Source organism: Accumulibacter sp., assembly GCF_029255125.1.
GTDB lineage: Bacteria > Pseudomonadota > Gammaproteobacteria > Burkholderiales > Rhodocyclaceae > Accumulibacter.
Genome location: NZ_JAPUVR010000076.1, coordinates 1 through 57671, shown reverse-complemented (window position 1 = coordinate 57671; position 57671 = coordinate 1). Strand labels below are relative to the sequence as shown.

Below are 57671 nucleotides of genomic sequence, written 5' to 3'. Positions count from 1 at the left end.
GCGCGTACGCGCTGGTCCATTTCCCAACCGTGAAGCTGCCGACAAGGCGCTCGAGAAGCTCAAGCAGCTTGGCGTTAGTGGAGCCGTTGTCGGCAAGCAATGACGGTCTTCGATTACGTTGTGGTTTTCGTCGTTGCCGCATCACTGATGCTCGGCTTGTGGCGAGGCGTGGTGGGTGAAGTCATCGCCTTGACCGCCTGGATAGGCGCTTTCCTGGCCGCCAAGTGGTGGGGGCCAGCGGTCGGCGAAGGATTTGCCACGATCGCCGAGCCGTCGCTGCGCGTGCTCGCCGGCTGGCTGACGGTTTTTGTTGGCGTGCTGGTCGTCATGGCCTTGCTCCGTCTGGCGGTTCAAGGCATGCTCAAGGCGCTCCGTCTGACCCTGACCGATCGCCTTCTGGGCGTCATTTTCGGCGTTGCGCGAGGTCTGGCGATTGTCCTGGTGCTCGTCGCACTCGGCGGCATGACTTCCTTGCCGCGTGAGAAGTGGTGGAGCGAAGCCTATCTCTCGCCACCCTTGCAAACGGCTGTGCTCGCCAGCAAGCCATGGTTGCCGGCAGAGGTGGCCAAACGAATCAGGTTCGGGTAGGGAAAGACGATGTGCGGGATTCTTGGAGTTGTTGCGACCACACCAGTCAACCAGTTGCTCTACGATGGTCTGATGGTCCTGCAGCACCGCGGACAGGACGCGGCGGGAATCGCCACGACCGAAGACGATACGTTCCACATGCATAAAGGCTCAGGCCTGGTGCGCGACGTCTTTCGCACGCGCAACATGCGCGCGCTACCGGGCAACATGGGAATCGCCCACTGCCGCTATCCGACCGCTGGCTCAGCCTTCGATTCCGCCCTCTCGCAGCCGTTCTACGTCAACTCGCCGTTCGGCATCGTCCTCGGACACAACGGCAACCTGACCAATACGCAGCAACTGAAGGAGGAGATGTTCCGCCAGGATCTGCGGCACATCAATACGACCTCGGACTCGGAAGTGCTGCTCAACGCGCTGGCGCATGAACTGCAAGCGACGGCCAAGGGGTGTCGGCTCGACCTGGATACCATCTTTGCCGCTGTCAGCGGCGTCCATCGGCGCTGTCGGGGGGCTTACGCCGTCGTTGCGATGATCGCCGGCTACGGCATGCTGGCCTTTCGTGACCCGCACGGAATTCGTCCGCTCGTCTTCGGCTTCAACGAGACGCGTGAGGGAACCGAGTACCTCTTTGCTTCGGAAAGCGTCGCGCTCGACACGCTCAACTTTCAGGTTCTGCGCGATGTCGAGCCCGGCGAAGCGATCTTCGTCGATCTCGAGCATCGGCTGCACCAGCGTCAATGTGCGCCGAACGCGTCGCTGTCACCGTGCATCTTCGAGTTCGTTTACCTCGCGCGTCCAGATTCGGTGATCGATGGTGTATCGGTTTACGAAGCACGCCTGCGGATGGGCGAACATCTGGCCGACAAGCTGGTCCAGTACATTCCGGTCGACCAGATCGACGTGGTGATTCCGATACCGGATTCGAGCCGCCCGTCGGCCATGCAGTTGGCGCAGCGAATCGGCGTTCCCTACCGCGAAGGCTTCGTCAAGAATCGCTATATCGGCCGGACGTTCATCATGCCGGGTCAGGCGACGCGGCGCCGGTCGGTTCGCCAGAAGCTGAACACCGTCGCCCAGGAATTCAAGGGCAAGCGCGTCCTGCTCGTCGACGATTCGATCGTGCGCGGCACGACGAGTCGTGAGATCGTCGAAATGGCACGCGCGGCCGGTGCGCTCAAGGTCTACTTTGCCTCGGCTTCACCGCCTGTGCGTTATCCCAATGTCTATGGCATCGACATGCCGACGCGCGCCGAACTGATTGCCACCGGTCGCACGGGCGAAGAGATTGCTCGCGAAATTGGCGCCGACGCACTCGTCTATCAGGATCTGCAAGCGCTCGAAGCCTCGATCCGCGACCTGAAGCCGACGCTATCGCGCTTCGACACCTCGTGCTTCAACGGATCCTATGTTACCGGTGACGTCAGCCCCGAGTATCTGACGGCCATCGAACAGGCACGTGAAGGCCACCACCATTTGAGCAAGGACGAGCGCTGGACCTCGAAGCAGCTTCAGCTCAATCTCCTGTCGGTCGGCTGACCCCGATGCGCAAGACTGAGGCCCCGCTTTCGCTCGAAACGCTGGCCGTGCGCGCCGGTCAGGAACGCAGCCAGTTCAACGAGCACAGCGAAGCCTTGTATCTGACTTCGAGCTTCGTCTTTGACAACGCTGCGCAAGCCGCCGCCCGCTTTTCCGGCGAAGAGGAAGGGAATGTCTACTCGCGCTTCACCAATCCGACCGTAAAGACCTTCCAGGATCGCTTGGCGACGCTCGAAGGCGCCGAAGATTGCGTTGCCACCGCATCCGGGATGTCGTCCATTCTCGCCCTGCTGATGGCCTTGTGCAGCGCTGGCGATCATCTGGTTGCGTCGACCGGACTATTCGGTGCGACACAACAGTTGCTCGGAACGATCATGCCACGCTTCGGCCTGCAGACAAGCTTTGTCGGCCAGACCGATCTTGATGCCTGGCAAGCGGCAATCCGACCGCAAACCAAACTGTTCTTCCTCGAGACACCGTCAAATCCGCTCACCGAGGTGGCCGACATTTCCGCCCTGGCGGCGATTGCCCAGCGACACAACATCCTGCTCGCGGTCGACAACTGCTTCTGCACGCCGATCCTGCAGCGGCCGCTCGACCTGGGCGCTGATCTGGTCGTGCACTCGGCAACCAAGTACCTCGACGGACAAGGGCGAGTTCTCGGTGGCGCGGTCGTCGGGCCACGCAGGCTGACCGAGGAGGTCTTCCGCTTCCTGCGCACGGCAGGTCCGACGCTCTCCGCGTTTAATGCGTGGATCTTGCTGAAGGGACTCGAGACGCTTCAGATACGGATGTTGGCGCAGTCAGCCAAGGCGCTTGAGTTGGCCCAATGGCTCGAGACGCATCCGCGCGTCGCGCGCGTCTACTACCCCGGTCTGCCCTCGCATGGACAATTCGATCTCGTCCGGCGGCAGCAGAAAGGAGGCGGCGCGATTGTCTCCTTTACCGTCAAGGGTGCGCGCGCCGAAGCCTGGAAAGTGATCGACAGCTGTCGACTGCTGTCGATTACCGCCAACCTGGGTGACACCAAGACCACGCTAACGCACCCGGCATCGACCACGCACGGGCGTCTGACGCCTGAGCAGCGCGCCGCCGCCGGAATCGGTGACGACTTGCTGCGCATTGCCGTCGGTCTCGAAGCCGTCGCCGACTTGCAGAACGACCTCGAGCGCGGCCTCACCGCAGCCTAGCGGTCTACGCCTTTCGGTTCGCGCCGACGCGGGCGCGCCAGATCCTCGCGCTCGGCAGCGGCTTTCCTGAGGGCTTCCTTGGCCGCGCTCGGCATCATGAAGTAGGTCATCAGGCTGGCGCACAGGCAAACCAGCCAGAACAGGAAGAAACCGGTCGAGTAGGTCGCGATCGGCGGCCACTCGACAAGTTGGCCGAACAGGTACAGTTGTCGAGGATCGATCAGCGTGAAGAACAGGCCTTCGGCCACGCCGGCAGCGATGAACGCCGGCCAGAGTATCCAGATGACGTGCTGCATAGGCTCCAACCGAGTGTTTTGGGTGGTGCCTCCGGTCGGAATCGAACCAACACCAGATGATTACAAATCAACTGCACGACCTTCATGCTACGGAGGCGAACTGAAGCAAGCGGCCGATTATAGCGGAAGTCGACGCCTGCCGCGCCTGGCTGGATTATCCGCTGCGCGACCACACTGTAAAAAGGCCATTCGCAGAGCCGGATCGCCTTGTTCCACTGGTAGAATTCGTCCATCAAGCGATCACGGAAGACCCATGGCGAACCTGTCGAATCCCTCTGAAATTGCCCGCGAAGCCTTGCGCCTGCTCGCGGTGCGCCGCTTGGCGCCGTCCCCGGAAAACTACCGGGCCCTGTATCACGAGATTGCCGGTACGGCCAGCGACGCAGGCGAACCATTTCCAGAGCGGGAACTCAGAGCGCTGCTCGCCGCTTTGCCTCGGCAAACAGTCGTCCAGCAAAGGCTGGCCAGGAGCTTCGAGAGCGCTTTCAAGGCCAGGAACTGGCCGGAATTGCGTGCCGGCTTGGCCGACCTGGTGCTGCAGCTCGGCAAGGAAAGCGATCTGCCATGGAGTGAGGTGCTCGCCGACTTCGTCCGCCAATGGGACGCCAAGCAGACGGGTCTCACCGTCGCGCGCAAACGTGAGGCGCTCGAGCGCGTCCTGGCGAGCGGTGCGGGCGGCAATAACGAAGTCTTCTTCACTCGCTTGCAAGGACTGGTCAGGTCGTGGGCATCGAGCGAGCCGGGGAGCGAGGAAATTCCGCTGGTCGCTGGCGCAACTCCGCTCGGCCTGGCGGTTGAAGCCGCAGCTGGTGCTGCCGTGCCGTCTTCCGAGGCGACCGGAGTAGCCGCTGCCACCGACGAACTGCGCGACCTGTTCGTCCATACGTTGGCAGTGATCATTCCGACGGTGTTGGCGGATGAGCCCGAACTGCTCGCCGATACCCGGATGTTGGCTGACAGCGCGCGCACGGCCAACTCGCCGGCGGCGGTGCAAGGACTGCAGACCCGACTACAGAACTTCGCTTTTCGCCTGGAACTCCTGACCGAGGACCGCGGCGAGGTGCATGCCGGTCTGCTCAACCTGTTGCGTCTGCTGATCGAGAATGTTGGCGAACTGGTTGTCGAGGACCACTGGTTGAAAGGTCAAATCGACATCGTGCGCGACATCGTTGCCCGGCCGCTGAGCATACGCTCGCTGAGCGACGCCGAGAGCCGTTTGAAGGAGGTCATATTCAAGCAGAGTCAGCTCAAGCACAGCCTTAACGAGGCCAAGGAATCGCTCAAGCAGATGTTGGCCGGTTTCGTCGACCACTTGGCCGAGTTCGCCGATTCGACCTCGGAGTATCACGACAAGATCGAAGTCTGTGCTGAACGGATCAGTCAAGCGGAAGACATCGGGCAACTCGAAGACGTTCTTGCCGAAGTGATTCGCGAAACGCAGATCATTCAGCTCAATGCGCAGCGCTCGCGCGACGAGTTGCGCGCCGCGCGCCGACGCGTCGAGGAAGCCGACCAACGTATCAGCCAGTTGCAGGCCGAACTCGACAAAGCGAGTACGCTGGTTCGCCACGACCAGTTGACCGGCGTGCTCAATCGACGTGGACTCGAAGAAGCCTTCAACAAGGAAGTCGCGCGTTCCCGGCGCCGTCACGCGACGATGTGCGTCGCGCTGCTCGACATCGACAACTTCAAGAAGCTCAACGACTCGCTCGGTCACCAGGCGGGCGATCAAGCTTTGATCCACTTGAGTACGGTGATTCGCGAAACGCTGAGACCACACGATACGGTAGCGCGCTATGGCGGCGAGGAGTTCATCATCCTGCTGCCGGAGACACCGATAGACGACGCGCAGACCGCGCTCGTTCGTCTGCAGCGCGAACTGACCCGGCGCATTTTCCTGCACGACAACACGCGGCAACTGATCACCTTCAGCGCCGGAGTCAGCGAGCTGCGTCCTGATGACACGCTGGCAATGGTCACCAAGCGGGCCGATGACGCCATGTACGCCGCCAAACAGGCTGGCAAGAACCGCGTATTGATCGCCTGAAGAAGAAACCCTTGTAACGGCGGTGCTCGGTGCTCGGCGCTCGGCGCTCGCGACAGCCGGCGCCGAAGTCGCGGCATGCAGCCGCCCGTCTCAGCCGCTTGCTGTGCCTCGACTCGCCAGATGTCTGAGCACCTCACCTGCAGCGATGAAGCCAAAGGTCGCGGTCACGCAGACCGTCGAGCCGAAGCCGGCGCAGCTCAGTCCACCGGCGACCGGGCGCCCGCCGCAAGCACCTTCGACGAACGGCGGGCGGACGGCTTCGCTCGAAAAGACGGCGGGGATACCAAACTTCCGCCCCGGCTCGCGTGGAAAGCCGTGTTCTCGGCGCAAGCGCGCGCGCACCTTGGCGAGTAGCGGGTCCTGTATCGTCCGTGCCAAGTCAGTGATCGCGATGCGTGCTGGATCGAGCTGTCCGCCGGCGCTGCCGGCGCTGATCAGGGGAACCGCCCGCAGCTTCGCCCAGGCGATCATTGCCGCCTTCGTCCGCACCTGGTCAGTCGCGTCGATCACGTAGTCGCTGCTTGCGCAGAGCAACTGCGTGACATTCTCGGGCGTGATGAAGTCCTCGATCTCGTGCACTTCACAGGCCGGATTGATCAGGCCGATACGCTGCGCCATGGCACTGACCTTGGCTCGGCCGAACTCACCGTCAAGCGCGTGCACCTGCCGGTTGACGTTCGATTCGGCGATCATGTCGAGGTCGATCAGCGTGAGTTGGCCCACCGCCGAGCGCGCCAGCGCCTCGACCGCCCAGGAACCGACTCCGCCGATGCCGACGATGGTGACGTGCGACTGGCGAAACGCGGCCAGCGCCGATGCGCCGTACAGACGCGCCACGCCAGCAAAGCGACGCGCCCAGTCCGTCTCAGCCGCGAAGTCCGCGTTGTCGTCGCCAATTGCTGTGTGCTCCATGCCGCATCTCCGCTTGAACATCGACGGGAGTCTAACCGAAAGCGGGCTGGCCCGGCTGTCGGCGGGTCTCCGTCTTCTCCCTCTGCCTGACATTTCTGCAGGTGGCGCCGACGGATCGCCGGAAAAGCACCAAAAGAGCCAACGAAAGGCCAACAAGCCATTGAAGCGCCGGACATCTTGGCGCTATCATCACGTATGCCGTCAAGCACGGCGATGGCTTCAGTTTTTGGTCACACGTACATCCACATCGGGAGAAAAATTGATGGACAAGAAAGCTCCGCCGGCCAATGCAAATGCTGAGGGCAGCACGGCGGCAGTCAACACACCCGCCGAAAACAGCGATTCACCCGCGCCGGCGCCCGCCCGGCGAACCGCCAGAACCCGCGCAGCGTCACCGGCGCAGCGCGCCGCCCAACCGCGCAAGGCGTCCGCCGGAGACGTGGCTCCGGCGCGGACGCCAGCCGCGATGGAAGCCTACGATGTTGCCGAAGCCACCAGCTCGGCGATCGAGCACAAGAAGGTCGCCCTGCGCGACATCATTGCGCACGCCACAGTCGGCGATTCGGCTTCCCTGGCGAAAACGCTGGAAGCGATCATGACCGGATCGTCGCCCGACGATGCCGTGGCGCTGCGCAAGGCTTTGCTCGGCAAGGACGAACCTCCGCCAGCCAAGCAGGCGACCAGTCCCGATGACGAACTCGCAACGAGCTGGCGCGACACCAATTCGTATCCATACCGCAACCTGATGTCGCGCAAGGCCTACGAAAAGCAGAAGTACCGCCTGCAGGTCGAACTGCTCAAGCTGCAGAACTGGATCAAGGAAACCGGCCAGCGCGTCGTGATCATCTTCGAGGGGCGCGATGCTGCGGGCAAGGGCGGTGCGATCAAGCGCTTCACCGAGCATCTCAACCCACGTGGCGGGCGCGTCGTCGCGCTCGAAAAGCCCAGCGAACTCGAGCGTGGGCAATGGTATTTCCAGCGTTACGTGAAGCATCTGCCGACGGCTGGCGAAATCGTCTTCTGTGACCGCTCATGGTACAACCGGGCCGGCGTCGAACGGGTCATGGGCTTCTGCACCGACGAAGAGTACAACGAATTCATGCGACAGACGCCGGAAGTCGAGCGTACCCTGGTGCGTAGTGGCATCCATCTGATCAAGTTCTGGTTCTCGGTCAGTCGCAAGGAGCAGCGGCGGCGCTTCAAGGAACGCGAGGTTCATCCGTTGAAGCAGTGGAAGCTGTCACCGATCGACCTCGCGTCGCTCGACAAGTGGGACGACTATACGAAGGCGAAGGAGTCGATGTTCTTCCATACCGACACGGCCGAGACGCCATGGACGGTGATCAAGTCCGACTGCAAGAAGCGTGCGCGTTTGAACGCCATGCGTTACGTGCTGCACAAGCTGAACTACACGGGCAAGGACATCGAAGCCATTGGTCCGATCGATCCACTGCTCGTCGGTCGTCCGCACGTGGTTTATGAACCGAGTGGATCCACCCATCCGGAGGTGGCCCACAAGCCTATCCTGTAGGCTGACCGGGGGAGGAAAAAGGGGCGCTGCGCGCTCCTTTTTTTTGCCTGCGATGCGTCGACAAAAGCAAGCCCGGCCGGCTGCTCGTCGTTTCTGACCGCAGGTTTACGCGTGACCGGTGCTGCCAAAACCACCGCTGCCGCGGTCGCTGGCCGGGAACTCATCGACGATCTGGAAGCCGACCTGCACCACTGGTACGACGACCAGTTGCGCCAGGCGGTCGAGCGGTTGCAGCAAGAAGCTGGCGGAACTCCGGTTCCAGGCAGAGATCATGATTTCGCCCTGGTAGTCCGAATCGATCAGACCGACCAGGTTGCCGAGAACGATGCCGTGCTTGTGGGCGAGACCAGAGCGCGGCAGGACGAGTGCAGCGAGGCCGGGGTCGTCGAGGTGAATGGCGATTCCGGCTGGAATCAGAACCGTTTCTCCCGGCTGAATCTCGAGTGGGGCCGCAATACACGCGCGTAGATCGAGACCGGCTGCGCCGGCTGTTGCATAGTGCGGCAGTTGATCGCGCAGCCGCTCGTCAAGCAGGCGGAGGTCTATGCGCCGAGTGACTTCTCTTTCCACGCTGCGCTTTCGAGTAGAGCTGCAATGCGCGCGACGAGCTGCCGAGCGAGGACGATCTTCGCTGCCTTGGGCAAGGGGTGCTGGCCTTCGTCGTCGAACAGGACCAGCGTATTCTCGTCGCCGCCGAACCCGTCGCCAATCAGGTTGCCGACGATGAGCGGAATTCGCTTGCTGCGTCGCTTGCGTTCAGCGTACTCGTGCAGCTTCTCGCTCTCAGCAGCAAAGCCTACGCACAGCGGAGGCTGGGCGAGGGCGGCGACTTCGCCGAGAATGTCCGGATTCTCGACCAAGGCGATCGTCGGTGTCGAGGTCTGCATCCCCTTCTTGATCTTTTCCGCCAGGGGTTTGGCCGGACGATAATCGGCGACTGCCGCGACGGCGATGAAGACGTCGTTGTCAGCAACCTCCCGATGGACTACCGCGTGCATTTCGAGCGCGCTGGTTACAGCGATGCGTCGCACACCGTATGGGCAGGGCAGTGCGACCGGGCCTGAAACGAGCGTCACCCGCGCCCCGGCATCGCTGGCCGCGCGAGCAATCGCGTAACCCATGCGCCCCGACGACAGGTTGCTGATCCCGCGTACCGGGTCGATTGCCTCAAAAGTTGGCCCGGCGGTGAGCAGGACACGCTTGCCGCGCAGCAGCTTCGGCTGAAAATGAGCCAGCAGCGCGGCCAGAATTTCGTCCACTTCAAGCATTCGGCCTGGCCCGTTCTCACCGCAAGCCTGCTCGCCCACGGCCGGCCCAATGATTTCGACACCGTCGGAACGCAGCAGGGCGGCGTTGCGCTGGGTCGCCGGGTTTTCCCACATTTGCCGGTTCATCGCCGGAGCGACAAGCAGCGGACACTCGCGCGCCAAGGCGAGCGTGCTCAACAGATCGTCTGCCAGTCCATGCGCCAGTTTGGCCAGACAATCGGCCGAGGCCGGTGCAATGAGCAGCACGTCGGCGCCGCGCGACAGGTCGATGTGCGCCATGTTGTTGGCGACGCGCGTGTCCCATTGATCAGTGAACACGGGCCTGCCGGACAGCGCCTGGAAGGTGACCGGGGTGACGAAGTGCGTCGCCGCCTCGCTCATCACCACCTGAACCGAAGCGCCCGCACCGACCAACAGGCGAACGAGCTCGGCACTCTTGTAAGCGGCGATGCCGCCGCTGATCCCCAGAACGATCCTTCTTGCTGCAAGTTCCATGTGCTCCACTCGCCAGTCGGATGATGTTGCCGGCGCGATTCTACTCGACATCGGCTGCCGATGGCCCTGCCTTGTTCAGCGTCATGACTCGTCGTATTTCATCAACCAGCGCCGCCTGGTTGATTGGCTTGGCGACATAGCCGTCCATGCCGGCGGCGAAACAGCGCTCGCGATCGCCCTGCAGCGCATTCGCGGTCATCGCGATGATCGGTACCCTGCCGCCGGCAAGCGCTTCGCGCTGGCGAATCCGAAGGGTCGCAGTCAGCCCGTCCATCTCCGGCATTTCCATGTCCATCAGGATCAGCGCGTAGCTCTTCTCAGCACTGCGCTGCAGCGCCTCGAGACCGGTGGCGGCGGTGTCGTACGACAAGCCCAACTGTTCGATCATCGCGGCTCCGACCACCTGGTTGACCTCGTTGTCGTCGACCAGCAGGATCGGTCCGGCAACCAGCTCGCTGACGGTCAACGACCTGGACGGCGCCGCTTGTTCGGCCATCGTCGTCTGCACCAGCGTCGCAGGAAGCTCTTCGGCCAGGCGGATCGGGAGCGAAAAACGGAAACAACTGCCCTGCCCCGGCGTACTCTCGACCTCGATGTCGCCGCCCATCGCCTGCACCAGTTCGCGCGAGATCATCAGGCCCAGGCCGCTACCACCATAGCGGCGCGTAATCGACTCGTCAGCTTGCCCGAAAGGCTGGAAGAGACGGCTTAACGCAGCCGCGTCCATGCCGATCCCGCTGTCACGGATGCTGAACAGCAGGCGACCCTGATCGATTTCGGTATGCAGATCGACCGTACCGCTCTCGGTGAACTTGATTGCATTTCCCGCCAGGTTGATGAGAACCTGGCGCAAGCGCGTTGGATCTCCGACCAGGCGCGCCGGCAAGTCGGGTGCGCTGACGGCCGAGAAGCGCAAACCCTTGGCGCTTGCCCGCTCGGCGACAATCGTGCCGACTTCGCCGATGAGCTGACGCAGATCGAAGCCGATCTCCTCGAGCGTCAGGCGCCCGGCCTCGATCTTGGCGAGGTCCAGCACCTGGTTGATCAGTTCGAGCAGGTGCTGGCCCGAGCGGTTGATCAGATGGACGTAGTTCTTGTGCGTCGGGCGCAAGGCTTCGCCATCGAGCACCTGAGCAAAGCCGAGAATGGCATTCAGTGGCGTGCGCAACTCGTGGCTCATGCGCGAAACGAACTCGGATTTGGCGCGGCTGGCGCGTTCAGCCTCTTCCTTGGCGGTCAGCATGGCTGCCCAGGCCAGGCGCAGTTTGCGATTCGCCTCGTTGGTCTGGCGCACGAAGAGCCAGCCGGCCAGGACGACGAGAGCGACGACCAGTGCAACCAGTGCCCATTCCGTGCGCCGGAAGTTCTCTCGCTGTTCGGCCTGACGCACCTCGATTCGCCGCAGATGCTCGCTGCTGTCCGCGAACATCCGATTGGCGTTCTCGTTGACGCGGAAGAAGAGCGGCGGAATGCCCTTCATGAACAGGCCAATCTCCTGTTGTACGGCGAAGAAACGCTCGCGATCGGCGCGATCGCGGTTTCCCCACTGGCGGACCAGGAGTTGTTCGAGTTCATCCGACCGTTTGCGGATGACATCGACCAAGGGCGCGATCTCGATCATTTCCATGACGAACGATGAATCGCTGCCGCTGGGCGAATACGACACTTCGCGTACCGACTCGTCGCGCCCCTCGATGTTGAGGAACATTTCGCGGCGGACGACCCCCCCGCGCTCGAGCACGTGCAGGGCATGCGCAAGCTTGTCGAGTTGCGTCCTGATCTCGTGCTGGCTGCGCTTCAAGGCCGCCGGGTTGTCGGCCGCGGCCAGGCGATAGACGGCAGTTTCGACGCTGCCGATGATGCGCACGATCTCATCGCCAATGAACAGCCGCGCGCGCTCGTTGGTGCCGCTCTGTTCGAGCTTGCCGTACAGATCGGCGAAGAACACTTTGAGACCGACGACGACCAGCAGACCAGCGAAGAATCCACCCAAGAGCCAAAGCAGGCGGCCGGCCGAAAACACCTGCAGGTCGCTGCCTGGCAATTGATTGGCCAGCAATGTTGAGCGCCAGCGCAGCATGCCCCCCAGGCGCATGAGCAATCCTCGTCAGCTCGCCGTTCAGCGCTTGTTCCGTTTGTCGAGAAAACCGTGCTTGCGGAAGATCGCCTGCCCTTCTTCACCCGCCGAGAAAGCAATGAAGCGCCGTGCGATCTCCTTGTTGCGCGAGAAGGTGAGCAGATTGAGCAGTAGTGCCTGCGGCCTGGCCAGCTTGGCGTCGAGGTCGACGACATCGAGCGCGCCAATGTTGTCGGCGAAAAAGCCGGTTGCCCGCCAGTTGAGGACGGCATCGACCTCACCCTTCTTGAGCGCGTTGTTCAGACCGCGCGAGTCGGGTGCAAGGAAAGCGGCGGCGGCAACCACCTTCTGGTAGATGCGGATTTCGTCAAGGACATCCTTGCTCTCCTTGCCCACGCTACCCGAGTTGGCGTTGCCGATGCTCACCACCAGGTCCTTGCGCAGCAGTTCGCGCGGGTCACCCTTGACGTTTTTCGGGTTGCCTTTCGCCACGAGGATTGCCAACTGGTTGTAGCCGACGAGTTCGAACTCGCCGAGCAGTCCCTCGTGCAGATACTTGTCGCGATAGCTTGGCTCTCCCGGCAGGTAGAGGTCGCCGATGCCGGCCTTCTTGGCCGCCTGGTACAGATCCTCGGAACCCCCTTGCGTCAGCGTGATGCGGACGTTCTCCCGCTTCTCGAAAGCCTGCGCGATCTCCGACATCGGACGCACCATGGTGATCCCGCAGTAGAGCAGCAGCTCGGGCCGGCCGCCCTGCGCCGATGCCGTCGCGGAAGCGACGATCACCAGCAGAGCCAGTGCAGCGCGCACAGCGCGCAACTGGCGGCGGCAGCCGGCAGCGAGTCGACGGAAGAAGTGGTAGTCCATCTGTTTCTCCAGACCTTGATCGCGGATGAAAGGGAACGAACTGTGCGTCGCTGCGAGAAAGCGCGATAATCTGTCGATTGTACCGGGAAAAGCGGGCGCTCTGAGCGGACGATGGCAGACGCCGACTTGCCCCGCCCAGCCACCTCGCGACATGCCTGTCGATGCGCGCTTATCTCAAGAAACTCCTTCCCGGCCGCGAAGCCGTCCGCAACAACCGCTGGCTGAGGCCGTTCGTATCGGCCCTGCTGCATCCACGGCTCTGGCACCTCAATCGCCATTCGGCCGCTTCCGCGGTTGCCGTGGGGCTGTTTTGCGGTTTGATTCCAGGACCCTTCCAAATGATCGGCGCCGCTCTGGGAGTCCTCGCTTGCCGCGCCAATCTTCCCTTGGCATTGCTCGTCACCTTGTATACCAATCCGCTGACGATCGTTCCCCTCTATCTCCTGGCGTACCAGATCGGCCGCCTGCTGATTGGCGACGGAGCCGCTTTCATTGCGCCGCCCGAGTTCAGCCTGACTGCTTTCGGCGCCTGGAGCGCCGCCTTCCAGGCGTGGATGGCGCAGGCGGTGAAGCCGCTGGCGGCCGGGCTGCTGGCGCTGGCCAGCAGCCTTGCGCTCTTCGGCTACCTGACGACGAAGGCCGCCTGGCGCATCTACCTGATCAGCGCCTGGCGCAAACGGCGCAGAGCTCGCGCCTAGTTTCAGTTGCCGATATGCATCTGGTACTTCGCCCCGCTGGCAAAGGAGCACGTTCCGGTTCCCTGGTAGGGCGTGCCCATCTGGTACTCGCACGACATGTACATGCCGCCCGGGCTGAATGCGCTGGCAACGCCGCGCTTGTCCTCACTCGCCAAGCGCGTCGCCTCGCCACTGAGGACTTCGCCTTCGTAGTTGACGACAAAACGACCCTTGCCGCTCATCATGTTGGCTACCGACCCGCTGACGACGCCGGTCTTCGTCGCGCGCTCGTTGGCCGGGTACAAGCGCACGGTCAAGGTCGCCGGTGAAGCGCTAGCCGGTATTCCTGGCGAGGCTGTTCCTGCCGGAGGAACTGGTAAGGGTGTGCCTGGCGGCGGCAGCGGGTAATAGCCGTAATTTACTGTTCCGTCGGGCGCGGTTGCCGGCACGACATAGCAGGCCGCCAGCGCGAAAGCGCTGCCGACAACGACCAATGCGGCTCGCCAGCCACGAAGCGCTTCGTTCTTGCCCATGCTTGATCTCCTTTCGTATGAGGCTGCGGACTCGGCCGATTCGACCGATCACGGCAAGTATAGTCGGTCGTGCAGCAGCATGAAATCAGGGCTTCGCCGCGCCGACCGGCACGCGCGTGGGAACCCTGCCGGCAGCGAGCGACTCTGAACGACTGGCCGGGTGGGGAAACCGGAGGCTGGCGACAATCCGCGTCGGCGTGGCACAATGCCACTGCTGCACTCGAGCAGGAGCTTCAGATGCGGATGCGACTCATCCCCCAGCTTGATGACAAGGAAATACCGGATGGGCAACTGGATTTCGGCTCTGGCCAGAGCCCTAAGGCGTCTTCGGCGTGGCAGTTCGGCTCGGCGTCGGATGGGCGAAGATGATCCGGACAAGCCGACGATGGAGTACATGATCGACGCGCACGTGGCAACCGACATCGGCTGTGTGCGCGAGACGAACCAGGATGCGGTCGCCCTCGTTCAGCCGGCAAGCGGCGCGGAGACGAAACGTCGTGGCCTGCTGGCCATCGTCGCCGATGGCATGGGCGGGCACAAGGGCGGTGCGGTGGCCAGTGCGCTGGCGGTCGAGACGGTCTGCCAGCGCTACTTTGCCGAGACCGACGACGAACCGGCGCGTGCGCTCGAACTCGCCATGCGAGAAGCCAATCGGGTGATTCATGCGGCCGCGCAGGGCAATCCAGCGCTCGATGGCATGGGGACGACGGCCACTGCGCTTGTCCTGGTGAATGGCGAAGCGATTTATGCGCATGTTGGCGACAGCCGCCTGTATCGCTGCGTGCAAGGTCGCTGCGCGCAGCTCACGGAGGATGACTCGCTGGTTGAACAGATGGTCAGGAACGGCATCATCACCGCCTGCGAGACGCACCGTCACCCTTTCCGGAGCGTCCTCCTGCGTTCGCTCGGCACATCGGAAGATCTGGATATCCGTGCCCAACGTGGCGTTCGCTTACACGGCGGCGAGACCTTTGTTCTCTGTTCCGACGGTTTGCACGACGGCGTCGGAATGAAGGACATTGCCGCGGCTGTCGATTTGCCAAGTGCCGAAGCAGCCTGTCGCCGGCTGATCGACCTGGCGTGCGAGCGCGATGGGAGCGACAACATCTCGGTCGGCGTTGTCGCGGTGCGCGCCGAAGCGCCGTCAGCCGCGCACTCCACCTGAGGCGACCATCGGCAGCGCGCGCTCAAATGGCGCCGGTCGCGCGCAAGCGGGCGATCTCGTCGAGCTCGCAGCCAAGCTCGTGCAGAATTTCCGTACTATGCTCGCCTGCCGCTGGCGCCGTCCGCCGTGCGGCAAAGGAAAACTCGCTGATCTTGTACGGCGGAGCAAACTGTTTTACCCCATCGACTTCGACGATCATCCCGCGCGCCAGCAGTTGCTCGTTGGCCAGGCTTTCTTCGAAGCGCAATACCGGACTCACGCAGCAGTCGACGCGAGCGAAGACTTCGCTCCATTCGGCAAAGCTGCGTGCGGCAAAGATCTGTGCGAGTTCATCGCGCACGCGCTGGCCTTCGCTCCCCGTGGCGAAAGCGAAAGCTTGCAGGTCGGGGCGGTCGAGCACCTGGCACAGGGTCTGCCAGAACTTGGGTTCCATTGCGCTGACCGCCAGATGACGGCCATCACGGGTCGCATAGACCGCGTAACTCGGCATGCCCCCGGCGAGCAGATCTTCGCCGCGCGGCAGAGCCTGACCGAAAGCAAGCACGGCGAGCAAGGGAAAGAAGCTGTGCGCGAAGACGCTGTCGGTCATGGCTACGTCGATGTAGCGACCGCGCCCACTCGCCCGCGCGTCGACGATGCCGGCAAGGATGCCGACGAGGGCGGTCAGCGAGCCGCCGAAAAGGTCACCGATCTGGAAGTTGGGCAGCGCCGGCGGACCGCCGGGCAAGCCGATCTGATCGAGCAGTCCGCAATAGGCGAGATAGTTCAGGTCGTGGCCGGCGCGATCGCGATAGGGTCCGTCCTGCCCGTAGCCGGTAATCGCGCAGTAGGCGATGCGCGGGTTGATCGCCGAAACGCTCGAGTAGCCAATGCCCAGCTTGTCGACGATGCCCGGCCGAAAGCCTTCGACGATGACATCCGCGGTCGCCGCGAGACGCAGGAAGACGGCGACTGCGCTCGCCTGTTTGAGGTCCAGGCAGAGGCTGCGCTTGTTGCGGTTAACCAGCTGGAAATAGCTGATCCCCCCGTGCACGGCGCCGGCAGTGCGCGCGTAATCGCCGGCACCGGTGTCTTCAATCTTGATCACGTCGGCGCCGAGGTCGGCGAGATGCATGGTGGCCAGGGGCCCGGGCAGAAGGCGCGTCAGATCGAGCACGCGCAAGCCGGCGAGAGGAAGGGAACGCATGGTGTGGCTTTCGCAAGAAGGGGTTTGGCGGAAGGTGAGCAAAGAGACACGGAGACACGGACGAAGGACGCTGGGCAGCCGATGGTGCTTCGCCGCCGCGGATTTCCGGTCGCTCGTGAGTTCCTCGGTGCACGTCGCATTGTAATCCCGGACGAGCGCATGGATCCGCCCGGGAATTGATCGAAAATGCCTGCGCCGGCGGCCAGCGGTTCAATCAAGACCATCGGAGTGTGAAAGAGTGCACCGCGCGACCAACGAGCTTGCGTGCATAATCCTCCTCGCTACCCTGTCACTTGCTCATGCTTGATGCATCCTTCTGTTGCCAGTTCGACTTGTTGATCGTCGCCGCGGGCAACTTTCTTCCGCCGATTTCGAGCCACGCCTGATGATTCGCCCGATCCTCCTGCTTCTCATGCTCCTCAGCAGCCTGGTAGAAGCAACGACGGAGCCGCCGGTTACCGCCGATCCCTACCTCGAAGCGCCGCGCGTCACTGCTGCGCTGGCGCAAGGCCGTGCCGCGGAGCTGGGAATAGGCATCCGCAAGAACCTCGGACTTGCCATTGCACTTTACTGCGATGCCGGGGCAATGGGCAGTCCGGAAGGTTTCTTCCGCGTCGGCCGACTGCTCGCCAGCGGATCGGCAAGTACTGGCCAGCGGCGCCTGGCCAATGCGTATCTGGCGCTCGCCGCGCGCCTGGGGAACGTCGAAGCACTCAAATACCATATCCCGAGTATCGGCAATGACGAGATCGGTGAAGACTGTGCCGGTGTTGCGAGCGGTACCATTGCCAAGAGTCAGGCGGTGGGTGGCCCATGGGAAGGTTCATCCTTTGATCTCGACGCCTACCTCGCACGCCAGCCGGCGGCCAAGCAGAGAATTGCGCAGTTGATCCGCGACGTCGCACCGCAGTACAAGGTCGACGCGCGTCTGGCGCTGGCCATCGCCCTGGCTGAGTCGAACCTCGAGGCGGCTGCCGTTTCGCCGAAAAATGCTCAGGGGGTCATGCAACTGATTCCGGCGACACAGGAGCGCTTCGGCGTTCGCCGGCCCTTCGATCCAGAACACAACGTGCGGGGAGCACTGGCTTACTTGAACTGGCTGCAGAAGCGCTTTGCCGGCGACTGGCGCCTGATGGTTGCTGCCTACAACTCCGGAGAAGGCACGGTTGATCGCTATGGTGGTGTCCCGCCGTATCCGGAAACGATGCAGTATGTCCGCCGCGTGCTGCATTTCACCGGCGCGACCACCAAGGTAAAGGGCTGAGAGGGAAACGCATTCCACCGCGGGGATTGAACTTTGGGCGATATTAGCACTCTCATCGCGCGAGTGCTAAAATGAAGCCGAAAAGTCATTTCCGAGGAGGAATCAAGCCAAATGACCCAAGCAATCAGTCTGCCCACGCTCTCTGCGGTCGGTACCATCGACGCTTACATCCAAGCGGCGCGGCGTTTTCCGGTGCTCAGCGAAGACGAGGAGTTCGGTCTGGCGACGCGCTTTCGCGAGGAGAACGACCTGGACGCGGCGCGTCAACTCGTCCTCTCGCACCTGCGTCTGGTCATCGCCATCTCGCGCGGCTATCTCGGTTACGGTCTGCCGCACGCGGATTTGATCCAGGAGGGCAACGTGGGCCTGATGAAAGCCGTCAAGCGATTCGATCCGCGGCGCGGCGTTCGCCTGGTCTCGTTTGCCATCCACTGGATCAAGGCGGAAATCCACGAGTATGTGCTGAAGAATTGGCGCATGGTCAAGCTGGCGACGACCAAGGCGCAACGCAAGCTTTTCTTCAACCTGCGGAGCATGCGCGAAGGCAGCGAGGCGCTCAATCCGTTGCAGGTGGCCGACATCGCGCAGCGCCTGAGCGTCAAGACGGACGATGTCGTCGAAATGGATACTCGCCTGGCCGGACACGACGTGGCCCTGGAAGGCGACAGCGACGACGAAGACGCTTTTGCCCCGATTGCCTATCTGGCCGATCATTCGAGCGAGCCGATGCGCGTTCTCGAAGCGCGCGCGCGCGACGCGCTGCACGGCGAGGGGCTGCAGAGCGCGCTGGCCAGCCTGGACGCACGCAGTCGGCGAATCATCGAAGCACGCTGGCTGAGCGATGACAGCCCGGCGACTCTGCACGAACTCGCCGCTGAATTCGGCGTTTCAGCGGAGCGGATTCGCCAGATCGAAGCCAAGGCGCTGCAGAAGATGCGTCTCAGCCTGGCTCCGCTGGTGGCTGCGTAGAACGCAGCCGCCCGCCTGCGCCGTGGCAGGCATGAGGTCGTCGCCAGCAAGCGGGAACCGGCGGGGCAAGCCAACGCGGCGGCGCAAGCGCGCTCGGCGTGCCGGGACGTCGCCCGGCCGGCAAGCGCACTTTGCTCGCGTGCGCGCCGGCTGACCGCCGCCTGAGCGCCACACACGCCGCGCCCGCCTGAGCGATCGGCGTCGTTCGGCGCGCGGCACGCGGTAAAATGGCCGCATGTCTGCCCCCCCGTTCATTCATCTTCGGCTGCATAGCGAGTATTCGGTCACCGAGGGCATCGTTCGCTTGCAGGACGCTGTAGCGCGGGCGGTGAGTTACCGCATGCCGGCGCTGGCCTTGACCGACCTGAGCAATCTGTTCGGGCTGGTCAAGTTCTATTCGTATGCCCGGAACAACGGGATCAAGCCGCTGCTCGGCAGCGACGTGACCATCGCCAACGAGGCCGACCCCGATCGCCCGTATCGCCTTGTCCTGCTCTGTCGTTCGCTGCAGGGTTACCGACAACTCTGCGATCTCCTCTCGCGCGCCTATCTCGCGCCACGCGTGCGCGGCCGCGCCGAGATTACCCGGCGAATGCTGCGCGAGGTCGGCGTCGACGGCTTGATCGCACTGTCCGGCGCTGGCGCCGGCGATATCGGCGAGGCCTTGCTGCAGGGAAATCGGGTCCAGGCGGCGAGCCGGGCGCGCTTCTGGGAAGCCCTCTTTGCGGGCGCCTTCTACCTCGAGGTGCAGCGCTATGGTCAGGCGCAGCAGGAGCTGCTGGTTAGCGAAACGGCCGCGCTGGCAGCGGAAATGGACTTGCCGCTGGTCGCCACGCATCCGGTGCAGTTCCTTGAACGCGGTGACTTCAAAGCGCACGAAGCACGCGTGTGCATCGCCGAGGGCTATATGCTGGGCGACCCGCGACGCCCTCGACCCTACACCGAGGAACAGTATTTCAAGTCGGGCGAGGAAATGGCCGAGCTTTTTGCCGACCTGCCGGCTGCGCTCGAGAACTCGGTCGAGATTGCCCGTCGCTGCAATCTGCAGATCACCCTCGGCAAGAGTTACCTGCCGGATTTCCCGACGCCGGCAGGCGTCACGCTGGCCGACTTCCTGCGCCAGGAAGCGCGCGTCGGCCTCGAGCGTCGACTGCAGCAGCTCTTTCCGGACGAGCTGGCGCGCGCCCGGCAACGCGCGCCTTACGACGAACGCCTGCAGCTCGAAACCGACACCATCATTCAGATGGGTTTTCCCGGCTATTTCCTGATCGTTGCCGACTTCATCAACTGGGCCAAGCGCAATGGCTGCCCGGTCGGACCCGGGCGGGGCTCGGGCGCCGGTTCGGTGGTCGCCTACGCGCTCGGAATCACCGATCTCGATCCTCTTCGCTACGCACTGCTCTTTGAACGCTTCCTGAATCCCGAGCGTGTTTCGATGCCCGACTTCGACATCGACTTCTGCCAGGACAACCGCTGGCGGGTGATCGAGTACGTTCGCCAGAAGTATGGCGCGGCCGCGGTATCGCAGATCGTCACCTTCGGCACGATGTCGTCAAGGGCAGTCCTCCGCGATGTGGGCCGGGTGCTCGATCTACCGTACAACTTTTGCGACCAGATTTCCAAGTTGATTCCGGTCGAGGCGAACAGACCGCTTTCGCTGGCCAAGGCGATCGCCGCCGAACCGCAATTGAAGGCAAGGATCGACGAGGAGGAGGAAGTCCGTGAGCTGTTCGACCTCGCCGCCCGCCTGGAAGATCTGACCCGAAACGTCGGGATGCACGCCGGCGGCGTGCTGATCGCGCCGGGCAAGTTGACCGATTTCTGTCCGGTCTACTCGGCAGATGGCGGCGGCTCGGTCGTTTCGCAGTTCGACAAGGACGATGTCGAGAAGATCGGTCTGGTCAAGTTCGACTTCCTCGGTCTGCGCAACCTGACGATTATCGAGCTCGCGCTGAACTACGTCGAACGTTTGACTGGCGAGCGTCCCGATCTGCATGCGCTGCCCTTCGACGATGCTCAGGCTTACCAGATCCTCAGAGACGGCAACACGACGGCGATCTTCCAGGTCGAATCGGAGGGCATGAAGAAGCTCATCCGTAAACTCGCCCCTGACCGCTTCGAGGACATCATCGCGGTCCTTGCCCTGTACCGGCCGGGGCCACTCGGTTCGGGAATGGTCGATGACTTCATCCTGCGCAAGAAGGGCCAGCAGAAGATCGACTACTTCATCGATGATCTGAAGACCTGTCTTGAACCGACCTATGGCGTCATCGTCTATCAGGAACAGGTGATGCAGATCGCGCAGATCATCGGCGGCTACACGCTCGGTGCGGCCGACCTGCTGCGCCGGGCAATGGGCAAGAAGAAGGCCGAGGAGATGGCGCTGCATCGCGACCTGATGCGCGTCGGCGCGAAGAATCGGGGTTATGACGAGAGGCTGGCCATGCAGCTTTTCGACCTGATGGAAAAGTTCGCCGAGTACGGTTTCAACAAGTCGCATACGGCGGCGTATGCCGTAGTCACCTACCATACCGCTTGGCTCAAGGCGCACCATTGTGCTGCGTTCATGGCGGCGACGCTGTCGTCGGACATGGACAACACCGACGCCGTCAAGACCTTCCACGACGACGCCGTCGACAACGGCCTGCGTATTCTCGGCCCGGATATCAACGCTTCCGAGTATCGCTTTACTCCCGTTGACCGCGCAACGATCCGTTACGGTCTCGGGGCAGTCAAGGGGACTGGCGAGCTGGCGGTCAACAACATCATTCAGGCGCGCCAGGCGAAGGGTCCGTTCACGGATCTGTTCGATTTTTGCCGGCGTGCCGACAAGCGTCTGGTCAACCGGCGAACGATCGAAGCCCTGATCCGCGCTGGTGCCTTCGATTCGCTCGACAGCCAGCGTGCGCGCCTGCTCGCGTCGGTCGGGATCGCCATGGAAGCGGCCGAACAGGCCGATCGCAATGCGCTGCAGGCGAGCCTCTTCGACCTCCTGCCCAGCGACCAGGACATCCAGGCCGGGCACGGCGCGCGCTACGTCGAAGCTCCCGCCTGGAGCGAGCGCCAGAAGCTCAACGAAGAGAAGCTGGCCCTCGGTTTCTACTTCTCCGGGCACCCCTTTCATGCCGTGCAGGCCGAGGTCTCGCGTTTCGTCGCGCGGCCGTTGGTGGCGCTCGAAGCGCGCAAGGAAAGCCAGTACCTCGCCGGGCTGGTCGTCGGCGTGCGCAGCAAGCTGACCGCGCGCGGCAAGATGGCTTTCGTCCAGCTCGACGACAGCACCACCTCGCTGGAGGTCTCGGTTTTCAACGAGCTGCTCGTAGCGGAGCGGAGCAAGATCAGGGAAGACGAGGTGCTGATCGTCGAAGGAAAGGTTCAGCGCGACGATTTTGCCGGCGAGGGCCGCGTCAAGGTGGTCGCCGATCGGTTGTTGACGCTTGCCGAAGCGCGCAGCCGATTCGCTCGTCACCTGCGTTTGTCGCTGAACGGTCAGGCGAGCAGCAACCCGGCCGTCGCCGTGCAGCGCCTGCGTGCACTCCTCGCTCCGTATATCCCGGGCGATTGCCCGGTTCGCCTGGCCTACTGCAATCGCGAAGCGGCTTGTGAACTGCTTTTTGGCGACGCCAGTCGGGTGCGCCTGGAGGACGAGCTGCTCACCGCCTTGAGCGAATGGCTGAGCAGCGACAATGTGCGTGTCGACTATGCCTAGCGGCTCCGGGTCCAAGCGCCCGATCATCCGGGCAGGCCGCCGGCAGCATCCTCCGCTGATCGCTGATCGTGTCGGCAAGCCGGTCGCTGGGCTGATGGCTGCCTGGCCAGCTTCTGCTTTCTTCCTTCGCTGAGAGACCTCTGACGTGAATACCCCTTTTCTTGAAATCGAACCGGCGCGCGCCGAGATCGATGCGCTTGCCGGACCCACGCTGGTCGAGTTTGGTGCACCCTGGTGCGAACACTGCCAGGCCGCTCAGCCACTGATCCGGGAAGCCCTCGCCACGCATCGGGAAGTCCGCCACTTGCGCATCGAAGACGGGCGGGGGCGGCGTCTTGGGCGGTCGTTCGGCGTCAAGCTTTGGCCGACGCTGATCTTTCTCAGCGACGGTCGCGAGGCCGAACGTCTGGTCCGGCCGGCCGGCAGCGAGGCAATTGAACGCGCGCTGCTGCGCATCGATCATCCCCTCTGAGGCGGCGATCGCTGGCGCGGAAGGCGATCGGAAGCGATGAGCCGACGTTTCTGGCTGAGCGCAGCGCTGCTCGTCACGCTGGTCGCCTTTAGCGCATACTGGTACGGCGCGTCGCGCACTCCCGACGCGAGCAAGCCGGCCAAGGGACAGCCGCCGGTTCCGGTGAGCGTCGCGCGGGCGACGACGCGCGACCTGCCCGTGCTGCTCGAGGTCGTCGGGCGGGGCGAGGCCTACGCAACGGTCAGTCTGAAGGCACGGGTCGATGGACAGGTGGCGGCCGTCGTCTTTTCCCCCGGCCAGCACGTGCGCGCGGGCGACGAGCTGGTTCGGCTCGACGGAAAGGATTTTGCCTTGCGCCTGCGTCAGGCCGAAGCCAATCTCGGGCGAAGTGCCGCTCAACTGAGCAAGGCGCAGAGGGATAGCGGGCGGCAGATCGCTTTGCGTGAGCGCGGGTTCATATCGGACGAGAAGGTCAACGAAACACGCACGGCGGAAGCGGTGATCGATGCGACGCTGCGCGCCGATCGCGCGGCGGTGGATCTGGCGCGCGCGCAGCTTTCGTACACGACAGTCCGCGCGCCTTTCGCCGGTGTCGTTGGCGCGCACCTGGTTTTCCCCGGGGCGGCGGTCAAGCTCAACGACACGGTGCTCGCCGTCGTCAATCGCGTTCGCCCGCTGTACGTCAGTTTCTCCGTGCCGGAAAGGCATCTGCCGCGCCTGCGCCAGGCGCTGGCTCGGGGCGGTGCGAGCTGCCAACCGGCTGCCTGTCTGCAGGTCGAGGTGACTGTGCCGGGCGAAGCATCGCGGCGTTTCGTCGGGGCGGTGCGCTTCATTGACAACGCGGTGGACACGACCACCGGCACGATTCAGGTCAAGGCCGTCGTCGCCAATGATGACGAAGCCTTGACACCTGGCCAGTTTCTGAACGTTGCTCTGACGCTCGAGACGCTGAAGCAAGCCGTCGTCGTGCCAAGCCAGGCGATCCAGCAGGGACCGGAAGGTCCGTTTCTCTTTGCCGTCAACGGCGAAGGCGTCGCCGAGGTGCGGCGGATCGGCGTTGGTGCAAGCTTTGCCGGGGTGACTGCAGTCAGCGGAACGATCCAGTCGGGAGAGCAGGTGGTCATCGACGGACAGCTCAGGTTGGCTCCAGGCAGCAAAGTGCAGATCGCGCCAGAGGCGCCCGGCGTTCCGCCCGCCGCGAACTCGTCGTAGAAAGCGTCGGCCAATGCAGCTTTCCGAACTCTGCATTTGCCGCCCGGTGATGACCACGCTGCTCGTCGTCGCGCTGGTCATCTTCGGGATCATCGCCTACCGCGCGCTGCCGGTGGCTGAACTGCCGAGCGTCGACTTCCCGACCCTCTCGGTCACCGCCAACCTGCCCGGGGCGTCGCCGGAAACAATGGCGGCGGCGGTCGCGACGCCGCTGGAAAGCCAGTTCTCGACGATCGCCGGGCTTGATTCGATGAGTTCGACGAGTGCCCAGGGATCGACCTCGATCACCCTGCAGTTTGCGCTCGAACGCAACATCGATGCAGCCGCGCAGGACGTGCAGTCGGCAATTTCCGGCGCACTGCGCAAGCTGCCGCCGAATCTGCCGGCGCCGCCATCGTTCCGGAAAGTCAATCCGGCCGACTCGCCGATTTTCTACGTTGCGCTGTCGTCGACCACGCTGCCGTTGCCGCTGGTCGACGAGTATGCCCAGACGCAGTTGGCGCAGCGCCTGTCTACGCTTCCGGGAGTGGCTCAGGTCCAGGTACTTGGCGCGCAGAAATATGCAGTGCGGATTCGCGCCGACCTCGATCGACTCAGCGCGCGCGGCCTGGGAATCGATGAACTGCAGCAGGCGATCGCGCAAGCCAACGTCAACCAGCCGATCGGCAGCCTCGACGGCACCCGCCAGACCTTTGCCCTGAAGGACAATGGACAATTGTCGAACGCAGCGGCTTATCGGCCGCTGATCGTCGCCTGGCGCAACGGCGCGCCGGTTCGCCTGGAAGAGGTGGCGACGCCGGTCGATGGCGTCGAGAACGACCGGATAGCCAGTTGGAACGTCGATAAGCGCGCCATCGTCCTGGCGATTCAACGCCAGCCGGGAGCCAACACGATCGCGACGGTGGACGCCATCCGCAAGATCCTGCCAGGCTTTCAGGCCAAGCTGCCAGCGGCGATCGAGATGAACATCCTCTATGATCGCAGCATTTCGATCCGGGAAGCGATCGAGGATGTGCAATTCACGCTGCTGCTCGCCGGTTTTCTCGTCGTCCTGGTCATTCTGCTCTTTCTACGCAACGCCTCGGCGACGCTGATCCCGAGCCTGGCGCTGCCGATTTCGCTGATCGGCACGTTTGCGGCGATGCATCTGCTCGACTACAGCCTGGACAACCTCTCGCTGCTTGCCCTGACGCTGGCCGTCGGCTTCGTCGTCGACGACGCGATCGTCATGCTCGAGAACATTGTCCGTCATCTCGAAGCTGGTGAGCCGCCGTTTTCTGCGGCAATCAAAGGAGCGCGGGAAATCGGCTTCACGATCGTCTCGATGACCTTGTCGCTGATTGCCGTGTTCATTCCGGTTCTCTTCATGGGCGGCATCGTCGGCCGTCTTCTGCACGAGTTCGCCGTAACCATCTGCATTGCGATTCTGGTCTCCGGCTTCGTCTCGCTGACCCTCACGCCAATGCTCTGCAGCCGCTATCTGCAGTCTACAAGGCATGTGCAGCATGGCCGACTGTTCGCTCTCTTCGAAGCCTTCTTCGCTGCACTGCTCGCCGCCTACGAACGCAGCCTGGCCTGGGCAATGGCGCGGCCAAGGCTGATTCTGAGCACGTTTGTCGGCAGCCTGGTGGCGACCGGCGCCTTGTTTGCAATCGTTCCGAAGGACTTCATCGCGAGCGGCGACAGCGGACGGCTGATTGCCTTCACCGAGGCCGCGCAGGACGCGTCCTTCGCGTCGATGGTCGAGCATCAGCGGGCGGCTGCCGCGATCGTTGCGCGTGACCCGAATATCCGCTCGTTCATGTCGTCCGTTGGTGCCGGCGGCATCCGGCCCACCGCCAATACGGGAACGATCTTCATGTTGCTGAAACCGGCCGGTGAGCGCCGCCTGACACCGGACGAGATCATCCAGGAGCTCAGACCGAAGCTTGCTGCCGTCCCCGGTCTGAAAGTGTATCTGCAGAATCCGCCAGTGATTCGCATTGGCGGGCAGATCACCGCTGCGCAGTACCAATACACGCTGCAGGACACCGATCTCGATGAGCTTTATCAGTGGACGAATACGCTGCTCGGGCGGATTCGTGCGCTGCCCGGGTTTGTCGACGTGACGAGCAATCTGAACAACCTCAGCCCGGTCGTGGCGATCGAGGTCGATCGTGACAAACTGTCGACGGTCGGTCTGAGCTTTGCGCAGGTTGAGGATGCCCTGCAAAGCGCTTTCAGCGCGCGCCAGATTTCGACCATCTATGGTTCCACCAACCAGTACCAGGTGATTCTCGAGGTGGCTCGCGAGTTTCAGGCTGATCCCTCGATGTTGTCGCGCCTTTACGTGCGCGCCGCCGGTGGTCGCCTGATACCGCTCGACACGGTTGCCCGGGTGAGCCGCAAGACACAGGCACTGACCGTCAACCACCAGGGACAACTGCCCTCGGTGACGATTTCCTTCAATCTCTTGCCGGGCGTTTCACTTGGCGAGGCGGTAAGCCGCATCAAGGCGCTGGAAAAGGATCTCAACTTGCCGGTTTCACTCACCACGAGCCTGCAGGGGACGGCGCAAGCCTTCGCGTCCTCGCTGCAGGGGCTGGGAATTCTCCTCCTGATCGCCGTTCTGGTGGTCTATCTCGTGCTGGGGATTCTCTACGAGAGCTTCGTGCATCCGCTGACCATCCTTTCCGGCCTGCCGTCGGCCGGCCTCGGCGCCTTGCTTACCCTGCTCGTCTGCCGCGTCGATCTGAGCCTCTACGCCTTCGTCGGAATCATCATGCTGATCGGCATCGTCAAGAAGAACGCAATCATGATGATCGATTTCGCCCTGGTGCGCCAACGGCTGGATGGCCGGCCGGCAACGATGGCGATCTTCGAGGCGAGCATCGTCCGCTTTCGTCCGATCATGATGACGACGATGGCCGCATTCGCCGGCACGCTGCCGATTGCCCTCGGCTTGGGGGCGGGCGGCGAGGTGCGCCAACCGCTGGGCTTGGCAGTTGTCGGCGGCCTGCTCGTTTCACAGTTTCTGACCCTTTTCCTCACTCCGGTGATCTATGTCTTGCTCGAACGTCTGACTGATCGCCTGGGGGGGCGTTCACCAGCCCGTCTGCCCGCCTGATGTGTGGACGAGGGCTGCACGCACCTCGCCGCACGATCGCGCGCTACTCGCTGTCAGATGGAGAAACCGGTGCGTCGGTGTTTGGTAAGATGTCGGCCAGGTGGCGTCCGGCAGCGCACCGACGCGCTGCACCTTGCGCGCGGATTTCGGTACAGTACACGGTTGCTCTGGGTCGTTTGGCCATTGAAAGCAGCACGGGAGTTCTTACCAGCAATGAAAAATGTTCTCGGCGGATCTTGCTCCTTGCTGAGGGGATGTGAATGATCAAGAAAATTGCCTTGCCGGTACGAAAGCTGATGCACGGGATGCTGCGGAGGGCATTCAATTTCCTTCCCAGAAAGCGGCGGTTTGCCGTCTATCGCAACTTCGTCGATTGCGATCCCGCGCCCAGCGACCGACTGGTCCTGAAGATCGCCGAAACCCAGGAGGAACTCGAAGCCTGTTTCACCTTGCTGCATGATGCCTATGTCGGCAGTGGCTTTATGAAACCTGATCCTTCCGGCATGCGCGTGACGATTTACCACGCGCTGCCAACGACGACCACGCTCTGCGCGAAGTACGATGGTGAGGTTGTCGGTACGCTCTCGCTGATCCGCGAGAGCGTACTCGGCTTTCCGCTCCAGCGAATTTTTGATCTGACGGCAATTCGGGAAAAGAAGGGCAAGATCGCCGAAGTGTCGGCCCTGGCCATTCACAAGCGATTCCGGCGGACGGGCGGCAGCATCCTCTTTCCGCTGATGAAGTTCATGTACGAGTATTGCACGACGTTTTTCGACACCCGGCACCTGGTCATTGCGGTCAACCCGGCGCATATCGAAATGTACGAGTCGCTGCTGTTCTTTGAACGGCTGACGCAGAACGTCGTGGAAAACTACGATTTCGTCAACGGCGCACCGGCCGTCGGCGCAACGCTGGACCTGCGCTCGGCACCGGCTATCTTCAAGAAGAACTATGGGTCGCGGCCGCCGAAGAAGAACTTGCACGCCTTCTTCACCGAAGTACAACTGCCCAATATCAAGCTGCCCCCGCGGCGCTTCTATACGACCAACGATCCGGTGCTCACGCCGGAACTGCTCAACTACTTCTTCAACGTCAGGACAAACGTCTTCGCCCAGTTGAGTGACCGCAAGAAATGTCTTCTGCATACGATCTATGACCTGCCGGCGTATCGTGACGTTCTGCCAGTCGTCCCGGAGGGAAACCAGGACGACAAGACGCGCCGCCGCCACCGCCGCTTTTCGGTCAGATGCCCAGCCAGATTCACCGTAATCTCGCCCGACGGAACGGAAAACACCGCGGGACTCGAGATTTTCCAGCTTTCGCGCTACGGATTTCTTGCGCACGCCGTGCGGAATGTACCGATCAACGTATGGGGTGAAGTCACGATACAGCTGGGGCCCGCCGAGGTCTCGCGCATCCAGGTCTGTGCCTCGCGCGAATCGGATGGCGGTGTCTATGGCTTCCAGATGGGAGAACCGGATCTCAACTGGCGCAAGTTCGTCAATGCGCTTTACGGCGGAAGCACGCACGCCGACCTCGAGAACGCCACCCGCTTCATGACCGAAAAGTGAGCGGCGGCGGCCTGCCGACCCGCGTGCGGGGAGCGCGGTGGTACGTCGGAAGACCATCTGTAACTTGCTGCTATACCGCTTTACCGTCCGTTTTCGCCAAGCCATTCGGCAAGGTCGACTGCCGCTGGGCTACGCTCTGCAGTCGTCTGCGATAGCCGGCTGGCCCCATTCCCGTCCAGCGCCGAAAGGCGCGATAGAAAGCTGCGGTATCGGCAAAGCCGAGCTCGGCGGCGATGCGCGCAATCGCTAGACTGCTTTTTTCCAGTCGATCGATCGCGAGATCGCGCAGCAGGGCATCCTTGACCGCCTGAAAGCACGATCCCTCTTCCTCCAGACGGCGATGCAGCGTACGTGGCGACAAATGCAGGGAATGCGCCACTGCCGCCTGCGAAGGAGCGCCGGGCAGACTCTCGCGCAAGACGTTGCGGACGCGCTGGACCATTTCACGGTCGCGTCGATAGAGCGTCGTCAGCTTGCCGGGAGCCCCGTCGAGGAAAGCCTGCAAGGCTGCTTCGTCGCGCCGTACAGGGAGGTCGAGAAGGCTGGCGGCGAAGCTGGCGGCCAGTCTTGGCGCATCAAATCTCGATTGCGCCGTGTAGATCAACGCATAGTCGTCGGCATGCGGCGGGCGTGGGTAGGGGAAACTTACCGAGTCAAGCACCAGATTGCGCCCGACGAGCCAGGAAAAGAGCCCATGCAGGAGGCGCAGCAACCATTCGAAAGCAAAAATGCGTCCGACCGACAGCGGCCGCGCCTCTTCGATGATCAGTCGGGCCTGTTCTGCGTCGCTGACCAGACCCACCGTCAGATCGGGCAGGAGCAGGCGCAGAAAGCGTATGCTGCGCGCGATCGCTTCCGCCAGCGTCGGCGCAGTAATGACGCTGCGACAAAGGAACTCAAAGGTGCCGACACGCATCGGCAAGGAGAACAGAGCGAAGCCCTCGTCATCGAGCTCCTGGTTGGTCAGATTGTAGAGCTCGGCATAACGGTCAACGGGAACGCGTGCCGTCGCCTCACCGAGCAGTTCGGGCGCCAACTGCGCCCGTGCCAGCAGGGCTGCCGGGTCACGACCAGCCTGTCGCAGGCCGGCCAGCATACCGTGCACGAAGGCGATCGCTACTGTCGCCCGGGCAGGGCCATGCCGACTGGCGTGCCGCGCGCGGGTCGGCTGATCGCCGTTGGCGGTCTTCTCAGGGTCGTTCATCGTCTCCTCGCAACATGGTGTATTGACAGAATAATTCAAGTTGGCAGAAATTACATTGTGCACGGCGCATCGGGTAATGGCTTTCTTGCCGTCAACTTCCTACCATGTGCGTCCGCGCATCGTTCCTGGTCACCGGAACGACCCGACTGATTCTCTTGGAGCCGAACCCCATGACCGATCTTTCCATCGCCAAGAAGCTCTCGCCCTACAAACCCAAGCACAAGGTACGGTTCGTCACCGCCGCTTCGCTGTTCGACGGGCACGACGCATCGATCAACATCATGCGTCGGATTCTGCAATCCACAGGCGCCGAGGTGATCCATCTCGGACACAACCGCTCGGTTCAGGAAATCGTCAACGCGGCCTTGCAGGAGGACGTGCAGGGAATCGCCATCACCTCCTACCAGGGAGGCCACGTCGAGTTCTTCAAGTACATGATCGACCTGCTCAAGGCGGGCGGCGGGGAGAACATCCAGGTTTTTGGCGGCGGCGGCGGCGTCATCGTGCCGAGCGAGATCGCCGAGTTGCACGCCTACGGCGTCGCCCGCATCTACTCGCCGGAAGACGGCCAGACGATGGGCTTGCAGGGGATGATCAACGAAGTCGTCAGCCGGGCCGACGTCGATGTTTCCGGCCTTGCGCCGAAAGACCCGGACGCTGTTCTGGCTGCCTTGAAGGCGGGCGATCGGCGCAAGCTGGCGCAAATCATCACGGCGCTGGAAAACGGCGTTTACCCCGACGCACTGCGCAAGAAGATCGTCCAGGCAGCGGCATCGGTGAAGGTGCCAACGCTGGGCATCACCGGAACCGGCGGTGCCGGCAAGTCATCACTCACCGACGAGGTGGTGCGTCGTTTCCGCATCGATCAGGCGGACACCCTGCGTCTGGCGATCATCTCGATCGACCCCTCGCGCAAGCGCACCGGCGGCGCTCTGCTCGGCGATCGCATTCGGATGAATGCCATCGAGCATCCGAATATCTACATGCGTTCACTGGCGACACGCGAGACCGGGTCGGAAGTCTCGGCCGCTCTTCCGGAAGTCATTGCCGCCTGCAAGCTGGCCGGCTTCGATCTGGTGATCGTCGAAACCTCCGGCATCGGGCAGGGCAATGCGGCAATCGTGCCGCTGGTCGACGCCTCGCTGTATGTCATGACGCCCGAGTTTGGTGCGGCGTCGCAACTCGAGAAGATCGACATGCTTGATTTCGCCGATTTTGTGGCGATCAACAAGTTCGACCGCAAGGGCGCCGAGGATGCCCTGCGCGATGTCCGCAAGCAGTATCAGCGCAATCACGAAGCGTTCTCCCAGGGTCTCGAGGAAATGCCGGTTTTCGGCACGATCGCCGCCCGTTTCAATGACGACGGAATCACCGGTCTGTACCAGGCGATCGTCGCCAAACTCAGTGCCTGTGGTCTCAAGCTCAAGCGCGGCAAGCTGCCTTTGGTCGGCGTGCGCAAGTCCTCGAACCAGCGCGCCATCGTCCCCCCGCAGCGGGTGCGCTACCTGGCCGAAATCGCCGAGGCCGTGCGCAGCTATCATGCGCATACGGGGGAACAAGCCCAGATCGCTCACCAGCGGCAGGCTCTGCGTACGGCAAAAGCGCTCTTCGTCGGCTGCGGCAAAGCAGCGGGCGACTTCGACGAGCTGATCACCTGGAAGGACAGCCAGCTCGACCCCCGGGCCAGAAAGCTGCTCGACATGTGGCCGAAGACCGTCGAGCTCTACGCGCAGGACGAGTATGTCGTGAAGATTCGCGACAAGGAGATTCGCACCCGGCTGACCAATACCTCGCTCTCCGGTTCACGCATCCGCAAGGTCGCGCTGCCGACTTACCAGGACGACGGCGAAGTTCTGCGCTTCCTGATGAAGGAAAACGTCCCCGGCTCGTTCCCCTTCACCGCCGGCGTTTTTGCTTTCAAGCGCGAAAACGAGGATCCGACGCGCATGTTCGCTGGCGAAGGCGATGCCTTCCGAACCAACCGCCGCTTCAAGCGGGTTTCCGAAGGTATGCCGGCCAAGCGCTTGTCGACCGCCTTCGATTCGGTAACGCTCTACGGTTGCGACCCGGACGCGCGCCCGGACATCTACGGCAAAGTCGGCAACTCCGGCGTTTCGATCGCCACGCTCGACGACATGAAGGTCTTGTTCAGCGGCTTCGAACTTTGCGCGCCGACCACATCGGTCTCGCTGACGATCAATGGTCCGGCGCCAATCATCCTGTCGATGTTTTTCAATACGGCGATCGATCAGCAGATACAGAAGTTTCGCACCGATAACGAGCGCGAGCCGACCGAGGACGAGACTCAGAAGATTCGCGCCTGGGTGCTCAGCAACCTGCGCGGCACGGTGCAGGCCGACATCCTGAAGGAAGACCAGGGGCAAAACACCTGCATCTTCTCAACCGAGTTCGCGCTCAAGATGATGGGTGACATCCAGGAATTCTTCGTTCACAACCACATCAGCAATTTCTACTCGGTCTCGATTTCCGGCTACCACATCGCCGAAGCCGGAGCCAATCCGATTTCGCAACTGGCCTTCACCTTGGCCAACGGCTTCACCTATGTCGAAGCGTACCTGGCGCGCGGCATGCATATCGACGACTTTGCACCGAACCTTTCGTTCTTCTTCAGCAACGGCATGGACCCCGAATACTCGGTCATCGGGCGCGTTGCGCGGCGCATCTGGGCGATCGCGATGAAGAACAAGTATGGCGGCAACGAGCGCAGCCAGAAGCTGAAGTACCACATCCAGACGTCCGGACGTTCGCTGCACGCGCAGGAGATGGCGTTCAATGACATCCGCACGACGCTGCAGGCCCTGATCGCGATTTACGATAACTGCAACTCTCTGCACACCAACGCGTATGACGAGGCAATCACCACGCCGACCGAGGAATCGGTCCGCCGGGCAATGGCCATCCAGTTGATCATCAACCGCGAATGGGGCCTGGCGATGAACGAAAACCCGAATCAGGGCGCGTTCATCATCGACGAACTGACCGATCTGGTCGAGGAAGCCGTGCTCAAGGAATTCGAAGCGATCGCCGCGCGCGGTGGCGTCCTCGGTGCCATGGAAACCGGCTATCAGCGCGGCAAGATTCAGGAGGAATCGCTCTACTACGAACACAAGAAGCACGACGGGTCCTATCCCATCGTCGGCGTCAACACATTCCGCAACCCACACGGCGACGCGCAGCTCGAGATCGAACTCGCGCGCTCGACCGAAGAGGAAAAGCAATCGCAACTGACCCGCCTGCAGGAGTTCCAACGACGCAATGAGGCCGCCTGCGCCGCCATGCTGGAACGTCTGCAGCAAACGGTGATCGACAACGGAAACGTCTTCGCCGTGCTCATCGACGCCGTTCGCGTCTGCTCACTCGGGCAGATTACGAACGCCTTGTACGCTGTTGGCGGACAGTATCGACGTAGCATGTAGAAAATCCTCTGGCCAGGCTCCGAACGAGGTCTCCCGTTCGGAGCCACCGGCCTGCGCCGCAGGGCGCTCCGCTGCGGTGGCGCGAGCGTGCATTAATTCACCATGATGGAGCCGTCGCAGGCGTTGCATCTTTCGCCGTGTTGGTCCAGCATCGCATCTTGCCGCTGACATTCGAAAGGGAGATCGAGATGCTTGCCGCCTTCCTGCGCCGCCGCCGCCTGATGACGCGGCTTGCTCTGATGCCTTTACTCGCATGGCTGGTGATGCTCCTGATGTTGTGGGAGGCATTGTGGTCACTGCATGGCAAACTTTACGAAGACCGCCAGATCAAGACGCGCCACCTGGTGGAGGTGGCGATTGGTGTGTTAGGTCACTTTCACGGCCAGCAGAAGACTGGCGCTCTGAACGATGCGGACGCCCGCCAGCAGGCCATTGCCGCCATTCGGCAACTGCGCTACGAGAACACCGAGTATTTCTGGATCAATGATCTCGGCAAGCCGGTGCCAAAGATGGTGATGCACCCGACGGTTCCGGCGCTTGACGGCAAGGTGCTCGACGAAACGCGTTTCAACAAAGCCGTCCAGCAGCAGGCGGGGGCCAACGGCGACAAGATCAAGCTCGACAACAAGAACCTCTTTCTGTCTTTCAACGATGTCGTCGAACAGGCCGGCGAGGGCTACGTCGAGTACCTTTGGCCAAAACCCCTGCCAGGTGGCGGTGCCAGCACCGAGTTGTTTCGCAAGCTGTCCTACGTCAAGAAGTTCGAGCCCTGGGGCTGGGTCGTCGGATCCGGCATCTATATAGATGATGTCGATGCAGTCTTTCGCAGAGAGGCGACGAACAGCCTGCTCCTGGTCGCTGCGGCGACCGTTTTGATGCTGATCGGCACCTGGATCGTACGCCGCAGTATCGTCAGCGATTTCGGTGGAGAGCCACGCTTCGCGCGCAGCGTAACGAGCAAGATCGCCGACGGCGACCTCACCCAGCATATCCGCCTGCAGTCCGGCGATCGCGACAGCCTGCTTTTCGTGCTCGCGCAGATGCAGAGTCGCTTGCAGGAGATGCTGCGAGCGCTCTTCGACAACGCTGGCAAGGTTCATTCGAGTATCGAGCGGCTTTCCGCCGAGTCAGGAGAGATCAACCTTGCGACGCAAGTCCAGGCGGCGGCTGTCCAGCATACCCGGTCGGCGATCGACGGTGTTTCGGCGAGTGTCGACGGGATCAAGACGCTCGTCCGTGAGACCGAGGATGGTGCGCACGAGGTCGCCCAACGCGCGCGGGACGGTGCGCTTTCCGCGAGCGAGGTGGCGAGCGAAATGCAGACGATCGCAGCGACGGTTGCTGCCTCCTCGGAACGGGTTGCGCATTTGCTGACCAGCACCGCCGAGATCGGCCAGATGGCGCGCGTCATCAAGGAAATCGCTGACCAGACCAATCTGCTCGCGCTGAACGCAGCGATTGAAGCCGCGCGCGCCGGAGAACAGGGCCGCGGCTTCGCAGTTGTTGCCGACGAAGTGCGCAAGCTTGCCGAACGGACGGGCAAGGCGACAAACGAGATCGGCAAAGTGCTGCAGGACATCCGCACGGATACGGAAACGGCGGTTGATGGAATGAATGACGCCGCACCGGTGATTGCCAAAGGCGTTACGGCCGCCAATGGTGCAGCGGAAACCTTGCGGGCGATCGAGGTGCAGGCGCAGGATACGCTGGAAAAAATGACCGCCCTGTCGCAAGCGACCCTCGACCAGACGCAGCGAATCGAAGAGATTGTCGGCGATGTCGACGAAGTCATGAACGCTTCCGCGCAGACCGAGAACGTCATCAAGCAGTCATTGCAGACGGCAGCCGACCTTGAACTGGCATCCAGCCAGATGTTTGCCATGGCCCAGCGCTTCAAGCTCGACGGTAAGGTCGAAGGGGCAGCGGTCAGCGAGGCCACCATTTCGGTCAAGCCACTGATGGACTGGTCGGCGGCACTGGCCGTCGGGCATCCGGAGATTGATCAGCAGCATCAGGTGCTGATCGAAATCGCCAACCGTCTGAACGGCGCGATGCGCTCGGGAGCAGGCCGCGCGACCTGCGGCGCGATTCTCGATGAATTGGTGAACTATACGCTGACGCATTTTTCCTTCGAAGAGAAACTGATGGAAAAGCACCAGTACGCGCAGCGCCCGGCGCACATGGCTGAGCATCGCAAGCTGATCGAACGGGTCTCCCGTTTCAAGGAGCAGTACGAAGGCGGCGCCGCCGTTTCCGTTGAATTGCTGGGCTTCATCCGCGACTGGCTGGTCAATCATATTCTGAAGGTCGATCGGGCACTGGCCAACGATCTTGCGCGGCGAGGCGTGTCGTGAGCAGTAGTGGCGGCCGCGCGCCCAGCGCCAGCCAGACCGGCGAAGTGGGCGCTGGCGGTGTCAGCGAGAGCGGTAACCGTGTCGGGCAGGCAGCGCCCGTGCCGGTCAGCGAACCCAGCATGCGACGACCGGCCGTGCTCGCTCTATGTGTCGTCGTCGCCGCCTACGTCTTGTCGTTCTTCCAGCGCTTTGCCCCGGTCGGCATCGCGCAGGACCTGATTGCCGCCTTCAACACGAGCGCAGCCTCGTTGGGCGTTTTGGCAGCGACCTACTTTTATGTCTATACGGTGATGCAGGTGCCGACCGGAATTCTTGTCGATACGCTTGGACCACGCCTTATTCTGCTGCTGGGTGGGCTGGTCGGCGGCGCCGGCAGCCTGCTCTTCGGTCTCGCAGCAAGCCTGGAGGTCGCTTTCCTCGGCCGAACGCTGATCGGTCTCGGTGTTTCGGTGACCTTCATCGCCATGCTCAAGATCATTGCCCTGTCGTTTGAGGAGCGGCGTTTCGCCAGCCTGGTCGGGGTCAGCATGCTGGTCGGTAACCTGGGTTCGGTTCTCGCTGGTGCGCCGCTGTCGTGGCTGGCTCAGACCACGGGCTGGCGCAGCGTCTTCGTCGGGCTCGCCGGCGTCTCGGTTGTGCTGGGTCTTGCCTGCTGGGTCCTGCTGCGCGAGCGCCCGGCCACCGACGGCCTGCCCAGGCGGCCGCGATTCGACCGTACGGTAGTCGTTTCCGGTTTGCTGACGGTCTTGCGAAACCGCGACACCTGGCCAGTGGTCTGCGCCAATTTCGGCATCTGCGGAAGCTTTTTCGCGTTCGCTGGGGTGTGGGCCACGCCCTATCTGACCCAGGTGCACGCAATGGAGCGCAGCACGGCGGCGCAACATGCAAGCCTTTATTTTGGCGGCTTTGCGCTCGGCTGCCTGTTCATCGGCGCGCTGTCCGATCGTCTGCGCCGGCGCAAACCATTGCTCATTGTCGGCAGCCATCTGTACGCCTTGCTTTGGCTTTTCTGGTTGAGCGGCGAGCGCGTCCCGCTGGTTGCAAGTTATGCGCTGTTTGCCTTGATGGGCGTGCTCACCGCCAGCTTCACGCTGACTTGGGCGTGCGCCAAGGAAGTCAACCCGCCATTGCTTTCCGGCATGTCCACCAGTGTCACCAACATGGGTGGCTTTCTCGCGGCGGCCATCCTGCAACCGCTGGTCGGCTGGGTAATGGATCAGACGTGGCGTGGTGCGCTAACTGGCAACGGCGCACGCCTCTATAGCGTGGAGGATTATCGCGCGGGTCTGCTGCTCCTGGCCGGGACCGCGGTTTTCGGCGCCTTGGCAGCATGGAGGACGCGGGAAACCGGGTGCCGGAACATCTGGCAGCCAGGATGAATCGCCCGTCACGATCGGCAGTCGGTCAACGTCGTTCGTAAACGAGTTCGACCCGCCGCATCGCTCGCCGGCATGTTTCGCCATCACAGCGGATCTTGCTGCTGTGTTCGCTGCCAACCGGCAGGCGGCGAATCTGTGTTCGCGCCACGCCGAGTGAGCGCAGCCGCTCGCTGACCGCCTCGACACGTTTGTCGGCAACCGCCAGATTGTAGGCCGGGCTGCCCAGATTGTCGGTGTGTCCGACGAGCGTGACGACCAACTGGGAATCCTCCTTCAGCTTCTGCGCATTCTGGCGCAGCACCTCGCCGCCGTCCTCGTCGATTGCCGCCTCGCCAAAAGCGAAATATACGGTCCGCTTCTCAGGTTCAGCGGCATAAGGCGTCGGCTTGGGCGAGCCACGCCCGACGGTGAGTGCCGTGTTGCGCGCCGACGGATCGGTCACGGGAGCCACTGTCGGGCGGACGTCCTTGGCCGCTTGCTGGCTGCTCGCGCAGCCGGCGAGCAAGGCGAGCACTGCCACGCAGGCCGCCAAGGGAGAAATGAGCGGGCGCATCGACCAGCGCCGCTGTGTAGAAGATCGCGGGGGTGACGGCATGCGTGCCTCCTGCCTACCGACGATTAGCACGTAGCTGCGGCCTGCCGTGCGGTCGAACTGCGGCGCAGCGCGCCGCCTGCTCACGCGGACAGAGCGCGAGCCTGGTCCGACCCGACCTGGTCTGAGCGAACACCTTGAAGAGATGGCTTTGATCCGCTACTGCGGTGAGCCGCGAGCGCTTGCTTACAAACACATTCATTGCCAGTTCCCGAACCGAGAGGCCATCGTGCACGACAGACAGGCTGCTCACCAACTCAAATGATGCCGAGTTGCCGCGGCGGCTGCGCTCACCCGACCGACACCAGCGGCCAACGAGCAAGCGGCTGATCGGGGGGAAGCGCCCGCGGGCTACGAACGGCAAAACTATACACGCTTTCGCCCGGCCGCAGCAGAAAAGGGTTGTCCGTCCCGGGCGGGGCAGGAAGGCGATGGTGCCTGGGCGCTGCACCTGGCTAGCGTCCAGCGTTCTGGGAAAGCTTCTGCTCGATTTTCGCTAAGGGCATCGCGCCAGGCACACGCTCGCCGTCGGCAAAGAAAATCGTCGGGGTGCCATTGATCGCCAGCTTGCGGCCGGTTTCGATCGTCTTCCTGACTGCCGTCGTGTCGCAATCGCTACGTCCGCTCGGCGCCTTGCCCTCGATCATCCATTCGTTCCAGGCCCTGACCCGATCCGGTGCGCACCAGATCTGATTGGATTTTTCAAGCGAGTCTGGCGAGAGAATCGGGTAGAGAAAGGTGTAGATAGTGACGTTGTCAAGCTTGGCGAGGTCTTTGGCCAGCCGCTTGCAGTAGCCGCAGTTGGGATCCTCGAAGGTGGCGAAGACGCGCTTTCCATCGCCGCGCACCTGCTTCACGGCAAGTGCCAGCGGCAATTCGGAGAACTTGATTGCGCTCAGTTTCTGCATTCGCTCGGCGGTGACGTTCTTCATGGTCTTGCCGTCGATCAGCGAACCGACGACCAGCGCCGAGACCTTCTCGTCGGTATAAACGATCTGGCCGTCGACGTACAACTCATAGAGTCCGAAATACGGTGTGCGACTGACGCTGCTCACAGAACCGCCGAGCTTGCCTTCGACGATCTTCTTGACAGAAGCCTCGTCTGCCAAGGTCGACAGGCTGAAGGACACCGCAACGACGAGCGGCAAGACGGTCTTGTACATCGGTATTCTCCGGAGTGAGGTAGCGGATCTTCAAAAATGGCCGCTAGCGTAGCGCACGAGCAAATTCTTTATGACCGGCAGGGCGTTCGTCAGGTTCATCCCGGCGTTGCGCAACTGTCGCAAACCCGGCATTGCGCGGCGGAAAAGCTGCTGCAGCGCATGCGTAGCACCCTGCATGAGCAAGGTCTCTTCGCGGCGCGCGCGCTCGTAGCGGCGGAGCAGGCGCTGGCTGCCGATGTCCTGCCATTCGGGCGTCGTCGCGAGTAGGTGGGCAAGCGCGCGCGCGTCCTGAAAGCCGAGGTTGATTCCATGTCCAGATAGCGGATGAATAGCGTGCGCGGCGTCACCGAGCAGAGCGACGCGAAACGCGACCGTCTGCGGTACCTGCATAAGCCGCAAGGAGAAAGCAGCAGCCGGCGTCAACAGGGTGAACCTGCCAAGTTCATTGCCTCCCGCCGCAGCGACCCGGCGGCAGAATTCTTCCGCGCCCAGAGTCAGCAACTCCCTTGCGTGCTCATCCGGGAGCGACCAGACCAGCGAAATCCGGTCGCCGGCCAATGGCAACCAGGCGAGGACACTATCGCCAAGAAACCACTGCCGAGCGATCGAGCGGTGTGGCAACTCGCAGGAAAAATTCGCCACGACGCCCATGTCACCGTAATGAAAGTCGATGGCCGGCAGGCCGACCGCCTGGCGTAGCCACGAATCGCGCCCGTCGGCACCGACGACGAGGCGTGTCGTGACGCTGCCGCCGTCGCTCAGGAGAAGATGCGCGTGCCCATCGCCGATCTCGACGGCCTTCGCCTGAGCCGGAGAGAACAGCGTCAGGTTGGCTTGTCGCTTGACGTTTTCCCAGAGCTCGCACGCCATCAGCGACGATTCGGCGATCCAGGCGAGCTCCGATACCCCGGACTCATACGCCGAGAAGACCAGGTGAGCACCGGCGTCGCCGGTGATCCTCATTGTCTGCACAGATGCCAGGCGTTCGACCGGCAGGTGCTTCCAGACGCCGATTTCCTGCAGAAACGTGGCGTTCGCCGGTGACACCGCGTAAACGCGCGCATCCCAGCCGCTTGGGCGCGTCGGGGCTTGCTGCTCGACCAGGCCGATCTTCAGGCGCGTCTCGCGCAACGCGCAGGCCAGTGCTAGACCGGCCAGTCCGCCACCCAGGATGACTACGTCAAAACGCGAAGCGTGCATGTTCGGCTCGGGAAGCTGGGCGGGAGTGACGACTGCGCCGGGCGGGGTATCGATTAGAGATCTTCGTCAAACAAGGCCTGCTGCTGGCGGGTGATGAAATCACCCATGCTGTCGATGCCGCGCAACTGGAGAATACTGTTTCTTACGGCGGCTTCCAGTAGCACGGCGATATTCCTGCCTGCAGCGACCGGAATAACGACTTTACGTACCGGAACCCCGAGAATTTCCTGCGTCTGCGCATCGAGCGGCAGTCGGGGCCCGTCGGCGCCGACGATCGGTCGCTGCAGATGGGCAATCAGCTTCAGTTTCATTTTCCGGCGCGAGGCCGTTTCGCCAAAGATCGTCCGGATGTTGAGCAAGCCGAGCCCGCGCACTTCCAGGAAGTCACGCAGCATGCTTGGGCAACGTCCTTCAATTGTCGTCGGCGCGATGCAGGCCAGTTCGACGACATCATCGGCAACCAGGCCGTGCCCACGCGAGATGAGCTCTAGCGCCAGCTCGCTTTTCCCTACGCCGGAGTCGCCCGTGATCAGGACGCCCATTCCGAAGACGTCCATCAACACGCCGTGAACCGAGGTCGAGCCGGCCAGCCGACGCGAAAGATAGATGCGCAGTAGTTCGATCACTGCCGAGCAGGGCTTCGGACTGGCAAAGAGCGGGGTCTGGGTGGACTCGCAGGCCTCACGGATTTCCGGCAGGATGTCGAGGCCGTCGGCCACCATCAGCGCTGGCGGCCGGGCTGCCATCAGTTCCTTGACCTGACTGCGCAGGCGCTCGGCGGTAACGCGTGCGGCCCAAGCATGCTCTGCCCGCCCGATGACCTGCAAGCGTTCCGGGTGGATCAGGTTCAGGTGACCGACGACATCGGCACCGTAATGTCCCTGTTCCTTGAGTTCAATCTTGCGATCGACACCAATCGCGATGACCCACGAGAGTTTCAGTTTGTCCCGGTGGTCCTCATACATCTGGGCCACGCTGAACTGCCGCGGTGCGTTCATTTCTATCCGGCGAATATTCGGCGGACGGTTTCGCCGTCAGGCGCCTTGGTCAGTGCCTCGCGGCACGCACGGTCGGAGAAATGCTGTGCCAGTTCAGAAAGAATCTGCAAGTGCTGCTCGGTTGCCACTTCGGGGACGAGAAGAACGAAAAGCAATGAAACCGGTTTGCCGTCCGGCGAATCGAAGGGAACCGGATTGGCCAGGCGGATGAAGGCGGCGGTCGCCTCGTTGAGGCCCCTGATTCGTCCGTGCGGGATCGCTACTCCTTGCCCAAGGCCGGTGGAGCCCAGTCTTTCGCGCGCGAAAAGGCTGTCGAAAACGCTGCTGCGCGCAATACCGAGATAGTTTTCGAACAGGAGCCCGACGTGCTCGAAGACGCGCTTCTTGCTGCTCGCGTCCAGGTCGAGAAGAATGTTTTCGAGGGGTAGTAGCTGGGTAATTTGGCTCATGCGACAAAGACCCGAAAAGAACAGACGTGGATAAGTTGAAGCTCAAGCGTGCGCGAAGCCGCCTCTGGGCGACCTCGCGGGCGTGACGAAGCGTCGCTACTCGGCAACGATATGATCGGTAATCTTGTTGCCGCGATGGTGATCCTGCAGCTTCTGCTTGTACTTCTGGACCTGACGTTCGAGCTTGTCTGCGAGGGCGTCGACTGCCGCGTACAGGTCCTCGTCGTCGGTTTCGACATAGACGTCCTTGCCCGCCAGGTGAACCGTAACTTCGGCCTTCTGCTTCAGTTTGTCCACCGACAAGATCACGTTCACATCGATCACGTTGTCGAAGTGGCGTGTGATCCGCTCGAGCTTGTTCGCAACATAGTCGCGCAGCGCCGGGGTGATCTCGAGATGGTGTCCACTGACTTGCAGGTTCATGATGCAGCTCCTTCTTCTTAAATGGACTTGCGTAAGTTGACCGGCGGGATATTGAGTGCCTCACGATACTTGGCGATCGTGCGGCGAGCAACCACAATGCCCTGCTGGCCAAGAACCTCGGATATTTGACTATCCGAAAGGGGTTTCGTCGGTTCCTCGGCGCTGATCAACTGCTTGATCAGCGCTCGAATCGCCGTCGCCGAACACGCCCCACCGGTCTCGGTGCTGACGTGACTGCCAAAAAAATACTTCAACTCGAAGATGCCTCGCGGCGTCGCCATGTACTTCTGGGTCGTCACGCGCGAGATGGTGGATTCATGCAGGCCGAGCGTTTCCGCGATCTCCCGGAGAACCAGCGGACGCATGGCGACATCGCCGTGATCGAGGAACTGACGCTGCCGGTCGACGATAGCCTGCGCCACGCGCAGGATGGTGTCAAACCGCTGCTGCACGTTGCGGATCAGCCAACGCGCTTCCTGCAACTGCCCAGCAAGACCGGAGCCGCGTTGGCGGGCCAGGATTTGCGCGTACAGGCTGTTGATTTTCAACCGCGGAAAGGCATCCGAGTTGATGTTCACGGTCCATTGCCCGCGCAGCTTGCGGACCACCACGTCAGGCATGATGTACCGGATGTCGGCCGTCGAGTACTGCGCTCCTGGCCGCGGGTTGAGGCTGCAGATCAGCAGGTGCGCCGCTCGTAAGGCTTCGTCGTCGCAACCGGTGAGCCGTTTGAGTTTCTGGAAATCGTGGTTACCCAGGAGCTCCAGGTGCTTATGCACGATTTCCAGCGCCAGATTGCGCGTCGCGTCGGGCGCCAGCGCCTGGAGCTGCAAAGCCAGGCACTCCTGCAAACCACGCGCGCCAATGCCGGTCGGATCGAGGTGCTGCAGATGAATGAGCGCAATCTGCAGTTCCTCGGCCGCAATATCGAGCTCCGCCGGCATGCTTTCGGCGAGTTCGTCAAGGGCTTGGGTAAGATAGCCGTCGTCGTCGAGCGCATCGATCAGACAGCCGACCAGTACCTGGTCGCGCCCCGAAAGAGTCATCAGTCCAAGCTGAGACAAGAGATGTTCGCGCAGCGATATGCTTGCCGCTTGCACATCGTGATAGTCGTCGTCGTCTTCATCGAACGAGCCTGGTTGTCTCAGGTAAGCAGCTTCTTCCCCCAGCCAGCTTTCCTCGTCGGGCGATGGGCTCTCGCTTGGCTCGGCGGGTGCGTCGCTGCGCGGTGCGATCTCGCCGTCGCCGGTCGTCGGCGCGTTGGCGGCGAGCGCGTAGTCCTCGGCGCGTTCGAGCAGCGGATTGTCGAGCAGGTAACGCTCGAGTTCATGTTCAAGCTCGACCGTCGACAACTGAAGCAGCCGAATGGACTGCTGCAACTGGGGCGTCAGTGCGAGATGCTGAGAAAGCTTGAGCTGAAGGGATGGTTTCATTAACGGAACCAGGAAAGCCGCGGCATTGGCCTGGGGAACTGCCCATGTGGTTCGCGCATCGTGGCTGCGGGGCCGTCAGTTTCAGAGGCGGAAGTTCTCGCCCAGATAAACCTTCCGGACGTTTTCATTATAAATGATTTCCTCGGGCCGGCCAGCCGCAAGCACGCAGCCTTCGTTTATGATGTATGCGTGGTCGCAGATGCCCAGCGTTTCACGCACATTGTGGTCGGTGATCAGGACGCCGATGCCGCGATCCTTGAGAAAGCGGATGATTTTTTGGATATCGAGCACGGCAATCGGATCGACGCCAGCGAAGGGTTCGTCAAGCAGTATGAAGCGCGGTGAAGTTGCCAGGGCGCGCGCGATCTCGACCCGCCGACGTTCGCCGCCCGACAGCGAGGTGGCAGGACTGTTGCGCAGGTGGCCGATGTGCAACTCATCGAGGAGGTCTTCACTGCGCGACTCGACATCGCTGGCCGACAGGTTTTGCAGTTCGAGCACCGCCTTGATGTTCTCGCCAACGGTCAGCTTGCGAAAGACCGAAGCCTCCTGCGGCAGGTACGACACCCCCAAGCGAGCGCGCTTGTGGATCGGCAGGTGCGTCAGTTGCGTTGCGTCGAGATACACGTCGCCACCGTCACATGCCGCCAGGCCGACGACCATGTAGAAGCAGGTGGTCTTGCCGGCTCCGTTCGGGCCGAGCAGGCCGACGACCTCGCCGCTGACCACCTCGAAGGAGACGTCGTGCACCACCGTGCGCGACTTGTACCGCTTCTTTAGATGCTGTGTGAATAACTTGCTCTGCGTATCGGACATGTCTCAGTCGTCTTCCCGGTTGCCGCGCAGTACGCGCCGAATCGTTTCGCTGGAGAATCCGCGCGCGGCCAGAAAGCGAACTTGCCGTGCATTATCGGCCGGATCGGCGGTTGTCGGTGATTGCCCAGCAAATCGTCGCTGCCAGAGGCGGCGCGCCCGGCTGACTTCGTCTTCGCCGGCGGCCAACGCAGCCTCCACCAGATCACCGGCCAGGCCCTGGGCGCGCAGTTCCCCAGCCAACCGCGCATCACCAAACTTTCGGCCGCGCAGAGCGACGCGGGTCTCACAGTAACGTTGGTCCGACAAGAGGCCCTCGGCACTCAGCTCGTCGAGCAGCGCATTCAGCACTGGTGCCGCCTCGCCACTGGTCGCGAGGAGCTTGCGGGCCAATTCACTGCGCGCGTATTCGCGCCGCGCCAGCAAACGCAGGGCACGCTCGCGCAAAGTGTTGGGCATCTTCCTGTAAGGTTCAGGCCGTCGGCGCTGCCGAGGGCGCCGGCACCTTCACCGCGGCGCGAATTCGCGCTTCGATTTCCTGGGCAATCTGTGGCTTGCCTTTCAGGTATTCGCGCGCGTTGTCCTTGCCCTGGCCGATCTTCTCGCCATTGTAAGCGTACCAGGAGCCCGATTTGTCGATCAGCTTGTGCTGCACGCCAAGTTCGACGATCTCGCCTTCGCGCGAGGTTCCTTCGCCGTAGAGAATGTCGAAGATCGCCTCGCGAAACGGGGGGGCGACTTTGTTCTTGACCACCTTGACGCGGGTTTCGCTACCGATGACTTCGTCACCCTTCTTGATGCTGCCGATGCGTCGAATGTCCAGACGAACCGAGGCGTAGAACTTCAAGGCGTTGCCGCCGGTCGTGGTTTCCGGGCTGCCGAACATGACGCCAATCTTCATCCGAATCTGATTGATGAATACGACTAGCGTGTTCGTACGGTTGATGTTGGCAGTCAGCTTGCGCAACGCCTGGCTCATCAGGCGGGCTTGCAGGCCGGGTAGCGAATCGCCCATCTCGCCTTCGATCTCCGCTTTCGGTACGAGCGCGGCGACCGAATCGATGACGACAACGTCGACGCTTGCCGAGCGGACCAGCATGTCAGCGATTTCCAGTGCCTGTTCGCCGGTATCCGGCTGCGAGATGAGAAGTTCGTCCAGGTTTACCCCGAGCTTCTGCGCGTATGCCGGATCCAAAGCATGCTCGGCGTCGATGAACGCCGCCGTTCCGCCGAGCTTCTGCATCTCGGCAATCACCTGCAAGGTTAATGTGGTCTTGCCTGACGATTCCGGCCCGTAGATCTCGACCACGCGTCCGCGCGGCAAACCACCGATGCCAAGCGCAATGTCGAGTCCGAGCGAACCGGTAGACACGACCGGCACATCGTTCACCACGCTGCCTTCGCCCATTTTCATGATCGAGCCCTTGCCGAACTGCTTTTCGATCTGAGCCAACGCTGCGGCCAGCGCTTTCGCCTTGTTGTCTTCCATTTCCTGTCCTCTTGTTGGATGGGCGCGAATTATCCCATTTTCGGCGATACTGCAGACGAGCGCCCAGAAATCACCGAGAACTGAGATTATATACACATTGCGGCGAGGGCGCGCGACCTTTGCGGCCAGCGTAGCGATTGCCCTACAATTCGCCCCCGAGAACGGCGAACGACGTTGGCCGCTCGGGGTGCCCATCGCTTGCCGGCGCGCTGACCGGCAGCCGCGCTTTACCGCGCGGCCGGAAGTTCGCAGGAAAGCCATTGGCCCGTTCCCAGGAGGTTCCGATGCGTGCTCTCAGACTGCTCATGTTGCTCATGACAATGGTTGCCAGCAGCATACTGCCTGACCGCGTGCTGCTCGCCCAGCCAGCCGCCAGCCGCCTTGAGCGGATCAAGGCAGCCGGACGCATGCGCGTCTGCATCTGGCCCGATTACTACAGCATTACCTATCGCAACCCGAAAACCCAGATTCTCGCTGGCATCGACATCGATCTGGCTGGCGAGTTGGGCAAGGAACTTGGCGTAAGCGTCGAGTTCGTCGATAGCTCGTTTGCTCGCTTGATCGATGATGTCGTCAAGGAGCATTGTGATGTCGCCATGTTCGCTGTCGGCATCACGCCGTCACGCGCAGCATACTTGCGCTTCACGAGTCCGTATCTGGCGAGTGACATTTACGCCATCACCAGTCGGACAAACCGACGGATCACCGACTGGCAGCAGATTGATCAGGCCGGTTCGATTGTCGCAGTGGCGAAAGGCACCTTGCACGAGCAGGTAATGAAGGGCAAGCTCAGGTTGGCGCAGCTTGTCGTACTCGATACGCCGTTTGCGCGGGAGCAGGAGGTGCAGTCGGGGCGAGCCGACGTCTTCATGACCGACTATCCGTACAGTCAGCGTTTCCTGGCGAGCGCCGAGTGGGCGCGCCTGATTGCGCCGCCGGCGACCTATCATGTGACATCTTATGCCTACGCGGTGAAGCCCGGAGACGATCCCTGGCACACCCGGCTGGAACGTTTCGTTGCCGACATCAAGCGCGACGGACGCCTGCTGGCGGCCGCGCGGCGACACAAGCTCGAAGCCATTGTGGCGCAATGAGCCCCCGTACGTGGCAGCTGCGGCGAGCGTATCTGCTCGCCCTGGCGCTCTTGGTCGGTGGGATGAGCGCATTGGCCGCGTTCACGCTCGTCCGCCTGCGCAGCGATGCAATCGCCAACGGTTTGAGCATGTCGGCGATGCATTCGCGCGGTTTCGAAGATCTTCTGACGCAAAGCCTGCACCTGATTGACCTGGTGGCGGTGAGCACGCTGGCCAGCGCACCGAAGGCAGCGCAGCGTCGCGAGCTCGCCGGCCGCCTGGTGACTACGCTGCAACACGCGCCTTTCGTACGTTCGCTGTCGCTTCTCGATGACGACGGCCGTATTGCGGTCAGTTCGAATCTGGGCAACATCGGTCTGCGTGTGGCAACACAGAACTACTTGCCCGTATCCAGCCGCGAGATCGGCAGTCTGCGCGTTGGAGCACCCTGGGCCGGGCGCGACTTCGCCGATGGTCGCCCGTCGACCCCCGATCACCCGGTTGCCGTCGCTGAAGCGTATTTCGTTCCGGTGATGCGCAGCGTCGAACTTGGTGGCAGGAAGGCGGCGACGGTGCTCGTCGCGTTGAACCCGGACCACTTCGTCGGCCACGTCCTGCAGAAGCTGCAACACGAGGAAGGATGGGTCGAGGTCTTGCGTTACGACGGAACGTTGCTCATGCACAGCAATCCCGGTGGGCAACCGGGAATGGCCAACGACCGAATGCTCGCCACCCTGCGCTTGGAAGAGAGGGAGTTCGGCCAGTTCGTCAGCGAACCTGGGGAAGCACCAGGCTTGCTGACCACCTTCCGCGCTTCGCGCCTTTACCCCTTTATCGTTCTCACACATCTTGACCGCGAGCACGTTCTGCAGCCCTGGCGGAGCAGCGCACAATCCTTGTTGGGCGTGCTTGTCCCGGCCTTATTGGTGATCACGCTGCTCGCCCTGGCCTACTATCGCCGGCAGTTGCAGTTGGCCGAGGAGCGTGCTCAGTCGGAGCGCCTGCAGCGGATCAACGCGGCAAGCGTATTCACCAACGCGCGCGAAGGAATCATGATCACTTCCGCCGAGGCGACAATCATCGACGTGAACGAAGCGTTCGCCGCCATGACGGGTTTCTCGCGCGAGGAGTCCATCGGCCGCAATCCGCGCTTTCTCTCTTCCGGTCGACAAGGCGTAGAGTTCTACAGCGCGATGTGGCGGGAGTTGCTCGAACGCGGGCAGTGGTGCGGCGAGATCTGGAATCGTCGCAGGGATGGGCGGCCGTTCGCAGCGCGGCTGACGATCAGTGCGGTACGCGACGAGCAGGGCATCACGCGGCAGTATGTGGGCATGTTCTCGGACATTACCGGCTTGAAGGAGTATGAACAGGAGCTTGAAATCCGCGCTCACTACGACGCGCTGACCGGTCTGCCGAACCGCAATTTGCTCGGCGATCGTCTGCACCAGGCAATGAGTCAGGTGCTTCGGCGCGGCGAGGGGCTGACGGTGGCTTTCGTCGACCTCGACGGGTTCAAGGCGATCAACGACAATCACGGCCACGAGATCGGCGACCAATTGTTGGTCGCACTGGCCACGCGCATGAAGAGCACCTTACGCGAAGGTGATACCTTGGCCCGTCTGGGCGGCGACGAATTCGTTGCGGTTCTCCTTGATTTGCCCGACGTGGCTGCCAGCGCTCCCATTCTCGACCGCCTGATACTCGCCAGCGCGCAGCCGGTACAGGTCGATGGGCTGCGTCTGCAGATATCAGCCAGCGTCGGCGCGACGTTCTACCCGCAGGACGACGAGGTTGACGGCGACCAATTGTTGCGCCAGGCCGACCAGGCCATGTACCAGGCAAAGCTGGCCGGTAAGCACCGTTTCAGCGTTTTCTCCGGGCAGTCTGGTCACGCGCTGCGCGAGGCTGGTGAGCAGCCTCCGGCGACCCGGCAGACGCTGCCCGCAGGCGCGCCAAAGTGAACGAATGATTCGCCGCTGACGGCTGATCACGCGCCGCGGCAAGCGCGACGAGCGCGCGGTGTGCGGCCTCGCGCGATGCTTTTGCCCGAGCCAGCTTCGCTTTTCTGGATCAGCGGTGCCCATTGCGACGGCCTGATGATCGCCGCATAATGCATGGACGATGGATGCCGCACCATCGCTGATTTTTTTTCTTGCGGCCCTGGAAGGAGACAGAATATGGCTAACAAGAAGGCACTGTTCGTAGGCATCAACAAGTTTGCCAACTATCCGCAGTTTGCACTCAATGGCTGCGTCAATGATGCCAAGGACATGGCAGCGCTATACAAGGATCTGCTCGGTTTCAAGGCAACCGAAATGAGCACCCTGACCGATTCTCAGGCCACCAAGGCGAACATCATGGATAGGCTCAACGCGATGGTTGCCGAGGCCAAGGCGGGCAAGCTCAACTATCTGGTCTTCAGCCTTTCTTCGCACGGGACGCAGATGAACGACACAAGTGGCGATGAGCCCGACGGCAAGGACGAAGCTTTCGTTCCGTACGATATCGCCGAGAAAGCCGGCGCCTGGAACCCGGCGCATATCATCAGCGACGACGAGCTGCACGACCTTTTCGTCCAGTTGCCGGCCAACGTCCTGCTCGAGGTCTATCTCGATACCTGCCACAGCGGCAGCGGACTGCGCGGTGCAGAGTTCGGTTTGCACGCGCCTCGCCCGCGCTACGTGGCGCCACCCGACCACGAGTTCACCAAGAAGAGCGCCAAGATGCGTGGGTTCACGCTCGGTGCGGGCGGCAAGAAGGGCGCGGCAAGCGCCGAAAAGGCGGCTGTTGCCGGCGCCAATCATGTCTTGTGGACCGGCTGTAAAGCCAATGAAACGAGTGCGGATGCCTATTTCAACGGACGTTACAACGGGGCCTTCACCTACTACCTGGTCAAGGTCATGCGCGAGACGCAAAACAAGCTGTCGCGCAAGCAGGTCATCAGCAAGATGCGGGCACAGATGAAGAGTGGCTTCAGCCAGAATCCGCAACTCGAAGGCAACGCGACAAACCGCACCCAGGCGATCATCTACTGATCGATCTGGTCAGAGCAGCAGGAAGACGGGCTTCAGCAGGAGCCCTTTTTTTTGCCCTCAGAAATGCTTGCTTTCCCTGCCCGCAAACATTGCACCGGCTCATCCGAATTCGGTATGATCGGTCTGAGACCTTACCGCCGACGTTTTCTCCAAACCACTCCCACGGAGCCCCATCATGGCAAAACCCGAGAAAGTCAAGAAGTCGCAAAAGGCAGCAACAACAGAGGACGCAGCGCCCGCTGCGCCGGCCGAATTCGTCGCGATCACCAAGGTGGTCGGTCGGCAGATCCTCGATTCGCGTGGTAATCCGACGGTTGAAGTCGATATCTTGCTTGACAACGGCTACATGGCCCGCGCGGCCGTTCCGTCAGGCGCCTCCACCGGCGAGTTCGAGGCTTGCGAACTGCGCGACGGTGACAAGAAGACTTACTTGGGCAAGGGTGTTCTGAAGGCTGTCGAAGCGGTCAATACCAAGATTGCCAAACTGCTCAAGGGTAAGAATCCGCTTGACCAACGTGCCCTCGACGAAGCGATGATTGCGCTCGACGGCACCCCGAACAAATCCGCCCTGGGCGCCAACGCCATCCTCGGCGCGTCGATGGCGATCACGATGGCGGGCGCCAACGTCAGCAAGATGCCGCTCTGGAAGTACATCGGCAAGATCCACCAGAATCGCAATTTCTCGCTGCCGACGCCGATGGCGAACATCATCAACGGCGGCAAGCACGCGGACAACCTGATCGACTTCCAGGAGTTCATGATCATGCCGGTTGGCGCAGCGTCCTTCTCCGAGGGTCTGCGCTGGATCACCGAGGTGTTCCACGCGCTGAAAGCAATCCTCAAGAAGGGCGGACATGTCACGGCGGTGGGCGACGAAGGCGGTTTTGCCCCCAATCTGACCAACGACGAGTCGCTCGATGTTGTCATGCAGGCGATCGCTGCCGCCGGTTACAAGCCGGGCAAACAGATTGCCATTGCGCTCGACTGCGCGTCATCCGAACTCTTCGACGAGGGTGGCCGGAAGGGCTACAAGTTCTGGAAGTCGAATCCCGACAAGCTCTTCACCGACGACGATATGATTGCCAAGTACACCGAATGGTGCGCCAAGTACCCGATCGTCTCGATTGAGGATGGTCTTGACCAGAGCGATTGGGAAGGCTACGTGAAGCTTACCAAGGCGCTCGGTGCGAAGGTGCAGATCGTCGGCGACGACTTCTTCGTAACCAACCCGACGCGCCTGAAGCAGGGTATCGAGATGAAGGCAGCAAACGCCATTCTGATCAAGGTCAATCAGATCGGCACGGTGACCGAAACCCTCGACGCGATCAAGATGGCGCAGAAGGCGGGCTATGGCGTGATCTCGTCGCACCGCTCCGGGGAAACCGAGGACTCGTTCATTGCCGATCTGGCGGTTGGCACCGGCGCTGGGCAAATCAAGACCGGCTCGCTCTCGCGTACCGATCGGATTTGCAAATACAATCAGCTGCTGAGGATCGAAGAGCAACTGGGCAAGAAAGCCGTATATAAGGGGCTGAAATCGATCAAGGGCGCCGGCTTCTAGGCCCCTGGGCCCACTTTCCGCGGCAAGGTGGCAAAAGAGGCGCTGCTCGCGCAGTGCCTCTGTGTTGACCAGGATACGGAGCGGCGCAAGCGCTGCCTTGCTGCCGCAACCTGCGTGTTTCCTCCGTTGCGCGCATCCAGCGAAAGTCCGTGTAATCCGCTTTGATGACTTGAAACGCTTTGCAGCTTGGCGCTATTTCGGTATTGTTGGAAGGATGAACAAGACCGATGCCGTGACTGCCCTGGCTGCGCTGGCGCAAGACAGTCGTCTAGCCATCTTTCGCCTGCTTGTGCAACATGCTCCCGCTGGCCTGACCGTCGGGCTCATCGGCGAACAGCTCGAGCTGCCGGCACCAACGCTCTCGTTTCATCTGAAGACGCTGACGCACGCGGGACTGGTCAGTACCGTCCAGGAAGGACGCTTCGTTCGCTGTCATGCCGAAATGGCGCGAATCAACGCACTCGTCGGCTTCCTCACCGACAACTGCTGCGGCGGACGCCCGGAAATCTGCCAACCGCGCAACGCCGGCTCAGCAGCCCTGCCGCTCGGTCGATCGAGCTGAGCATGTGCGCACGCTCCCGCCATGGACCAACCCACCGGAAGCGCTGCAACAATGCCGCGGACGACCGGTCACCGCCGTCCGCAAGGCAGTCGCGGGCCAGTTTTCGGCGACGCGAGGATTGACATGGATTGCCCCGATCCAATATCATGCTGGGCTTTCCGTGATCAGGCCATAAAAGGACAGCGTTTCCAATGAAGACTTTCTCTGCCAAGCCGCACGAGGTTCAGCGCGAGTGGCTCGTGGTCGATGCCACGGACAAGGTGCTGGGTCGTCTGGCGAGCGAAATCGCTCGCCGCCTGCGTGGTAAGCACAAGCCCGAGTTCACGCCGCATGTCGACACCGGCGACTACATCGTCGTCACCAATGTCGAACGTCTGCGCGTAACGGGTAACAAGGCACAAGACAAGAAATACTACCGCCACTCGGGATATCCGGGAGGAATCTACGAAAGCAACTTCACCAAGATGCAACAGCGTTTTCCGGCCCGTATTCTTGAGCTTGCAGTCAAGGGTATGCTGCCGAAAGGCCCGTTGGGCTACGCCATGCTCAAGAAGTTGAAATGCTATGCCGGCAGCGCGCATCCGCACGCTGCGCAGCAGCCGAAAGTTCTGGAACTCTAAGGGATCACCATGGCTGACAATTTCTTCTATGGCACGGGCAGACGCAAGAGTGCCGTCGCCCGCGTCTTCATGAAGCGCGGCAGTGGCAACTTCGTCGTCAATGGCAAGCCAGTCGATGAATTCTTCACGCGCGTTACCGGGCGAATGGTGGTCCGCCAGCCCCTGCAACTGCTCGACCAGTTGAACACCTTCGACATCATGGTCAACGTCGGCGGTGGCGGCGAGTCCGGCCAAGCCGGCGCAGTGCGCCACGGTATCACGCGAGCGCTGATCGAGTACGATGCGGCGCTCAAACCCGCGCTCTCAAAGGCGGGTTTCGTGACGCGTGATGCACGCGAAGTCGAGCGCAAGAAAGTCGGTTTCCACAAGGCACGTCGGCGCAAGCAGTTCTCGAAGCGCTGAGCGCGGCCTTTCTGCGCCATGCAAGGGCCGCCTGCGGGCGGCTCTTGCGTTTCCTGGGTGGGCAGATCAGCAATTCTGGCATACGCGAAGGGATGATATGATCAAGGTCGGAATCGTCGGTGGCACCGGCTACACCGGGGTCGAGCTCCTGCGTTTGCTGGCGCAGCATCCGGAAGCACAGATTGCCGTCATCACTTCGCGGGCAGACGCGGGAACGCCGGTTGCCAGCATGTTCCCGAGCTTGCGGCGGCGCGTCAGACTGAAGTTCGAGGATCCCCGGAACGCCAACCTGCGTGTGTGCGATGTGGTCTTTTTCGCCACGCCGAACGGGGTCGCGATGGAGCAGGCGCCCGCCCTGCTTGCCTCCGGTGTGCGCGTCATCGATCTGGCGGCAGACTTTCGGCTCAAGGATGTCGCTGAATGGGAGCACTGGTACGGCCAGCCGCACGCCAGTCCGCAGTGGGTCGAGCAGGCGGTTTATGGACTCCCCGAGTGCAATCGCTCGGCGATTCGCAATGCGCTTTTGGTCGCCAACCCCGGCTGCTACCCGACAGCCGTGCAGCTCGGCCTGATGCCGTTGCTGGAAGCTGGGCTGGTTGACTCCGACAGTCTGATCGCCGACGCCAAATCGGGCGTCTCCGGAGCCGGGCGAAAAGCGGAGGTTCACACACTGTTCTCGGAAGCCGCCGATAACTTCAAGGCGTACGCGGTGCCCGGCCACCGGCACCTGCCCGAGATTCGGCAGGGCTTGGCGAGTATGGCGGGCCAGCCGGTCGGTCTCACCTTCGTCCCGCATCTGACCCCGATGATTCGTGGCATTCACGCGACGCTTTACGCACGTATTCGCCACACGGCCGACGTTCAGGAACTTTACGAGAAGCGCTACGCTGACGAGCCGTTCATCGATGTCATGCCGGCGGGTTCGCATCCGGACACGCGCTCGGTGCGCGCTGCCAATGTCTGTCGGATTGCAGTACACCAGCCACAGCAGGGAAACGTGCTGGTCGTTCTCGCAGTAATCGATAACCTCGTCAAGGGCGCTGCTGGGCAGGCGATACAGAACATGAACATCATGTTCGGCTTGCGCGAAACCGAGGGTCTGTGGCAGGCTGCCGTACTGCCGTGAGCGGTTTGCTGCGGGCCGACGCGTGACGATGAGAGCCGCGTGCTCTGCGTGCTGGAACTCCCCTCGCGGCCATGGGTCAGATGGGGTGAATCGGCAGTGACAAACTGTTGGCGAACACGCTTCTTGCCTCGAACCAGGCTGCTTCGAGCCGAGTTGGTGTTATCGACTACTCAACTTCAGCAAGTTGCAGGAGGGTTACGCAATGAATGTAGCAAATGAAATTCCCATGCCGTTCGTCTTCACCGATAGTGCGGCCAACAAGGTAAAGGAACTGATCGAGGAGGAAGGCAATCCCGATCTCAAGCTGCGCGTTTTCGTCACCGGAGGAGGATGTTCTGGCTTTCAGTACGGCTTTACCTTCGACGAAGTCGCTAGCGAGGACGACACTGCGTTGCAGAAGAACGGTGTCACCCTGCTCATCGATCCGATGAGTTACCAGTATCTGGTTGGCGCTGAAATCGACTACACCGAAGGCATCGAGGGCTCACAGTTTGTTATCAAGAACCCGAACGCGTCGTCGACCTGCGGCTGCGGATCGTCGTTCTCAGTCTAGACGGCGCGCTACGCGGATTCGCCGCTGGTGCGCGGTAAGCGGAGTGGCGCAAGCCCTCGGTTTCAGGTCTACGCGTCTCTGATCGATCCTCCCGTCCAGGGCTTACCGATGTCCGTATTGCGCATCGCCGCCACACTGCTCGTACTCGCGCTGGCGCCACTGCTCACGCACGCCGAAAGCAAGGAAGCGGCCGGCGCGAGGTACCGCGTCGGCGAGCGTCTGGCGAGCGATAAAGCGACTGCGACGAGTTTCCGTCAGATCGAATGGGAGGATCTCACGCCGAAGGGTTGGGACCCGATGGCGGCTTTCAAGGGAATCGACTTGGCACGTCTGCAGGATAGCGACCCGAAGGCGATGGAAGCGCTCGACCGGATGAAGTCGGCCTGGAATCAGGCACCGGTCAATTCTTCGCTTGATGGGCAGAAAGTGCGTATCGCCGGCTTTGTCGTGCCGCTCGAGCGAAAAGGCGAACAGGTCGTCGAGTTCCTCCTCGTTCCCTACTTCGGCGCCTGCATTCATGTGCCACCGCCGCCGGCCAACCAGATCATTCACGTGTTTGCCGACAAACCGGTCGACGGAATGCGGACGATGGACGCCATGTGGGTGAGCGGCAGGCTCAAGGTGCATCGGGCCGATACGGGCATGGGCGTTGCGGGCTACCAGATGCGTAGCGAGCTGCTGGCGCCTTACACTCGCCCGAAGACCTGAACCAGCTACTGGCGGGCGACGAAACAGCAAGCCGGATGCGGCGGCTGGCGCGCCTGTCTGTCTTTCAGAACGTCTCGAAGACACGCACCGCGAAGGCCGGCAGAGCAAGTGCGACGCGTCCGGCAGCGGAGCGCTGCCAGCCGGCCGCGTCGGTCGCCGCGCGGCCACGCTCGACGCAGCCACCGACCCACGGCCAGGGGATTTCATAGACGGGAAAGTCCTGTCCACCGCAGTTGGCGACCACTACGACTTGGCCGCCCGACCCCGGCGTCTTGCCAGCCGTGCGGCAGTAGACAAAGACCCGCGTTCCGTCGTTGTCGTCTATCGTCGGGTGAAAATGCAGGAATTCGACCTCATTGCGCTGCAAAGCCGGGTGACCGCCGCGCAGCCAGAAGAGGTCCGAGACGGCGGCGGCCGTCTGGCGATGCCCGGTGTGTTCGCGCCGGTTCCAGTCGACCGGGTCGGACATTTTGAGTTGCCAGTCGTAATGGTTCGTATCATGAATGTCGGCGAACTCCTCGCCGGCCAGCAACATCGGCACACCGACCGAGGTCGTGAGTAGTGCGTAGGCGCTGCGCACGCGCGCCAGTGCGTTCCGATACAGGTTGCGCACCAATTCGGGAACCGGCGCCGAGTTGCGCTGCAAGCTTTCCGCAATCTCGCGGACCTGCGCGAAGCCGCCGTCGCCCAGGCCATGGTAGAGCAGCAGCGAGGACAGGACGTGGTTCATGAACCGGCGCTCGCCGTCTTTCTCGACGTCGTGCGAAGTGACGTAGATGATCGACTGCGCCAGATCGCCGAATCCGCCGTCGAAACGCTTCGACCAGTCGTCCCAGCGTCGCTGACCAGAAATCATCCCGGCGATGCGCTCGCGCCGTGCCGGCTGGCCATAGGTCGTATGCATCTCGTTGAGGAGCAAGCGACGAAGCTCATCACGATAGCTGAAATTCCAGATTGCATCGACCACCTTACGACCGCCAGGATTTGCCTGGTCGTCCCGCACCGCTACCGTGCGTGACCAGGAATCCTCGGCAATGACGATGAATGGCCTTTCCGGGAAAACGCTGGAAAAGGTTTCCCAGGCGTTATCACGAAATTCCTGAATGAAATCCCAGTTGTTGATTCCTTTGAATTCATCAATGCGGAAACCATCGACATGGTATTCCTCGATCCAGAAGCTCGCCATGTCGAAATGGAACAGGCGTGCCCAGTGCTGCCCGTCGACACGGTCACGGTAGCGGAACATCGTTCCACCGTAGTCCTCCCCACGCTCGCCAGACTCACCGTCGTTCTTCGTGATGAAATAGCGCTGGCCGGCGAGTCGGGCGAGCGGGCAATCGCGTGCGTGATTCATGACAACATCGAGAATGACGCGGATACCCCGTTGATGGCAACGCTTGATGAACAACTTCAGATCGACCGGTGCGCCCATGTCGAAATCCGGCGCGAAGAAGAAGCGCGTCCCGTAGCCCCAGTTCAGCGTGTCTGGCGAATCCTGGATCGGCAACAGCTCGATGCAATTGATGCCCGACTTTGCCAGGCGATCAAGATGCTCAAAGATAGCCTTGTCGAATGTCCCCAGGCCCACTTGGCGCGAGAGGTCGCCATCCATCCAGCGCAACGGCATCTCGTAGATGACCATCCGGTTGTTCGCTGGCAGCGTCACATCGGCCGGCAGCTCGTCGCTCCAGTCGAACTCGGGCCACGCCTCCTCGCCGTCAACCACGTGCAGCACGCCGCGATAGCCACCAAAACGAGTAATCTCGCGCGCAAAGGGATCGGCGATCGGTGAGGACGTGTCGCCGTCGACGATGAACTCGTACTCGTAGGTCCCATCATCGAGGCCGAGCATGTCAACGTCAAGTTCCCAGAAACCGCCGGGGCTGACGGCCAGTGGCCAAGTCATCCAGCGCTCGCCAAAGCGGTCCCGGTCGAGAACGTTGGCCAGCCGGACTTCAACCAGCTGGGCTGCGGGTGCGGGGATCCTCATGCTCATCGTGCTCCTCGATCCAGACTACGACATGTCGTCGGCAGAGGAAAAGCGACCCCAGCCGACTCGAGAGCGAGCTTGCGGCATCTATCGACCTTTTCCAAATAAGAAATTTTTATCTTGGCGCAGTCTAACGGGGCTTGTCAGGACGACCGACCCGAAGCCGCCGGGGTCTCCTTCCTGGTCGAGCAAGGGGCAGAGTGGCAGCGGACTGTGACTACGACGACGCCAGGCAGACGGTCGTCGCGTCGGAGAGAATGGAGACGATGGCGGCACGACGACTGCGGGGCGGCGTACAGCATGACCGGCAGCCAGGGGTGCAATTGGAAGTGCGACTGTGGGTTAGGCCGCCTGCTGACCTCTGGACTGCCAATAGCTGTCCCACTCCTGGTTGGCACGGCAGACACGCAGGGCCAGCATGTGCTCGGCGTTTTTCAGT

48 protein-coding genes and 1 tRNA gene (1 of these 49 running past the window's edge) are annotated in these 57671 nt (G+C 62.1%); 28 read left to right on the top strand and 21 right to left on the bottom strand.

All coding sequences use genetic code 11. The annotated features are described in order from the left end of the window. The 4 genes in view from Q1L59_RS03970 to Q1L59_RS03955 are tightly spaced (at most 9 nt apart) and all read left to right on the top strand, a layout consistent with a single transcriptional unit that may run on beyond the window. A protein-coding gene (locus Q1L59_RS03970) for an SPOR domain-containing protein (protein ID WP_300328333.1) crosses the window boundary here: on the top strand, positions 1-103 show its 3' end. 710 nt of this gene lie to the left of the window's left edge; 103 of the gene's 813 nt are visible here — the last part of the coding sequence; the start codon falls outside the window, past its left edge; its stop codon occupies positions 101-103. Continuing rightward, positions 100-588: a CvpA family protein gene (locus tag Q1L59_RS03965; RefSeq protein ID WP_300328331.1), complete on the top strand. Its 489-nt coding sequence runs from the start codon at positions 100-102 to the stop codon at positions 586-588. The genes Q1L59_RS03970 and Q1L59_RS03965 overlap by 4 nt, the downstream gene beginning before the upstream one ends. Positions 589-597: 9 nt before the next feature. Then, positions 598-2124 (top strand): amidophosphoribosyltransferase, encoded by a 1527-nt coding sequence (gene purF / locus Q1L59_RS03960; RefSeq protein WP_300328329.1) that lies wholly within the window; start codon positions 598-600, stop codon positions 2122-2124. 5 nt (positions 2125-2129) lie between these two features. Further along, positions 2130-3314 (top strand): O-succinylhomoserine sulfhydrylase, encoded by a 1185-nt coding sequence (locus tag Q1L59_RS03955; RefSeq protein ID WP_300328326.1) that lies wholly within the window; start codon positions 2130-2132, stop codon positions 3312-3314. On the opposite strand, the gene Q1L59_RS03950 is transcribed toward Q1L59_RS03955, so the two are convergent. Beyond that, the gene (locus tag Q1L59_RS03950; protein ID WP_300328323.1) at positions 3311-3610 is read right to left on the bottom strand and encodes a hypothetical protein; all 300 of its coding nucleotides are present in this window, start codon (positions 3608-3610) and stop codon (positions 3311-3313) included. The genes Q1L59_RS03955 and Q1L59_RS03950 overlap by 4 nt on opposite strands. Positions 3611-3633: 23 nt before the next feature. Continuing rightward, positions 3634-3707, bottom strand: a tRNA-Thr gene (locus tag Q1L59_RS03945). Positions 3708-3863: 156 nt separating this feature from the next. Here Q1L59_RS03945 and Q1L59_RS03940 point away from each other — a divergent pair. Further along, a complete protein-coding gene (locus Q1L59_RS03940; RefSeq protein WP_300328320.1) occupies positions 3864-5657 on the top strand; it encodes a diguanylate cyclase in 1794 nt (597 codons plus the stop codon). 90 nt (positions 5658-5747) lie between these two features. Here the strand turns inward: Q1L59_RS03940 and Q1L59_RS03935 are convergent, their stop codons facing one another. Then, positions 5748-6569: a tRNA threonylcarbamoyladenosine dehydratase gene (locus Q1L59_RS03935; RefSeq protein WP_300328317.1), complete on the bottom strand. Its 822-nt coding sequence runs from the start codon at positions 6567-6569 to the stop codon at positions 5748-5750. Between the two features lie 262 nt (positions 6570-6831). Here Q1L59_RS03935 and ppk2 point away from each other — a divergent pair, with 262 nt between their 5' ends. Beyond that, positions 6832-8100 carry a polyphosphate kinase 2 gene (ppk2, locus tag Q1L59_RS03930; RefSeq protein ID WP_300328315.1) on the top strand — a complete coding sequence of 423 codons (1269 nt, stop codon included), beginning with the start codon at positions 6832-6834 and terminating at the stop codon, positions 8098-8100. Positions 8101-8205: 105 nt separating this feature from the next. On the opposite strand, the gene dut is transcribed toward ppk2, so the two are convergent. The 4 genes from dut to Q1L59_RS03910 are packed head-to-tail and all read right to left on the bottom strand — an operon-like array spanning position 8206 to position 12807. Then, complete coding sequence (gene dut, locus Q1L59_RS03925) at positions 8206-8670, bottom strand: dUTP diphosphatase (protein WP_300328312.1); 465 nt, start codon at positions 8668-8670, stop codon at positions 8206-8208. Next, positions 8643-9863 carry a bifunctional phosphopantothenoylcysteine decarboxylase/phosphopantothenate--cysteine ligase CoaBC gene (coaBC, locus tag Q1L59_RS03920; protein WP_300328310.1) on the bottom strand — a complete coding sequence of 407 codons (1221 nt, stop codon included), beginning with the start codon at positions 9861-9863 and terminating at the stop codon, positions 8643-8645. The genes dut and coaBC overlap by 28 nt, the downstream gene beginning before the upstream one ends. Before the next feature lie 40 nt (positions 9864-9903). Further along, on the bottom strand, positions 9904-11958 hold the full coding sequence (locus tag Q1L59_RS03915; RefSeq protein ID WP_300328307.1) for an ATP-binding protein: 2055 nt from the start codon (positions 11956-11958) through the stop codon (positions 9904-9906). Positions 11959-11982: 24 nt separating this feature from the next. Next, a complete protein-coding gene (locus Q1L59_RS03910; protein ID WP_300328305.1) occupies positions 11983-12807 on the bottom strand; it encodes a substrate-binding domain-containing protein in 825 nt (274 codons plus the stop codon). A gap of 161 nt (positions 12808-12968) precedes the next feature. On the opposite strand from Q1L59_RS03910, the gene Q1L59_RS03905 reads away from it, so the two are divergent. Next, positions 12969-13505, top strand: a complete 537-nt coding sequence (locus Q1L59_RS03905; protein ID WP_300328302.1) for a DUF2062 domain-containing protein — start codon at positions 12969-12971, stop codon at positions 13503-13505. A 2-nt stretch (positions 13506-13507) separates the two neighbouring features. Here Q1L59_RS03905 and Q1L59_RS03900 read toward each other — a convergent pair whose 3' ends face one another. Then, positions 13508-14017, bottom strand: a complete 510-nt coding sequence (locus tag Q1L59_RS03900) for a hypothetical protein (protein WP_300328300.1) — start codon at positions 14015-14017, stop codon at positions 13508-13510. Positions 14018-14372: 355 nt separating this feature from the next. Here Q1L59_RS03900 and Q1L59_RS03895 point away from each other — a divergent pair, with 355 nt between their 5' ends. Beyond that, the gene (locus Q1L59_RS03895) at positions 14373-15182 is read left to right on the top strand and encodes a protein phosphatase 2C domain-containing protein (RefSeq protein WP_300328297.1); all 810 of its coding nucleotides are present in this window, start codon (positions 14373-14375) and stop codon (positions 15180-15182) included. Between the two features lie 22 nt (positions 15183-15204). Here Q1L59_RS03895 and Q1L59_RS03890 read toward each other — a convergent pair whose 3' ends face one another. Next, positions 15205-16368, bottom strand: a complete 1164-nt coding sequence (locus tag Q1L59_RS03890) for a CaiB/BaiF CoA-transferase family protein (protein WP_300328295.1) — start codon at positions 16366-16368, stop codon at positions 15205-15207. A 385-nt stretch (positions 16369-16753) separates the two neighbouring features. On the opposite strand from Q1L59_RS03890, the gene Q1L59_RS03885 reads away from it, so the two are divergent. The 7 genes from Q1L59_RS03885 to Q1L59_RS03855 all read left to right on the top strand — a co-directional run bounded on the left by Q1L59_RS03885 (position 16754) and on the right by Q1L59_RS03855 (position 28668). Then, a complete protein-coding gene (locus Q1L59_RS03885; RefSeq protein ID WP_300328293.1) occupies positions 16754-17632 on the top strand; it encodes a lytic transglycosylase domain-containing protein in 879 nt (292 codons plus the stop codon). Between the two features lie 111 nt (positions 17633-17743). Next, positions 17744-18601, top strand: a complete 858-nt coding sequence (gene rpoH, locus Q1L59_RS03880) for an RNA polymerase sigma factor RpoH (RefSeq protein ID WP_300328289.1) — start codon at positions 17744-17746, stop codon at positions 18599-18601. 235 nt (positions 18602-18836) lie between these two features. After that, positions 18837-22307 carry a DNA polymerase III subunit alpha gene (dnaE, locus tag Q1L59_RS03875; protein WP_300328286.1) on the top strand — a complete coding sequence of 1157 codons (3471 nt, stop codon included), beginning with the start codon at positions 18837-18839 and terminating at the stop codon, positions 22305-22307. 145 nt (positions 22308-22452) lie between these two features. Next, positions 22453-22779: a thioredoxin family protein gene (locus tag Q1L59_RS03870; protein ID WP_300328283.1), complete on the top strand. Its 327-nt coding sequence runs from the start codon at positions 22453-22455 to the stop codon at positions 22777-22779. 36 nt (positions 22780-22815) lie between these two features. Next, positions 22816-23991 (top strand): efflux RND transporter periplasmic adaptor subunit, encoded by a 1176-nt coding sequence (locus Q1L59_RS03865; protein WP_300328280.1) that lies wholly within the window; start codon positions 22816-22818, stop codon positions 23989-23991. Positions 23992-24004: 13 nt separating this feature from the next. Beyond that, positions 24005-27097, top strand: coding sequence for an efflux RND transporter permease subunit (locus Q1L59_RS03860; RefSeq protein ID WP_300328277.1), 3093 nt, complete (start codon positions 24005-24007; stop codon positions 27095-27097). 260 nt (positions 27098-27357) lie between these two features. After that, positions 27358-28668, top strand: a complete 1311-nt coding sequence (locus Q1L59_RS03855; RefSeq protein WP_300328274.1) for a GNAT family N-acetyltransferase — start codon at positions 27358-27360, stop codon at positions 28666-28668. A 70-nt stretch (positions 28669-28738) separates the two neighbouring features. On the opposite strand, the gene Q1L59_RS03850 is transcribed toward Q1L59_RS03855, so the two are convergent. After that, entirely contained in the window at positions 28739-29872 is a 1134-nt protein-coding gene (locus Q1L59_RS03850) for an AraC family transcriptional regulator (protein WP_300328271.1), read from the bottom strand. A 170-nt stretch (positions 29873-30042) separates the two neighbouring features. On the opposite strand from Q1L59_RS03850, the gene icmF reads away from it, so the two are divergent. From icmF to Q1L59_RS03835, 3 genes are all read left to right on the top strand, one after another. Continuing rightward, on the top strand, positions 30043-33309 hold the full coding sequence (icmF, locus tag Q1L59_RS03845) for a fused isobutyryl-CoA mutase/GTPase IcmF (protein WP_300328269.1): 3267 nt from the start codon (positions 30043-30045) through the stop codon (positions 33307-33309). A gap of 158 nt (positions 33310-33467) precedes the next feature. Further along, positions 33468-35663: a bacteriohemerythrin gene (locus tag Q1L59_RS03840; protein WP_300328266.1), complete on the top strand. Its 2196-nt coding sequence runs from the start codon at positions 33468-33470 to the stop codon at positions 35661-35663. Beyond that, positions 35660-37042: an MFS transporter gene (locus Q1L59_RS03835; protein ID WP_366145622.1), complete on the top strand. Its 1383-nt coding sequence runs from the start codon at positions 35660-35662 to the stop codon at positions 37040-37042. Before Q1L59_RS03840 ends, Q1L59_RS03835 begins: the two co-directional genes overlap by 4 nt. A gap of 25 nt (positions 37043-37067) precedes the next feature. On the opposite strand, the gene Q1L59_RS03830 is transcribed toward Q1L59_RS03835, so the two are convergent. The 10 genes from Q1L59_RS03830 to recA all read right to left on the bottom strand — a co-directional run bounded on the left by Q1L59_RS03830 (position 37068) and on the right by recA (position 45602). Continuing rightward, positions 37068-37637, bottom strand: coding sequence for an OmpA family protein (locus tag Q1L59_RS03830; protein WP_300328264.1), 570 nt, complete (start codon positions 37635-37637; stop codon positions 37068-37070). Positions 37638-38089: 452 nt separating this feature from the next. Beyond that, positions 38090-38797, bottom strand: coding sequence for a DsbC family protein (locus Q1L59_RS03825; RefSeq protein ID WP_300328260.1), 708 nt, complete (start codon positions 38795-38797; stop codon positions 38090-38092). A gap of 30 nt (positions 38798-38827) precedes the next feature. Further along, complete coding sequence (locus Q1L59_RS03820; protein ID WP_300328257.1) at positions 38828-39997, bottom strand: UbiH/UbiF family hydroxylase; 1170 nt, start codon at positions 39995-39997, stop codon at positions 38828-38830. 53 nt (positions 39998-40050) lie between these two features. Beyond that, a complete protein-coding gene (hprK, locus tag Q1L59_RS03815; protein WP_300328255.1) occupies positions 40051-40995 on the bottom strand; it encodes an HPr(Ser) kinase/phosphatase in 945 nt (314 codons plus the stop codon). Between the two features lie 2 nt (positions 40996-40997). After that, entirely contained in the window at positions 40998-41444 is a 447-nt protein-coding gene (gene ptsN / locus Q1L59_RS03810; RefSeq protein WP_300328253.1) for a PTS IIA-like nitrogen regulatory protein PtsN, read from the bottom strand. Between the two features lie 96 nt (positions 41445-41540). Beyond that, positions 41541-41867, bottom strand: coding sequence for a ribosome-associated translation inhibitor RaiA (raiA, locus tag Q1L59_RS03805; RefSeq protein ID WP_300328250.1), 327 nt, complete (start codon positions 41865-41867; stop codon positions 41541-41543). 17 nt (positions 41868-41884) lie between these two features. Beyond that, a complete protein-coding gene (locus Q1L59_RS03800; protein WP_300328247.1) occupies positions 41885-43300 on the bottom strand; it encodes an RNA polymerase factor sigma-54 in 1416 nt (471 codons plus the stop codon). Positions 43301-43381: 81 nt separating this feature from the next. Next, positions 43382-44116, bottom strand: a complete 735-nt coding sequence (lptB, locus tag Q1L59_RS03795) for an LPS export ABC transporter ATP-binding protein (protein WP_300328244.1) — start codon at positions 44114-44116, stop codon at positions 43382-43384. A gap of 3 nt (positions 44117-44119) precedes the next feature. Continuing rightward, on the bottom strand, positions 44120-44572 hold the full coding sequence (locus Q1L59_RS03790; RefSeq protein WP_300328241.1) for a regulatory protein RecX: 453 nt from the start codon (positions 44570-44572) through the stop codon (positions 44120-44122). A 13-nt stretch (positions 44573-44585) separates the two neighbouring features. Next, positions 44586-45602 (bottom strand): recombinase RecA, encoded by a 1017-nt coding sequence (gene recA / locus Q1L59_RS03785; protein ID WP_300328238.1) that lies wholly within the window; start codon positions 45600-45602, stop codon positions 44586-44588. Between the two features lie 320 nt (positions 45603-45922). Between recA and Q1L59_RS03780 the strand changes: the two genes are divergently transcribed. From Q1L59_RS03780 to Q1L59_RS03735, 10 genes are all read left to right on the top strand, one after another. Beyond that, positions 45923-46696, top strand: coding sequence for an ABC transporter substrate-binding protein (locus Q1L59_RS03780; RefSeq protein ID WP_300328500.1), 774 nt, complete (start codon positions 45923-45925; stop codon positions 46694-46696). Continuing rightward, the gene (locus Q1L59_RS03775; protein WP_300328235.1) at positions 46693-48636 is read left to right on the top strand and encodes a diguanylate cyclase; all 1944 of its coding nucleotides are present in this window, start codon (positions 46693-46695) and stop codon (positions 48634-48636) included. The genes Q1L59_RS03780 and Q1L59_RS03775 overlap by 4 nt, the downstream gene beginning before the upstream one ends. 216 nt (positions 48637-48852) lie before the next feature. Further along, on the top strand, positions 48853-49710 hold the full coding sequence (locus tag Q1L59_RS03770) for a caspase family protein (RefSeq protein ID WP_300328232.1): 858 nt from the start codon (positions 48853-48855) through the stop codon (positions 49708-49710). A 175-nt stretch (positions 49711-49885) separates the two neighbouring features. Further along, positions 49886-51271: a phosphopyruvate hydratase gene (gene eno / locus Q1L59_RS03765; protein WP_300328230.1), complete on the top strand. Its 1386-nt coding sequence runs from the start codon at positions 49886-49888 to the stop codon at positions 51269-51271. A gap of 214 nt (positions 51272-51485) precedes the next feature. Next, positions 51486-51833, top strand: coding sequence for a metalloregulator ArsR/SmtB family transcription factor (locus tag Q1L59_RS03760; RefSeq protein WP_300328228.1), 348 nt, complete (start codon positions 51486-51488; stop codon positions 51831-51833). Positions 51834-52024: 191 nt separating this feature from the next. Continuing rightward, positions 52025-52453, top strand: a complete 429-nt coding sequence (gene rplM, locus Q1L59_RS03755; RefSeq protein ID WP_300328225.1) for a 50S ribosomal protein L13 — start codon at positions 52025-52027, stop codon at positions 52451-52453. 9 nt (positions 52454-52462) lie between these two features. Beyond that, a complete protein-coding gene (gene rpsI / locus Q1L59_RS03750) occupies positions 52463-52855 on the top strand; it encodes a 30S ribosomal protein S9 (RefSeq protein WP_300328223.1) in 393 nt (130 codons plus the stop codon). Positions 52856-52952: 97 nt separating this feature from the next. Continuing rightward, positions 52953-53981, top strand: a complete 1029-nt coding sequence (gene argC, locus Q1L59_RS03745; RefSeq protein WP_300328220.1) for an N-acetyl-gamma-glutamyl-phosphate reductase — start codon at positions 52953-52955, stop codon at positions 53979-53981. A gap of 202 nt (positions 53982-54183) precedes the next feature. Beyond that, the gene (gene erpA / locus Q1L59_RS03740) at positions 54184-54534 is read left to right on the top strand and encodes an iron-sulfur cluster insertion protein ErpA (RefSeq protein WP_300328218.1); all 351 of its coding nucleotides are present in this window, start codon (positions 54184-54186) and stop codon (positions 54532-54534) included. A 108-nt stretch (positions 54535-54642) separates the two neighbouring features. Beyond that, positions 54643-55242 carry a DUF3299 domain-containing protein gene (locus tag Q1L59_RS03735; protein WP_300328216.1) on the top strand — a complete coding sequence of 200 codons (600 nt, stop codon included), beginning with the start codon at positions 54643-54645 and terminating at the stop codon, positions 55240-55242. 64 nt (positions 55243-55306) lie between these two features. Here the strand turns inward: Q1L59_RS03735 and Q1L59_RS03730 are convergent, their stop codons facing one another. Then, positions 55307-57238 (bottom strand): alpha-amylase family glycosyl hydrolase, encoded by a 1932-nt coding sequence (locus tag Q1L59_RS03730; protein WP_300328214.1) that lies wholly within the window; start codon positions 57236-57238, stop codon positions 55307-55309. Between the last annotated feature and the right edge of the window lie 433 nt (positions 57239-57671).

Coding starts and splice junctions, on each gene's coding strand:
- Q1L59_RS03825 (WP_300328260.1), bottom strand. CDS start 38,797: ATGTACAAGACCGTCTTGCCGCTCGTCGTTGCGGTGTCCTTCAGCCTG.
- Q1L59_RS03900 (WP_300328300.1), bottom strand. CDS start 14,017: ATGGGCAAGAACGAAGCGCTTCGTGGCTGGCGAGCCGCATTGGTCGTT.
- Q1L59_RS03760 (WP_300328228.1), top strand. CDS start 51,486: ATGAACAAGACCGATGCCGTGACTGCCCTGGCTGCGCTGGCGCAAGAC.
- rpoH (WP_300328289.1), top strand. CDS start 17,744: ATGACCCAAGCAATCAGTCTGCCCACGCTCTCTGCGGTCGGTACCATC.
- Q1L59_RS03895 (WP_300328297.1), top strand. CDS start 14,373: ATGGGCGAAGATGATCCGGACAAGCCGACGATGGAGTACATGATCGAC.
- raiA (WP_300328250.1), bottom strand. CDS start 41,867: ATGAACCTGCAAGTCAGTGGACACCATCTCGAGATCACCCCGGCGCTG.
- lptB (WP_300328244.1), bottom strand. CDS start 44,116: ATGTCCGATACGCAGAGCAAGTTATTCACACAGCATCTAAAGAAGCGG.
- Q1L59_RS03730 (WP_300328214.1), bottom strand. CDS start 57,238: ATGAGCATGAGGATCCCCGCACCCGCAGCCCAGCTGGTTGAAGTCCGG.
- rpsI (WP_300328223.1), top strand. CDS start 52,463: ATGGCTGACAATTTCTTCTATGGCACGGGCAGACGCAAGAGTGCCGTC.
- argC (WP_300328220.1), top strand. CDS start 52,953: ATGATCAAGGTCGGAATCGTCGGTGGCACCGGCTACACCGGGGTCGAG.
- ptsN (WP_300328253.1), bottom strand. CDS start 41,444: ATGAGCCAAATTACCCAGCTACTACCCCTCGAAAACATTCTTCTCGAC.
- Q1L59_RS03950 (WP_300328323.1), bottom strand. CDS start 3,610: ATGCAGCACGTCATCTGGATACTCTGGCCGGCGTTCATCGCTGCCGGC.
- rplM (WP_300328225.1), top strand. CDS start 52,025: ATGAAGACTTTCTCTGCCAAGCCGCACGAGGTTCAGCGCGAGTGGCTC.
- Q1L59_RS03855 (WP_300328274.1), top strand. CDS start 27,358: ATGATCAAGAAAATTGCCTTGCCGGTACGAAAGCTGATGCACGGGATG.
- Q1L59_RS03735 (WP_300328216.1), top strand. CDS start 54,643: ATGTCCGTATTGCGCATCGCCGCCACACTGCTCGTACTCGCGCTGGCG.
- hprK (WP_300328255.1), bottom strand. CDS start 40,995: ATGAACGCACCGCGGCAGTTCAGCGTGGCCCAGATGTATGAGGACCAC.
- recA (WP_300328238.1), bottom strand. CDS start 45,602: ATGGAAGACAACAAGGCGAAAGCGCTGGCCGCAGCGTTGGCTCAGATC.
- erpA (WP_300328218.1), top strand. CDS start 54,184: ATGAATGTAGCAAATGAAATTCCCATGCCGTTCGTCTTCACCGATAGT.
- Q1L59_RS03775 (WP_300328235.1), top strand. CDS start 46,693: ATGAGCCCCCGTACGTGGCAGCTGCGGCGAGCGTATCTGCTCGCCCTG.
- Q1L59_RS03770 (WP_300328232.1), top strand. CDS start 48,853: ATGGCTAACAAGAAGGCACTGTTCGTAGGCATCAACAAGTTTGCCAAC.
- Q1L59_RS03850 (WP_300328271.1), bottom strand. CDS start 29,872: ATGAACGACCCTGAGAAGACCGCCAACGGCGATCAGCCGACCCGCGCG.
- dnaE (WP_300328286.1), top strand. CDS start 18,837: ATGTCTGCCCCCCCGTTCATTCATCTTCGGCTGCATAGCGAGTATTCG.
- Q1L59_RS03935 (WP_300328317.1), bottom strand. CDS start 6,569: ATGGAGCACACAGCAATTGGCGACGACAACGCGGACTTCGCGGCTGAG.
- Q1L59_RS03790 (WP_300328241.1), bottom strand. CDS start 44,572: ATGCCCAACACTTTGCGCGAGCGTGCCCTGCGTTTGCTGGCGCGGCGC.
- Q1L59_RS03955 (WP_300328326.1), top strand. CDS start 2,130: ATGCGCAAGACTGAGGCCCCGCTTTCGCTCGAAACGCTGGCCGTGCGC.
- Q1L59_RS03860 (WP_300328277.1), top strand. CDS start 24,005: ATGCAGCTTTCCGAACTCTGCATTTGCCGCCCGGTGATGACCACGCTG.
- Q1L59_RS03830 (WP_300328264.1), bottom strand. CDS start 37,637: ATGCCGTCACCCCCGCGATCTTCTACACAGCGGCGCTGGTCGATGCGC.
- Q1L59_RS03780 (WP_300328500.1), top strand. CDS start 45,923: ATGGTTGCCAGCAGCATACTGCCTGACCGCGTGCTGCTCGCCCAGCCA.
- Q1L59_RS03865 (WP_300328280.1), top strand. CDS start 22,816: ATGAGCCGACGTTTCTGGCTGAGCGCAGCGCTGCTCGTCACGCTGGTC.
- Q1L59_RS03905 (WP_300328302.1), top strand. CDS start 12,969: ATGCGCGCTTATCTCAAGAAACTCCTTCCCGGCCGCGAAGCCGTCCGC.
- purF (WP_300328329.1), top strand. CDS start 598: ATGTGCGGGATTCTTGGAGTTGTTGCGACCACACCAGTCAACCAGTTG.
- Q1L59_RS03940 (WP_300328320.1), top strand. CDS start 3,864: ATGGCGAACCTGTCGAATCCCTCTGAAATTGCCCGCGAAGCCTTGCGC.
- Q1L59_RS03965 (WP_300328331.1), top strand. CDS start 100: ATGACGGTCTTCGATTACGTTGTGGTTTTCGTCGTTGCCGCATCACTG.
- Q1L59_RS03915 (WP_300328307.1), bottom strand. CDS start 11,958: ATGCGCCTGGGGGGCATGCTGCGCTGGCGCTCAACATTGCTGGCCAAT.
- eno (WP_300328230.1), top strand. CDS start 49,886: ATGGCAAAACCCGAGAAAGTCAAGAAGTCGCAAAAGGCAGCAACAACA.
- Q1L59_RS03820 (WP_300328257.1), bottom strand. CDS start 39,997: ATGCACGCTTCGCGTTTTGACGTAGTCATCCTGGGTGGCGGACTGGCC.
- ppk2 (WP_300328315.1), top strand. CDS start 6,832: ATGGACAAGAAAGCTCCGCCGGCCAATGCAAATGCTGAGGGCAGCACG.
- coaBC (WP_300328310.1), bottom strand. CDS start 9,863: ATGGAACTTGCAGCAAGAAGGATCGTTCTGGGGATCAGCGGCGGCATC.
- Q1L59_RS03890 (WP_300328295.1), bottom strand. CDS start 16,368: ATGCGTTCCCTTCCTCTCGCCGGCTTGCGCGTGCTCGATCTGACGCGC.
- icmF (WP_300328269.1), top strand. CDS start 30,043: ATGACCGATCTTTCCATCGCCAAGAAGCTCTCGCCCTACAAACCCAAG.
- Q1L59_RS03910 (WP_300328305.1), bottom strand. CDS start 12,807: ATGGACTACCACTTCTTCCGTCGACTCGCTGCCGGCTGCCGCCGCCAG.
- Q1L59_RS03800 (WP_300328247.1), bottom strand. CDS start 43,300: ATGAAACCATCCCTTCAGCTCAAGCTTTCTCAGCATCTCGCACTGACG.
- Q1L59_RS03885 (WP_300328293.1), top strand. CDS start 16,754: ATGATTCGCCCGATCCTCCTGCTTCTCATGCTCCTCAGCAGCCTGGTA.